Genomic DNA, 43,346 nt, shown 5'->3' on the forward strand with positions numbered 1-43,346 from the left:
TCGGCGCTGGCCTGAACGGTCTCCTCATCGGCGTGGCCGGCCTCAACTTCTTCGTCGTGACCCTCGGCAGCATGACCCTCCTCTACGGGGTCGTCGACGTGGTGACGAACGGTGCCAGCCAGACCATCAGCTCCTCGGTCCTGGCCCACCTGGGCAACGGCACCGTCCTCGGCGTCCCGGCCCCGGTCGTCGTCCTCGTCGTCGTCATCGTCCTCGGTGGCCTCGTCCTGCGCTGGACGCCCTACGGTCGTGCGGTCTACGCCACCGGTGGCAACCGGGAGGCGGCACGCCTCGCCGGCATCCGGGTCCCCCTGGTCGTCATGAGCGTCTACGGCATTGCCGGTCTGTGCGCCGCCCTGGCCGGGGTGGTCGAGGCCGGGCGGCTGGCGTCCGCCACCCCGACCGCCGGGTCCTCCATCGCCCTCATCAGCGGCGCCGCGGTCCTCCTCGGGGGCACCAGCCTCTTCGGCGGTGTCGGTGGCTTGACCGGCACCGTGGTCGGCGTCTTGGTCATCGCCGTCCTGGGCAACGCCGTCAACCTGCTCGGCGTCTCCAACTTCTGGCAGGACGTCGTCACCGGGGCGGTCCTCCTCGGCGCCATCCTCCTCGACCGCCTGCAGAAACGTGGCCAACCTTCCGGCCACTGAGCACGCCGGGCGACCCGAGCGCCGGGTGCGCGAGGCCCTCGCCGACGCCTTCGTGGCCGAGGGGCTCACCACCGTCTTCGGCCTCATGGGCGACGGCACCAAGCGCTGGATGCTCGACATGGCCGCTCGGGGGGCTCGCGTGGTCCAGGTCCGCCACGAAGGGGCCGGCTGCGCCATGGCGGACGGAGCTGCCCGGGCCACCGGCCAGCCGGTGCTCTGCGCCGTCACCTACGGCCCGGGGGTCAGTCAGCTCAGCACCGCGCTCCTCGTGGCCGCCAAGCACCGCACGCCCCTCGTGGTCTTCGCAGCGGACGTCCCGACCCACCAGCGAGACCGCAAGGGCCAGCTCGACGTCTCGACCCGGCAGCTGCTCGAGGCAGCCCAGACCGAGGTCCACGAAGTCCTTCCCGGCCAGGACCCCATGGGCCTCGTCCGACGGGCCGTCGGCCGGGCCCGTTGCCACGGCCGCCCGGTGGCCGTCCTCGCCGGCCCCGAGGTCCAAGAGCTCCCCGCTCCCCCGCCCACCGGACTCCGCCGGCCCCCACTCGACCCGCCGGTCGCCCTCCCCCACCCCGAAGTCGTCGCCCAGGCCGCGCAGCGCCTGACGTCCGCTTCCCGACCCGTCCTTCTGGCCGGGGCCGGCGCCGCCCGGGCCGGCGCTGGCCACGCCCTCGTGGCCCTGGCCGACCGCCTCGGCGCCCGCCTGGCCACGAGCTTCGGCGCCAAGGGCCTCTTCGACCCCCATCCGGCCAACCTCGGGCTGGCCGGCGGCTTCGCCCTGCCAGCGACCAAGGAGGCTCTCGCCCGCGCCGATCTGCTCCTCGCGGTCGGGGCCAGCCTGAACTTCCACACCACCGACCAAGGCCAGGCCTTCCCTCGCGCCCGGGTCCTCCTGGTCGATCAGCGCCCCGACGCCGCCCTGGAGGCCACCGTCCCCCTCGACGCCTTCCTCCTCGGGGACGCCCGGCTCGTCACCGAGCAGCTCCTCGCGGCGCTCCCGGATCGTCCCTCGCCCGCTGGCCCCTGGCAGAGCGGCGTCCCGGTGGTCGACGCCTCGGGCGACCTCCGCCGGGAAGCGCTCCGCCGATCTCCCCAGGCCCTCGAGCCGCACCGCTTGGACCCCCGGGTCCTCATGCTGGCCCTCGACGAAGTCCTGCCCGAGGACGCCCTCGTCGTCGTCGGCGGCGGCCACCACATGGGGTTCGCTGCCCAATACCTCACGAACCGCAGCGGGCGCCGGCAGTTCCTCATGGCCTTCGACTTCATGACCACCGGTCAGGCCGTCCCCACGGCCATCGGCGTCGCCCTCGCTCGCCCCGAGCGGCCGGTGGTGGCCATCGAGGGCGACGCCAGCTTCCTCATGCACGTCCAGGAGCTCGAGACCGCGGCCCGGATCGGGGCCCGCCTCCTCGTGGTGGTCATCGACGACCAAGCCCTCGGCGCCGAGGTGCACGCCCTCGAGGCCGAGGGCCTCGACCCGACCCTCGCGCTCGTCCCCACGCCCGACCTGGCCCGCCTGGCCGAGGCCCTCGGCGGCCGGGGCCGGCGCATCGACGACCTGACCCAGGTCGCCAGCCTCCCCGGCTGGTTCGACCCGACCCACAGCCCCCCCGTGCCCCACGTCGTCGACTGCCTGGTCTCCCGCCGGGTGGTCGGACCGGGCTGATCCCGAGAAAGGAGCGCTCGACCGTGAGCATCGCCGTCGTCCGCATCGGTTCGTCCCACATCGGGGACCTCGCCGGCACCCCCCTCGACGGGGACGCCCTCGTCCTCGAGGACGAGCGCATCGCCTGGGTCGGGACCAGCGAGGAGGTCCGGCCCGCCGACCACCGTCTCGTCGTCGACGCCGCCGGGGCCGGGGTCGTCCCGGGCTTCATCGATTCCCACGTCCACGTGACCTTCGGCGACTACACCCCCCGCCAGCAGACCGTCGGCTTCCTCGAGAGCTACCTCCACGGCGGCATGACCCGGGCCATCTCGGCCAGCGAGGTCCACGTCCCGGGCCGTCCCACCGACCCCGCCGGGGTCAAGGCCCTCGCGGTGGCGGCCGAGCGCTGCTTCCGCTCCTACCGGCCCGGGGGGGTCACCGTCCATGCCGGTTCGGTCATCTTGGAGCCAGGCCTTACCGAGGCCGACTTCGTCGAGCTCCGCCAGGCCGGCGTCTGGCTCGCCAAGGCTGGTTTCGGCGCCTTCCCCGACCCCATGGGCTACGTCCCCGTCGTCCAGGCGGCCCGCCGGGCAGGCCTGGTCGTCATGTGCCACACCGGTGGCGGGTCCATCCCGGGCAGCCAGCGGGCCATCGGCGCGGAGGCCCTCTTGGCGATGCAACCGAACATCGCCGGTCACGTCAACGGCGGGCCCACGGCCATGAGCGACGAGGACAACCAGCGGGTGGTCCTCGAAGGAGGCGACATGGCCCTCCAGCTCGTCCAAGCCGGCAACCTCCGCTCGGCCATCGACATCGCCCGCCTGGCCCTCGAGCACCACCAGGAGCACCGTCTGCTGCTCGCCAGCGACACCCCCACCGGCACCGGCATGATCCCCCTGGCGCTCCTCCGGACCATGGCCGAACTGGTCTCCCTCGGGCCCCTCAGCCCCGAGCTGGCCCTCGCCGCGGTGACCGGCTCCGTGGCCCGGGTCTACGACCTGCCCGCCGGCCGCCTGGCGCTCGGGGCTCCCGCCGACCTGCTGGTCCTCGACGCGCCGGTCGGGTCCGTGGCGAAGGACTGGAAGGGTGCCCTCCGACTCGGGGACCTCCCGGCGGTCGCCGTGGCCCTGACCGCCGGGGAGCTCCGGTTCACCCGGAGCCGCAACACGCCCCCGCCCAGCCGGCCGGTCACGGTCGTCCACCCGGCCTGACCCCCTCGGGCTGGCCCTCTCGGACAGGGCCTCGCCCGACCGGGTCAGGACAGGCTCGAGGCGGTGGGGATCTGGGGCAGGGGCAGGACGGTGGTCTGCCAGCGCGCGGCCCCGCTCGTCAGGCCCCCGTCCCCGCTGCTCGGCACCGTGGCGAGCGCCGGGTGCTTCCCCGAGCTGCCCGCCACCACCACCTCGCTCCCTCCTGCCGACCAGCCCACGCCGTCGGCCACCAGGCCGAACCCGTCCCCCTGCACCGGGGCCACCAGCTGCCACCCGGCCCCCGAGCCGGCCCGAGCGAGCACCTCGTCGGGGCCCGGCCCCGGGAAGCGGTCGGGGTCCCGGCCGGCCAGGAGCACTTCGACGCCCTGGGGTCCCGCACCACCGCCCAACAAGGTCAACCCGCCGGTGATGGTCGCCGGCTGGCCCAGCAGGTCGAGGGACCCCGCCGCCCCGAGCCCTGCGAGGCCGGCCTCCAGTACCCCGCCGGGCACCGCCGTGCTCTGCCACCCGACCGTGGCGGCCGCCGGGCTCCCGGCCACGTCGCTCGCCAGCGGCAGGACGGTCGTCGCCCCGCCGCTCGCTCCCGGCACCACCACGCTCCAGTGGCTCACCTGGCCGCTGCCCGAGACCGCCACCAGGAGGCCCCGAGGCCCGTCGCACCGGCTCCCCACCAGCACCGAGCCCGAGGGCCCCGGGCCCAGGCCCTCCAGGGTGCAGCGGCTGGCGTCCGTACCGAGCAGCTGGCTGGCCGCGGCGACCGTGGCCCAGCTGGCTCCGCCGTTCCTCGTCGTGAGCAGTTCGCGCTGGCGGCCCAGGCCCCCCAGGACGACCGCCTGGTCGGTGCTCTCCGCCAGCACCCCCTGGGGTGCGGGGGCCAGGGGCACCGACAACGCCGTCTCCGACCAGTGCCGGCCCCCGTCCGTGGTGACCGCCACGGCGCCGTCCAGCTGGTAGCGGTAGCTGCCGATCGCCACCCAAGCGGTTTGGCCACCTGGCAGGCCGCTCACCGCAACCCCGCCCCGCACCACGATGCCCGGCGGGGTCACCTGCGCCACGCTGCCCCCGGCCAACCGTTCGACCAGCCAGTCCGGCCGGGCGTTCCCGCCGGGCCCCGAGGAGACGCTGGCTGGGTCGGGCACCACCAACCAGGTGACGCCGCCGCCCGGTCCGCTCACCGCGTCCACCTCGCCCGTGCCCTCCAGCCGCGGCGCGTTCGGGGGTGCCGCGGCCCGCAGGGTCTTCTTCGAGGGGCTGCTGGCGCAGCTCGCCAGGAGCAGACCGAGGACCACCGTGAGGATCAGCAGGCCCCGCTGGCGCCTGCGACCCGCTCGCCCGACCTCAGGCATGGGGCAGGAGGCTCGCGGCCTCGTCGGCGAACATCTCGGCGTACCCCACCTCGATCCGGGGTCCCGGCACCCCCGTGGCCTCGGTCACCGCCTGCTCCCGTCCCCCCGGTCCGATCACGTAGACCAGCAGGCTGTGGGCCACCATGCCCACCTGGGCCACCTGGGTCACCGCCCCGAACTTCGCCCATACCGCTTCCAGGGTCGCCGGCGAGCCGGTCAGGAACTGCCAGTTCGGCACGCCGGTCAGGCCGTGCTCGGCGTCGAAGGCCCGGATGCTCCCCAGGCTCGTGAAGTCCGGGTTGGCGTCGATCGCCACGAACGCCACCTGGCGCTCGTGGGACCGCAGGAGGTGCGCCACCTCCGCCAGTTCCTCCGCCACCACCGGGCAGGTGGCGTAGCAGACCGGGTCCAGGAACGAGAGGAACACCACCTTGCCCCGGAAGCTCGCCGGCGTCACCATCTGGCCGTCCTGGTTCTCCAGCCGAAACCGCGGGACCGGCGGGTGCCCGGGGATGGTCGCCAGCCCGCCGCTCGCCACGTCGGCGAGGGTCACCCCGGCCGGTTCCCGCACCGCCCGGGGCAGGCTGGTCAGGACCGGCGGCAGGCACCACAGCGCCGATCCCCACAGCGCCAAGGCCAGCCAGACCCGCAGCGGGTGCCGCTGCCACCACGAGCCCGTGGCCGCGCCCGGCTCGGGGGGCTCGCCCCGGGGCCCCGGACCGCTCCCCCTGCCCCCCGAGGCACCCATGACCGGCCGGTGCGGGCCCATCCCCTCGGCACCGGCCATGGCCAGGGCGCCGCCGAGCACCGGGCTCGGCGCGCCCATCGACAGGACCGGGGCGCTCCGTCGCCCGAGGAGCCGGTGCACCGCCGGCCTGGCCTGCCGGACCCGGGCCGTCGCCGGCAGGGTGCTGCCCAGCCCCCCCATCCAGGCGGCTGCCAGCAGCAGGCCCACGGGCAGGGCGATGTTCGGGTCGGTGCCCGTCCCCCCCAGCACCCCGAAGTCCATGCCCAGCCACCAGGCCGCCGCCAGGTAGAGCGCGGCCAGGCCCACTGCTCCCCGGGGGGCCCGCCGAATGAGCAGCCAGACCCCGGCCACCGCCGGCACGGCGGTCCACAGGGCGTTCACCACCACCGGGTCCGATCGGGCCAGGTCGGCCATCGCCGTGATCGGCGCCGCCAGCACGCTCGGCTGGGGGTTCTGGGCTGCGGCCTGGAAGACCCGGGCCAGCGCCTGGCCGTGCCAGAACCCTTCGGCGGGCAACCCCTGGAGCAGCGCCGCCAGCAGGAGCAGCCCCCCGACCGCCCAGAGGAGGACCCGGGCGGCCCGCTGGTCGTCCCAGCGGCTCGCCGGCACCCAGAGCAGCAGGAGGGCCACGCCGACGTAGACCAGGACCGCTCCTGGGGTGCCCGAGAGGAAGGTCCCGCCCTTGCCGAAGAGATCCCCGGCCCCTTCCCCGAGCAGCCAGACGACCGTGCCCCACACCACTGACGCCGCCAGCGAGCACCGTCCGAGCAGGCGGTCCCCCCCGACGAGGATCCCCCAGCCGATGGCCACTTGGAGGAACACCGTCAGGGCGTCGGTGGTGACCGTGTGGAGGCTCCAGAGGTTCACCGCCACCCGCCCCAGCTCGCCGATCACCCGGGGCTGGCCCGTCATGGCCGGCTCGAGCACCATGGCCACGAACTGCCTCGGCATCGCCGGCTGGGCCTGCAGCAGCCCGTCCAGCAGCCACAGCGCCCCGAACCCCGCCTGGAGCAGCGTCCGGCTGGGGGGACCGGCCTCGAACCACGCCCACCAGCGCCGCCGCGAGCCGCCCTGCCCGGTGACCCCGCCCGCCGGTGCGCCTGAGGCCCCATCCGGGGCATCGCCCGCACCGGCCTGACGCCGGACCAGCCAACGGGCGACCCAGACCACGGCCAGCGCCGCCAGCAAGGCGACCTCCCCGACCTGGGTCAGGCGAGCGTCGAGATACTGGGCGGGCAAGTTGGCGGCCTGCCCCATGCCTCCCACGCGCTGCACCTCCTTGGGGCCCCAGGGTGCCGCCGAAGCCTGGGGGATCGGGTCTCCTCGCGCGCACTCTAGCGAGGCGTCGCTCGGGCCGACAAGGCGCCCAGCGGGGCCCGCTAGCTGGCGGGCCCAGGGCTCAGCTGCGCTGGAGCCCGAGGCCGAGGTGCAGCGCCAGGCCCAGGCCGCCGAGGGCCACGGCCAGGTCCCCTCTGGCGGTCCCCCGCACCGAAGGACCCCCGGCGGGCACCGGGGACGGCGTCGTCCCGACCACCCCGAAGACCGTCCCGGTGCTGGCGCCCTCCGCGGTCAGCGCCGACAGCGAGGGGCTCGATCCCGGCCCGAGGCGAACCGAGAGGCAGCCCTGGCCCGGCAAACCGGCCGGGGGCCGCACCCCGATGGCCGCGCCGCTGACCACCTCCCAGGCACCTCGGCCCCCCGCCGCTGCGGGGTCCCACCAGCGCAGCCCGCTCGGCCGGCCCGGGCCGCAGGCCACCAGGTCGACCGCCGACGCCTGGCTGCCCGACGCCAGGGCCACCGAGAAGAACTGACCGGTCGAGGGGAAGTCGGTGGGCCCCACGGGGTCCCGATCCGGGGCGAAGTCGGCCAGGGTCAGGGCGCCGGTCCCCTCGAGGGTCGCCGCCACCCCGCGTCGCAGGCCCTCGGCGACCACCTGCCCCTGGCCCCTCTCGGCGACCGTCGTCAGGTCAGCCGAGCGCACCGACCCGACCGGCGGCGCCGGCGGCACCGTCCCGGCGGGCAGGGGGGTCAGGGCGTTCCCGGTCCCCACCGCCCCGCAGCCGTTCACCGGGGGCAAGCCGGCCAGCCATCCCTCGATGGTCGGGAACGCGGCCAGTTCGAAGGGGACCGCCGCCTCGGTGTGGTCCAGGCCCCGCTCCTCCAGGAAGGTCACCGGCAGGCCGGCGGCGCAGTCGCGGTGGGCCAGGGCCTCGACGTCTGCGGCCACCATCACCCCGTCGCCGGTCCCGTCGCTGTTGCCGTTGGCGAGCAGGATCGGCAACCGGGGTGTCCCGTCGGTCCCCATGATCAGCTCGTTCACGATGCTGGCGAAGACCGGCACCTGGAGGAAGTCCTGGTACTGCGGCTTGAGCAGGGACTGGATGGTCAGACCCGGGTAGTTGCCGACGAAGCTGTTGATGCAGCCGTCTTGCACCTGAGCGATCACCTTGGCCCCATAGCTCGAGAGATACGGGGCGAGGGGCACGCCGAAGGCCCGGGCCACTCCGACGAGGATGGCCGGGATGACCCCCGACCAGTCCGGGCTCCCGTTGATGTAGGCCAGGTTGTGGGCGTAGTCCACCGGCACCCCGCCCATGGCCGCCCCCACCAGGTCCAGCCCCGGGGCGTAGGCAGGGGCGAGCTCGGCCGCCCAGTCGGTGGCGATCGAGCCGCCCGAGTAGCCCACCATGGCCACCGGCGTGGTCCGCTCGGGGACCCCCAGGGCGGCCTCGGCCGCCCGGATGCCGTCGAGGGTCTGGTACCCCGACTGCTGGCCCGCACCCCAGGCCAGGTCCTCCCCCTCGTAGTCCGAGACGACCAGCGTGTCCCCGGCCAGCAGGTAGGGGGTCATGAGATCCTCCTCCTCCTGGGCGTCCCCGTACCCCGGGTTGCCGCCCCGCAGGGTGTAGGAGGGATCGCACTCGGCCCCCAGGGCGTCGTAGAACATCTGCCACGAGACGATCCGCACCGGGGCGAGCCGGGCCAGGGGATCCTGGAGGACGGTGGTCACGGTGACCGCCGGGGCCCCCAGCTCGGTCGTCGTCCGGTAGAGCAGCTGCGTGGCCCGGACTTCCAGGGAGGAGGAGCCCAGCCACGGGACGTCGACCGTTCGTTGCCGCAGCACGGTCCCCGGGGGGATCAAGGCGAGGGTGTGGGCCGGGACCGGGGACCGGTAGAACGCGCTCGCCGTCGGCAGGGTCGGCTGCTCGCTGGTCGCGCCCGCCGGCACGGCGACCCCAGCCCAGGCGAGCCCCGCAAGGACCACGCCGACCACCACCCGCCGAACCTCTCCCCGTCGCATCGCGCCCCCTTCCCGCAGCTCCCAGGTGGGGAACCGAGCACGCCGCCAGACCTTGCGGTTGGTCGGCCGGCGACCCTGCGGCTCGGCGCTGGGCCAGGGGTGCGGCCCCTCAGCTGGCCTGCTCAGCGAGGACCGAGCCGCAGGAGCGGCACCGCCGAGCTGCCAGAGGCAGGTCACTGGCCAGGCACTCGGGGCAGGTCTTCGTGGGGCCGGGCTCCCCGAACACGTCCTGGCCACGGCGCTTCATGAGCCGCCGGTATGGCACGACGATGGCCGCGTAGACGACCAGCATGAAGATCACGAAGTAGATGACCGACCCGACGAAGGACCCGAGGAGGATCCGCTGGCCGCCCACCGTGAAACCGAGGCCGGCGGTTGCACCGTGCCCACCCTCGGCGGTGGTCACCAGGCTCGACTGGGTCAGGAACCGCTTGAACCCCCGCACCGTCGCGACCTCCTCGGATCTCGGGCCTCGGTCCGCCGTGGCCGGTCAGCATAGGGCGCTCGACTCCCCGCCCCCGGGCCCGACCCGGCCGGTCCCAGCAGGTCCTTCACCCAGCCAACCGCTGTCCTTCTCCATGGTCGCCACCCACTAGGATCGCAGCGGTCGCACCGAGCGGCCTTGCTGATCCCCGATGACCACTTCCCTGTCGACAGGTCGGCGACAGGCCGACGCCGTGCGGGCCTGGCGGGCCATCCGCCGGTTGGCTCACGACCCCGACACCTTGGCGGAGCTGCGCCGGCGGGGCGAGGCGAAAGGCGTGACCCCCAGCGTGGCGAAGGCCCTCATCCACCTGGCCGGGGAACCGCCCGAGGCCATGCGGAGCCTGGCCGAGGCGCTGCGCTGCGACAGCTCCTACGTGACCGCCGTCGTCGACCACCTCGAGCAGCAGGGCCTTGCCGAGCGGCGCCCCCACCCGACGGACCGCCGGGTCAAGGTGGTGGTCCTCACCGAGGCCGGCCGGCGCAAGGCCGCCGAGATCACCGCCATCGTCGACCAGCCCCCACCGGCGTTCGGTCAGCTCAGCGCCGAGGAGCTCCACCAGCTCGTCGGCCTGCTCGAGAAGCTCCTGGGCGACCCGATCGGCGAACCCTGAGCCCCTCTGCCACCATGGCCCGATGAGCGTCGTCCGGATCAACGCCATCACCGTGCCCGAGGGAGCCGACGAGGAGCTGGCCCGCCGCTTCGCAGCCCGGGCCGGCGCCGTCGACCAGGCCGCAGGCTTCGAGGGCTTCGAGCTGCTCCGGCCCACCGACGGTCGGCGCACCTGGCTCGTCGTGACCCGCTGGCGTGACGCCGCCAGCTTCGAGGCCTGGGTGGCCTCCCCCGCCTTCGCCCACGGCCACCGGGGGCCCGAGCAGGACCGTCCCTCGGGCGGCGACCACCACCCGCCCGTCGCCACGGCCAGCGAGCTGTGGTCCTTCGACGTGGCCCTCGCCGCCAAGCCGACCCTCAGGGACCAGCCAGGTTGACCCGCCCCACCTCCTCGACCCGTCCGCCGACGGCCACCACCGGGCCGCGCCGCTCCAGCTCCAGCCGGCCACCCCGGGCCGAGAGCTGCCGGGCCGAGAGGCGCCCACGGCGGAGGCGCTCCCCCCAGAGCTCGGCCAGCAGAGCGTGGGTCGAGCCGGTCACCGGGTCCTCGGGCACCCCCACGGCCGGGGCGAAGTAGCGGCTCACGAAGTCCACGCCCTCACCGTCCCCCGGAGCGGTCACGACGAGGCCCCGCCAGGGTCGGCTGGCCAGGTCCTCCAGGTCGGGGTGGACGGCCCGGACCGCCTCGGCCCGGGCCAGCACGGCCACGGCGTCGAAGCGTCCCTCCCCGAACCAGGTGAGCTCGGGCAGGACCAGGCCCTCGGGCACCGGCCGGGCCACCGGCGGGTCGGCCGGCAGCTCCGCCTCGACCAGGCCCGTGGGGATCAGCCGGCAGGCCAGGGGGCCACTGGCGGTCTCGAAGGTCACCGTCTCCCGCCCCACCACCCAGGCGGCTGCCAGGGTGGCGTGCCCGCAGAGCGCCACCTCGGTCCGGGGCGTGAACCAGCGCAGCCCGGCCCGTCCCGGCTCCGGCCCGGGCACGACGAACGCCGTCTCGGAGAGGCCGAGCCGAGCGGCCACCTCCTGCATCCAGGCTTCGGCCGGCCAGCGCGCCAGCAGCACGACCCCGGCCGGGTTGCCGGTGCCCGGGCCCTCGGTGAACGCCTCGAGGAGGTGAGCCACGCTCACCCGTCCAGGCTGCCACGGGTCGGCGCCCCCCGGCGCCGAAGCGCCTCGAGGCCGACCCGGGCCAGCGCCCCGACGACACAGACCCAGGCGGCCCCGAGGGCCACCCCGACGGCGAAGCGCCCCGCCGCCAGATGGCCAGCCAGCAGGGGCACCAGGACCAGCGCAGCCGGTGGGGGGTGCCGCAGGCCCCGTCCCCAGAGCACCGCCACCACCAGGGCCTCCAGGGCCACCAGGGGGACCACGACCGCCCAGTCGTGCCCGAGCTCGCCGACGACCAGGGCGCCGAGGCCAGCCGCGGCGACCAGGCTCGCCCAGCGGACCGCCAGCATCGTGCCTCGTCTCTGCCAGCTCGACCCGACCCACCCGGTCCCCGCGCCGGCCACCAGCTCCAGCAGCGAGACGAACAGCGGGGGGGCCACCAGCCCGGCCGGGGCTCCACGCGCCACCCCGGCGATCACGATCAGCGCCCCGGCCACCACAGCGACCAGGCCGCTCGCCAGGAGGGAGAAGCCTCGGCGGGGCGGCCCCCCCGTCCTCGATGGTGCCGCTGGCGGGCCCAGGCGTCCGCGACCGACGACGAGGCCGGTCGCCAGCAGGCCGCAGATCACGGCCACGCTGGCCGCGTAGGCGAAGGCCGTGACGTGGAAGACCGAGGGGATCAGGCCTGCCGAGAGGGCCGGGGCCAGGCGGCTCCCAGCCAGTCGCAGCAGGGCCAGCACCCCGACGAGCCCCACCAGCTCGGCCTGCCACGGGGCGAGGCCGCTGCGGGCCAGGCCCACCCCGCCGAGGGCGGCCACGGGCACCACGGTGGCCAGCCGACCCGGCGACGCCGCCCAGTCGGCCTGTCCCAGCACCACGATGCCGCTCGCCAGGGCGGCGCCCTCGGGGAACAGGACGGCCGGCACGGCCTGGGCTACGAGCAGCATGCCCAGGGCGACGAGCACCGGGACCACCAGCCGCCACGCGCTCGCCCGAGTGCCCTCCTCATCCACGGCCTCACCATGCCAGAGAACCCCAGCGCCCCGACAGCGACGAGACCTCAGCCCGAGGCCACGTAGCGCTCCACCGGGGAGAGCTGGACCACCGGGTTCGTCGTGCCCGGCACATCCAGGAAGGGCTCCAGGTTGAAGAGGATCTGGTTCTGCAGCGCGCCGGTCGAGCCGACCACCACTTGGCCGCTCAGGCTCAGCTCGTTCGAGAAGCTGGCCTCGTTCGGCGTGTAGAGCAGGGTCTGGAGCGGGTTGCTGGTCGTCCCGAAGGTGGTCTGGTTCGAGAACGCCAGTTGGCCGCCGCACCCGCTCGAGCAGCTCGGCACGATGAGCTCCAGGCGCTCGGGGTTCGAGGTGAGGGACTCGAAGGTCGTCTGGTTCGAGAAGTCGAAGCCGGCCGGGTCCACGATGGCGAAGGGCGCGCCGATCTGCATGGTGACCTGGCCGTAGAGGTCCAGGGGGCAGGTGGTGTAGAGGACCTCCGGGGCGGTCAGCTGGTCGGCGGCGAAGAAGTCGGTGTAGACGCCCGAGGTGTTGCTCGGGGCCCCCCCGCCGCTCGGCAGCCCGTAGTAGCTGCCGCAGTTGCTCGTGTCGGTGTAGGTCACCACCTGGTAGCCGGCGGCCTGCCAGGCAGCGGGGTCCCAGGTCACCTGCGGGAACGGTGGTGGCGAGGGGAAGGCCACGACCGCGTCCTGCTCGAGGGTGCCGGCCACGTTCGTGGTGATCGGCTGTCCGTCGGTGGTGCTCGCCGTTCCTTTCACCACTGCCCCGCCGCGGAACTGCGGCTCGGGCGAACCGGGGTTGGAGAACGTCAAGTCACCGACCACGCTCGCCAAGCCGTCTAGGACCGGCGAGGAGGTGCTCACGCTCACGTTCCCGTTGGCCGTCAAGGTCCCCTGGATGGTGCAGGCGTTCGTCATGGCCACCGTCCCGTTCGCCACCAGGTTGCCCTCGAGGTCCGTGGCGTTGTCGCACTGCACCGGGCCGTTCACGAAGACCGTGCCGAAGGTCGACTGGGTCGTGAACTGGTTGTCGAAGGTGGTCCCGGCGTTCACGTAGACGCCGTAGCCGCCGGCGAAGCTCTCCTGCACCTGGTCCAGGCTGAAGATGGTCTCGGTGGCCCCGAGCTGCCCGGTCGCCCCGCCACCCTGCCCGCTGGCGCTGAAGGCCACCGCCCCGATCGGCTGGTTGGGCGCCTCGCCGTTGCTGCAGGCCAGCGGGCCCGAGGGCGTGGTCCCCTGGAGCTGCTGGTAGTAAGTGATCGCCACCTCGTAGGCCTCCGGGAGGGAGCCGCCGGGCGCCGACCCCGCCACCGCGCAGGGCAGCTCGGGGTTCCCGGCCGCGATGGCCGCCTGGACGGTCTGCTCCGCCTGGGCCAGGCCCGAGGCGGCCGCCTCGGCCGCAGCCACCTGGGCCAGATGGGCGCTCACCGTGCTGGCCGTGCCCATCACCACCGTCATCGTCCCGGTGCTCACCACGAGCACCACGGCGGCCACCGAGATGGCCAGCACGAGAGCCACGCCCTCCTCCCCGCCCCGCCCGCGGCCTCGACGCCACCACGAACCCACCCGACGCCACCAGCCGGTCACGGCGCGGGCCCCTGCTCGCAGGCGCTGGCCGGGAAGCCGGCTTGCGCCATGTCCATGCTGAACAGCGTGGTCGCCAGGGTCACCGTGCCCGCTGTGTCGCTCCCCAGGCCGCTCAGGGTGAGGTGGACCTGCACGCCGGCCTGGGGCGTGCTCACCAAGCTGAAGGGCAGCGCCGGTGGGGGCCAGGGGGTGCTGGCCACCGTCTCGAAGGCCACCGTGCCACCCTGACCGGGGGACCAGCTGCGGGTCACCAGCGCGCCGCCGGTGCCGACCGGCTCCACCGCCCACTGGTCGCAGACTGCGGTGCCCGTGCCGCCGCCCGCCGGGTCGTACTGGGAGAGCACCAGCACGGCGTCCCCCGGGCCGACGCCGCCGGCACCGCTGGTCCCGAGTCCCTGGCCCGCCCAGAACGGCTGGCCGCTCGCTGGATCGGGGGCGTAGAGCACGACCGCCGACCCGATCTCGTTCCCCAGGGCCACGAGCACCGAGCCGAACGCCGCCGTGGCCTGGTTCTCGGATCGGGTCACCGCTGCCTGGCTGCCCGTGGCCCCGAGCAGGGGCAGCACGAGACCAAGTGCCAGGACCGTCAGTGCCAGCGCCATGAGGAGCTCGACCAGGGTGGTCCCCTCCTCCCCGGCCCGGCTCATCCCGCCCCCTCGCCAACCACCAGCGGCGCCCCGCCCTCGGGGCTCGGCCGCTCGTCCCGGGTCAGGCGCACGGTGTTCGTCGTCCCGCCCGGTCCCGACCAGGTCACCGTCCCCGTGGCCAGCACCGTGCCGTTCGGCGCCGAGCTGGTCTGGACCGTGACCACGTAGGTCGTGCCGAGGGCCTGGACGCTGGCCGACGAGGACCCGCTGGCCAGGACCGTCGAGAGGATCTCCGTGGCCTCGAGGCGCTGGGCCGAGGCCGCCGTGGCCTGGCCCGTGACGAGGGCGACCCCTGCACCGAGCGCACTGGCCCCGGCGATGACCGCCATGGCCAGCACCACCTCCAGCAGCCCGAAGCCCTCCTCCCCGGCGTGGCTGGACGCCGGGGCGCGCCGGAACGACACCAGGGGGAGGTACCAGCGAGCGCCGTCCGCCCACGCGCGACCCGCCAGCCCCCCACGAGGGCCGAGGCGCGTCACGCCCTCGGTATCGACCCCCGACCCGTGACCCTGAGCAGCGGGCGGCAATCCTGGGGGCCTCGTGGGCAACGTTGGGCGCTCCTGGGGCCGGGACCCCCGACGCCGAGCGGCCCCTCAGCGCAGCCGACGGGCCTCTGCCAGCAGCTCGTCCCGGAACGCCGGGTCGGCGACCCGGGCTAGCGCCTCGGCCCGCTCCCGAACTGTCAGGCCCCGCACCTCGGCGGCTCCGTGCTCGGTGACCACTACGTCCAGGTGGTGCCGGGGGGTCGAGACGACCGCCCCCTCGGGCAGCCGGGCCACGATCCGGGACCGGACCTCCCCCTCGACCGTCACCGTCGAGGGGAGACACACGATCGCCCGCCCGTCGGCTCGCAACGCCGGACCAGCCACGAAGTCCTCGTGGCCCCCGACCCCCGAAATCTGGCGCCCCGGCAGGTGGTCGGCCACCACCTGTCCGTAGAGGTCGACCATGAGGGCCCCGTTCAACGACACCATGGCCCGGTTCCGCCCGATCGGGTCCGGGTCGTTCACGGCCTCCACCGGCACGAAGGCGACGTCCTCGTTCCCGTCCAGCCAGGACAGCAACGAGGCGCTGCCCAGCGCGAAGGTGGTCACCGACACCCCGTCGAAGACCCCTTTCCGCCGGTTGCTCACCTTCCCGGCCTCGTGCAGCCGCCGCAGCCCGTCGGTGAACATCTCGCTGTGCACCCCGTAGTCGCCCCCCGGGCCCTCCGCCAGGGCTGCGGCCACCACGCTCGGCACCCCGCCGATCCCGGTCTGCAGGGTGGCGCCGTCGGGCACGAAGCGCTGCACCACCTCGGCGATGGCCCGGTCCGTGGCCGTCGGCTCGGCCTCGGGCAGCGCGAAGGGTTCCTCGTCCACCTCCACCACCACGTCCGCCAGCGCCAGGGGGAGGAGGTTCGTGTCGGGGCCCCCGGCATCAGCCGGCACCGGCCAGCCCGCCGGCCAGCGCCCCCCGGCCTGCCGGAGGCCGGCGGTGCGGGGGAGGCGAGGGTTCAGCTCCACGACGAGCAGACGATCCGGGTCCCGGCCGGCTGCCGCCAGCTCTGCCGCCGTCGCCCCGACGTGCAGCGAGAGGTTCACCTGGTCGTCCCCGTCCGGAGCGCCCTGCACCACCATGACCCTCGGCCGGAACCGGGCCAGGATCGGCCCGAAGTCCCGGAAGCCCCCCGGGACGTGGTCGACCCGCCGCCCTTCGGCGACCAGCAAGCGCTCCACCGGGCCGTAGAAGCCGCTCCGGTAGGACACCCCGGGGTGGCGGAGGACCTCGAAGAGGTCCAGCAGCAACGCCCCGCCCAGCACCAGGTCCGCCCAGTCCGTCCGCTCGCCCAGGGCCCTCAAGAACCCGTGGGGGATCCCTGGTCCGAGCCCGAAGCCCACGCTGTCCCGAGGCCGCAGCAACCCGACCGCGTCCTCCAGGCTCATCCGTGCCGGTGTCATGCCCTCATCGTCCACAGCCAGCGTCCACAGCGCCAATCTGGCCCAGCGCGAGGACCGAGAACAGGGACCTTCGGCCCTTCTCGCCCGCGCCCTCGCGGACCACCATGGTGAGGGAGTGGCCCGGGCGGTCAGCCCGACGGGCCGAGGAGGAAGGAGGTCGCATGGCTGCCACCCTGCAGTACCCCGCAGCACCCCCTCTCGGGACGAGGCACGCTCCCCCGGCCCTCGTCACCTTGGCCAGCGTCGACGAGGCCGACGAACCGGTCCTCCCGGTCCTCGTCGCTCACGCCGGGGCGCCAAGTGGGGCCGGCCGAGCCCTCTGGTCGCTGATCCGCCGGGACGGCTTCGAGGGCGCGGTCTCGACCCTCCAATGGGGCCGGGTCTGGTTCCAGCTCGACCCGGCCCTGGCCGAGGAGCCCACGTCTTCGACCTCGGGCGCGGTGTTCGGTGCCGGGAGCCCCGTGCCCCACCCCGGGTACGGCTGGCGGGAGGCACGCCGACCCGGCGAGGTCCTCCGGGCCCTGGAGCAGGCCGAGGAAGCCGAGGGGGTGTGGTGGTACGTGCTCGAGCGCCACGGCATGGCCGTCGAGCGGCGCCTCGGGGGTCAGCGCCGGCTGGTGGGGTTCGTGCCCTTCGAGGGTGACGCCCCGGACTGGGACGTCCTGGACCTCGGCGGCCAGTTGGCCGGGCCCCACCCGGAGGTCGCCCGGTGATCGCCGCCCTCGTGGACCTCAATCCCCCGGGCAGCTACCTCCACTGGGGGTTCATCCTCATCTCCCTGGCCAACTTCTTGGTCATCGTGGCCATGGTGATCCTCTTCGCCCTGGCCATCAGCCTGCCGTTCCTCCGCCACCACCGTCGCAAGGCCGCAGCGGTCGCCCCCGCGCCGTCGCCTGCCGGGGCCGGCCCCGGTGCGACCCACGAGCCCCGCCCGCCCGCGCCCGAGGAGCCGGTCGACCCGACGCTCTGGACCAGTCGCCTGCGACGGCTCTGGTTGCACTTCCTTCCCCCCAGCAAGCTCCTGCCCGACAGCCAGCCGGCCTACGTCGCGAGCTGGATCTACGTCTTCGGGGTGCTCACCCTGGCCGGCTTCCTCGTGGCCTGCGCCTCGGGCCTGGTCCTCGCCCTCGAAGGCCCCATCTGGTGGCACACGAGTTCGGTCGGCCACTTCGTGAACTCGCTCCACCTCTGGAGCGTGGAGTGCTTCATGGGCTTCATGGCCATCCACCTCTGGGGCAAGTTCTGGATGGCCGCCTGGCGGGGCCGCCGAGCCCTCACCTGGATGACCGGGGTGGTCGCCTTCTTGGTCTCGGTCTTCGAGGCCTTCACCGGCTACCTCTCCCAGACGAACTTCGACTCCCAGTGGATCGCCTTCGAGGCGAAGGACGCCATGAACGCCGCCGGGATCGGGGCTTTCTTCAACACCATGAACTTCGGCCAGGCTCTCATGCTCCACATCGTCTTCGTGCCGCTCGTGCTCGTCGCCATCATCGCCTTGCACATCCTCATGGTCCGGCTCCGGGGCGTCGTGCCGCCCATCGACGCCAAGCCCGAGCACCTCGACCCGGCGCTCGCGCCAACCGAGCCTGTCCTGACCGAGCCCGTCGCCGTCCCGACCGAGGAGGCCCTTCGATGAGTACCTGGAGCGAACGGCGTGCTGCCCGGCGCAGCCGGGACCACTTGGAGGCCCGGCCCTGGCGGGGCCCGGTCCGCCGCTACGACATCTTGAAGGAGGCCACCATCGCCCTCGTCGTCGTGGCGCTGCTCGTGGTCCTCCTCGCCGTCCTCTTCTCGTCACCCGACGTCCCCCCGGTCACCCTCCAGGCCTGGGCCTCTGCCCAGCCCAAGGGGTTCACCGAGATCGCCCTGAGCGAACTCGAGGGCACGAGCGACTCGGCCACCTACGGCCCGCCCTACAACCACGGCAACGCTGAGGTCCAAGACCTCTGGGGGATCTCCGTCCAGCGGGCCTTCGGCGTGACCGACCCAATCGACCCGGCAAAGGACTTCGTGCTCGACCCGCTCGGCACCGTCGCCGGCCAGCCGGCGCTCACTGCTGCCCTCCACACCTACGAGGCCGCACCGAAGGCCCAGGAGATGGCGTGGCTCCAGGCCTATGGCCGGGTGCTGCCCCGGGCCAGCCTCGTTGGCGGCCAGCTCGTGGTGCCGAAGGCCGACGACGGCCCGGTCCCCGAGCTGCTCAGCCAGTTCCTCGCCATGGCCCGCTCCGGAGCCCTCGACGCCGCCCTCGTCGAGCACGCGCCCTTCTACACCACGAACTACACGAACGCCATCCTTTTCATCGGCGACTCCTGGAAGGCGCAGCACGGGGCCAGCTACTGGGGAAAGATCGTCGAGGCCCAGCACATGTCGGGCTCCCAGTGGGGGGTCATGAACGAGACCGGCTCCTGGCCCGGGCAGCCCTGGCTCTGGCTCTACACCATGTGGTACCAGGTCGGGCCCATGGCCACCTCGTCGAACGCCGACATCGAGGTGGTCGCCATCATGACCGTCTGCTCCCTGGCCCTGCTGCTCGTGCCCTTCATCCCCGGGATCCGGGACATCCCCCGCTGGCTGCCCCTCCACCGGGTCATCTGGCGGGACTACTACCGACGCGGGGGCAACCCGGATCCGGGCAGCTCCGCCACCTCCACCCCTGTCGCCCAGGCCACCAGCCCGGTTGGCCGACCGACGGTGCCGGATGCAGCGAGCGGAGCCGAGCCGTGAGCGATCCCCGGACGCCCTTCAGTCCCCGCGGCCAGGAGATCCTCGAGGAGGTCCGGCGCTTCGCCCAGGCCCACCTCGAACCGACCGAGGATCGCTACGAGCGGGAGCTCCTCGAGGTCGGGCCGACCGGGACCCCGCCGGTCCTCGACGAGCTCCGTGCCCTGGCCCTCGACCGGGGGCTCTGGAACCTCTTCCTCCCCCAGCTCGATCCCGAGGCCCCCGGCACGCCCCTCTCCACCCTGGACTACGCCCCGGTCTCCGAGATCCTCGGCCGCTACCCCCACGGACCCGAGGCGTTGAACTGCAACGCGCCCGACACCGGGAACATGGAGATCCTCGCGGCCTTCGGCTCGCCCACGGTGAAGGAGCGCTACCTCGCCCCCCTGCTCGCCGGGGAGATCCGCAGCGCCTTCTCCATGACCGAACCCGACGTCGCCTCCTCGGATCCCACCGGCCTGACCCTCACCATCCGCCGGGAGGGCGACGAGCTGGTCCTGAACGGCCGCAAGTGGTTCTCGACCGGCGCCTTGTTGGACCGCTGCGCCGTGCTGGTCGTCATGGGGCTCAGCGACCCCGACGCGCCGCCTCATCGGCGGCACAGCATGGTGGTGGTCCCGAAGGACGCCCCCGGGGTGTCCTTCGGGGCCGAGCCCCGGATCTTCGGCTACCACGACCGGGGCGGCCACCCCGAGATCCTCTACCGGGACGTCCGGGTGCCCATGGACCACCTCCTCGGCGGTCTCGGTGACGGGTTCGCCATCGCCCAGGCCCGGCTTGGTCCCGGGCGGGTCCACCACTGCATGCGGACCCTCGGCGCGGCCGAGCGGGCCCTCGACCTCATGGTGACCAGGTCCCTCGAACGACGGCCCTTTGGCGCCAGCCTCGCTCAGCGCGGCCAGATCCAGGAGTGGATCGCGGAGTCCCGCATCGAGATCGACATGGCCCGCCAGTACGTCCTGGCCGTCGCCGACCAGATCGACCGCCTGGGCGCCAAGGCCGCGGCCACCGGGATCGCCGGCATCAAGGTCGTCGTCCCCCGCATCGCCCTCCGGGTCGTCGACCGCGCCATCCAGGTCCACGGTGCGGCCGGGGTCACCCAGTTCACCCCCCTGGCCCGGCTCTACGCCCACCTCCGCACCCTGCGGATCGCCGACGGGCCCGACGAGGTCCACCTCATGACCGTGGCCCGTCGGGAGATCCGCCGGCACCACCCGGGGTTCCGCCTCGGCGTGCCCCAAGTGCCCGACCACGCCCCCTGAGCAGCCGGCCTGGGTCCTCAGGGGCCCGGGGTCCTCGTCGACGCCTGGTGAGCAGAGCGGAGGGCCTTCGGGCAGCGAAGCTGCCAACCGAGGTCGCAGCGGGGGCAGGCCCACGGCGCCGAGGGGCCCGGTCGCCACCGGGGCTGCCCGCAGCGGTCGCAGACCATCAGCAGCAGGCTGCACTCCCAGCCGGCCGCTGGGCCCCGGCGCCCAGGGGCGGTCGGGCACCCCCGGCCATGGCAGACCACCGAACGCGGATCGAGGGCCACGGCGTCCGCCGGACAGATCCGGCTGCACCAGCCGCAGTCGTTGCAGCGATCCTCGTCGACGAGGAACGCCGGTCGGAGGCTCAAGGGATCTTGCGGCCCAACGAGCGCGCCGGTCGGGCACCCCGCCTCGCACACCCCACACCCCCAGCAGCGCTCCGGGTCGACCTGCAGGCTCATCGCGACCCCCTCCGTCTCGACGCGCTCCGGCGCCCACCGTCATCGTGTTCTCTCTTACATCACCTATAGCATACTACTTGACATTCGGCGTCTGAATAAGGAACATGGGATCAGGGGTCCGGGGGGACCCACGGACACGGGAAGGGGGACCCATGACGACGACCACTCGCCCGACGCCAGCCGCCGATCAGGGCTACCTCGATCGCCTGCGCCAGGGGAAGCTCGACCTGCGCTGGCTCCGGGAGACCCGCAGCGAGTGGGGGGTGCGCGCCCGTCCCAGCAAGGTGGGCCTGACCCTCATGGACATCGCCATCGGCAGCTACGGCGAGGTCCCCGACCGTCCCCCCCGGCGCACCATGGCTCCCCGGGGTTCGGACGTCGACCCCGAGGTCCCCGACCTCGGGTACACGATCAACGAGAAAGCCGAGGTCTGGTCCGACAACGTCCTGGAGCTCTACGAGGAGGCAGTGGCCCGCCAGTGGAGCGCCACCCGGGACATCCCTTGGCGGGACCTCCCCGAGCTCGACCCCGACCTCGAGCACGCCGTCTGCCAGTTGGCCACCGTGCTGAGCGAGGTCGAGATGGTGGCCTCGGACTTCCCGGCCAAGTGGCTCTGGCGGATCAACCACGACTTCGTCGAAGCGAAGATGTTCCTCTGCACCCAGATCATGGACGAGGCCAGGCACACCGAGGTGTTCCGCAAACGGGCCCTGGCCAACGGCGGTGGCCTGGGCAAGGCCAGTGCCGTCACCGAACGCTTCTTGCAGCTCGTCCTCGACGCCCAGAGCTACGACGAGGGATCGGCGCTCATGCACCTGCTCGGCGAGGGCATCGTGCTGTCGTTGTTCCGAGCCGGGGAGCTCGTGGCCCCCTCGGCAGTGGAGAAGCGGATCTTCCGGCTCTGCATGCAGGACGAGGCCCGGCACGTCGCCTACGGCACCATGCACCTGCGCTACCGGCTCGAACGGGACCCATCGCTGGCCGAGGACTTCCACGCCTACCTCGACCGGGGCGAGGACATCATCGCCGCCCTCTTCAGCACCCCCGAGGTGGTCGAACCCACGGCCGTCCTGGCTGCCGGCGGGGTCGCCGCCGCCAGCGAGCTCGGGCTGGCCGCGGCGAACGTCGTGCGGACCCAGGTCGTCGAGGAGTACCTGGCCCGCTGCGCCCGGGCCGGTCTCGACCGCCGGTCCCGCCTGCGGCTCCCGAGCGCCCTCCTGGAGGGCACCAGCGCTGCGGTCCCCATGGACGGCCAGTCGACGGGGCAGGCCTGAGATGCCGTTCCCACCGCCCGGTTTCTTCGAAGCCATGGCCGAGGCGGTCGAAACGGAACCCGACCGCTTCCGTCATCTGGGCATCGCCTCCTTGCGCCTCTGCGTCCTCGTCGAGCACCCCTCAGGGCCCCCCACCGCCTACGGGCTGGTCCTCGACGGCGACGACGTCCTCCCGCTGGGCCAGGTGGAGCCCTCGGCCTTCGAACCCGAGGTGACGGTCCGCGGCCCCGAGGAGGTCTGGGCGGCCATGGCCGCGGACGCTGCCGCCCACGGGGCCGCCTCGGGCAGCCAGACCCTGAACGCCTTGACCCTCGCGGGCTTCCCCTTGGCGGTGGAGGCCGACGACCCCCTCGGTCGGGACAAGTTCTTCCGCTACGCCCAGACCCTCCAGGAGCTCTTCGATGCGGCCGCCACCCGCGCTGCCGGCGCCCAGAACCTCGGTCGCCCCTCGGTCGCCTGAGGGGTCGTCGGGACCCCGGGGACTACGCCTGCGGCTCCTCCGACCCGCCGACCAGCCGGCGCTCGTCGCCCTGCGCCGAGCCCTCGACGCCTCAGCCCGTCATCGCTGCTGGGGCAGCCGGCCCGTCGACGAGCTCCCCGTCCCGGAGCTTCCCACCCGACGGACGCCGGCCGGGCCCCTCCACCTCGGTGCCTTCGACCCCGCCGGCCACCTCGTGGGCCACGCCGCGCTCCAGCACCCTCCCCTCGGCACGCCCCACGGGGACCCCCGGACCGGACCCCCGGGCAGCCAGGTCCCCGAGGTCGCCCTCGTGGTGCACCCGGAGTGGCGTTCCTCCGGCGTGGGCAAGGCCCTCTGGCGGCAGCTCCGCCGCCTCGCCGCGCCCCGCTGGCCGACCGTGGCCGCCCTCGTCGAGGCCGACAACCGTCCCGCCCTCGCCCTGCTGCGCCAGGCCCACCTCGCCGTGGTGGACCACGGCGACCCCGGGACCTTCGATCTCCTCGTCGCCACCGGCCCGACGCCGCCCCCGTGGCCGGCCGACGCGCCCCACCCGCGGGTCCTCATCGAGGGGGGCACCTGGGCCGGCTGCCCAGAAGGCTGGGCCTTCGCCGGCCGCCCGGGCACGGTGCTCCGCTGCCCCGGCCCGCCCCCCGGCCAAACCTGCCCGGCCCTCCTCGACCATCCCTGTCCCCTCGTGGACGGCGCGGATGTGCTCGTGCTGAGCAGCACCCTCGGCCCGAGTGCCCGGCTCCTCGCTGCCGCCCACCGCAGGATCCAGGCCAGCCTGCCGCTCCTCTCGACCAGCCCGGTCCCCGGCGCTCCTCACCCCCGCTGACCAGCAGCCGGGGACCGCCGCCGGGGTGCCCCGGCCCCCCGCGTCCCTCTCCGCGCTCTCGACCGGCTCCGGCCGTCGACCTCGGGGTGCTCCACGGCCTGGGCCAAACGCCGCAGGAACGTCCGGAGCACCACGTGGGCCAGCCGTTCCGCCATCGTCGGGGGCACCTCGGCGCCCAGGGCCAGCCGCAGGCGGCCCTCCGCCCGGAGCTCGGCCCGGTCGGGGTCGAGGGGCCGCACGACCAGCCCCAGCTCGCCCCGAGCCACCGGCACCGCCTTGCTCTCCGCCTCGAAGGACAGTTCCAGCTGGGCCGCGACCGGCCCGAGCGCCCCGTCGACCCCCCGGTCGGCACCGGCGGGTGCCCCAGGGCCCTGGGGACCGCAGCTCGCGGCCACGGTCGCCGGCCACCAGCGGGGCCCTGCACCGCCGAGCTCCGCTCGGAGGGTCTCGGCCTCCGCCAGCGCCGCCCCCAGCGCCGCCCCGACCACGGCGTCGTCCACCAGCCGGCCGGCCAAGACCGGCGCGCCGAGCTCGATCTGGACGAAGTCCGCCACTGCCAGGCTCGGCCCCCCCTGGCGGTGGGAGTCCGCCGGCACCACCGCCCGTCCCTCGGCGATCGCCAAGTCGGAGGCCGCCAGGTCGGCCAAGCTGGTCGTGGCCAGGACCTCCCGCAGCGCCTCGGTGGCCGCCCGCCAGGTCTCGTGCAGCGGGCACACCGCTTCCCAGCGGCACGGGCCGTCCCCAAGAGCGCAGCGCTCGGCTCGCAGCGGCCCCTCCCCGGCCTCCACCACCTCCACCAGCGAGATCTCCTCCGGCGGCCGGGCCAGGCGATAGCCGCCGTCCTTGCCGGCCCGGGAGGTGGCCAACCCGGCCCGCACGAGGTCAGCCAGGATCTGGGAGGCGAAGGTCTGGGGCACCCCCATCTCGGCCACCACTTCCCGGATCTTGCGGGGTCGGCCGCTCGGGTAGGCGCGGGCCAGGGCCAGCGCCGAGCGCACCACGTAGTCGCCCCGCTTCGACAATGTCATGTTCACTACTCAAAGTATACCCACTGACTTGACACCTCCGCCACTCCCCCCTACAGTCAGACACAACGTCATGTGTTTCACTTGACGTAGGAGACTGGATGGGAGGATGGCGATGACCCTGGTAGCCCCGACGGAGGACGAGCGTCCCCCGGCCACCGAGCCGCCGGCCCTCCCGGCGCCCGTGCCGGTGGCGCTGCGCCTGCGACCGCCGGTCCGCCAGCCGGCGGCCGAGCACTTCGCCCCGACCGACCCCTCACCGGGGGCCGACCTGAGCCGCCACCCCAAGGTGGCCCGGGCGCTCCGGAACCGACGGTTCCAGTTCTTCTTGATCCTGCCCAACCAGATCATCTTCTGGGCGGTCATCTTCCTCGGGATCCTCGGGACCCTGGTCCCAGGGCTCAACTTCGCCACCGCCATCACCTGGTACATCTGGTTCTGCCTGGTCTTCGTCCTCATGCTCGTGGTCGGGCGCGGCTGGTGCGCCATGTGCCCCTTCGGGGGGTTCGCCGAATGGCTCCAGCGACGCAGCTTCTGGCGACGGACCCAGCGGGCCCTCGGACTCGGCAAGAAGCTGCCCGAGCCCATCGCCCGCTACGGCCTGCTGCTCTCCATCGGCACGTTCATCGTCCTGACCTGGATCGAGGAGCGCTTCAACATCGCCGGCCCCGGCACCCCGGCCGACACCGGCCTCATGGTCATCGGGATCGTCGCCGGGGCGGTCCTCGTCTTCTCGCTCTTCGAGCGCCGCACCTTCTGCCGCTACATCTGCCCGCTCTCGGCCCTCATCGGCACGGTCGGGGCCATGGGCTCGGTCGCCGGGTTCCGCACCAAGGACCGCCAGACCTGCCTGGCGTGCCCCACCAAGGACTGCATGCGGGGCGGCGAGCAGGGCTACGGCTGCCCCTGGTACACCTGGCCGGGCAGCGCCGACAGCAACCTCACCTGCGGCCTGTGCAGCGAGTGCTACAAGGCCTGCCCCTCGGGCAACGTCGGGCTCTTCGTCCAAAAGCCCCTCACCTCGGTGGTCCAGCCCCGGCGCCGGCGGGCCGACGTGGCCTGGGCGGTCATGGCCCTCTGGGGACTGGTGATCTTCCAGCAGGTCAACGCGACCAACGGCTACGCCGTCGCCGACAGCTGGCTCGCGACTACCTCGGCATCATCGCCGTCGTGGCCCTCGCCACCGCCGGGGTGGCCTGGGTGGCGAGCCGGCTGGCCATGCGACCGCTCGCCGCCCACGCCACGGCGTCGGAGGGATCCCCAATCGCCACCCGCCGGGCCTTCGTCGACCGCCAGAGCCGTTTCCGCTCCTACTTCGTCCCAGTGGCCTACGGGCTCATCCCGGTGGTCGGCGCCGACTACCTGGCGCGCCAGCTCCCGAAGTTCTTCAAGCACGCGCTCCGGATCGTCCCGGCGGTGGGCGCCTGGTTCGGGGTGGGCGGCGGCACCCACTCGAGCCTCTACCACACCCAGATCCTGAGCGATCCCCAGATCGTGGTGGCCCAGGTGGTGGTGATCGCTCTCGGCATGGCGGCATCCCTCTGGGCGACCTGGCGGATCTCCCGCCGTGACGTCGAGCCTCTGGCCAGCCACCCCCTGGCCGCCCGGCTCAGCGCCCTCGGCCTGGTCCTGGCCTGTGGCGCCTCGGCCGGCTTCCTCTACGTGATCATGCACGCCGCTTCCTGAAGGGGGGCTCTCCATGACGACGCTCGCTCCGCACCCGACCCCCGATCCGACGACCGGGTCCGGCCCCCGGGTCACCGTCCTGGCCGACCGCTGCGCGGGCTGCCAGGAGTGCCTGGTGCGCTGCCCCACGGCCGCCTTGGCCCTCGACCCGGAGACCTGGACCGTGGTGGCCGACGAGACCCGCTGCGTGGGCTGCCGGCAGTGCCAGCGGACCTGTCCCTTCTCGGCGATCGTCGTCGAGGGACCCACGCTCGTCGCGCCCCGCATCGACCCCGGCCGGCGCCACCCCGCGCCCCTCGAAGGGGACCGCAGCGAGACCCGTCGGCCCATCGCCACCTGGGCCGAGGCCCTGGCCGAGGCCCAGCGCTGCCTGGACTGCCCCGACCCCACCTGCCTCCTGGGCTGCCCGGCCCACAACGACATCCCGGCCTTCCTCCGGGCGATCCGCGACGGTGACCTCGATCGTGCCCACCAGGTCCTCCGGCAGACCACGGTCCTCCCCGACGTCTGCAGCCGGGTCTGCGACCAGGCCGTCCAGTGCGAGGGGGCCTGCAGCTGGTCCCTGGCCGGGGCGCCCCCGGTGGCCATCGGGGCGCTCGAACGCTTCGTCGCCGACAACGCCCCGGTCCCCCCGGTCCTCCCCCCCGAGCCCGGTGACCCGACGGCGGACGCCGAGGGGCTCGACGTGGCCATCGTCGGCTCCGGCCCGGCGGCCATCGGAGCGGCCGCCGAGCTGGTCGCCGCCGGCGCCCAGGTGACGGTCTTCGAGCGGGACCTCGTCCCCGGCGGGCTCCTGCGCTGGGGCATCCCCGACTTCACCCTGCCCGACACCGTGGCTCGACGCCCCTGGGAGCAGCTGGTGGCTGCTGGGGTGACCCTCCACCTCGGCCAGGCCGTCGAACCCGAGGACCTCGGGGACCTCGCCGAGCGCTTCGACGCGGTGGTCGTCGCCACCGGCGCTCCCGAACCCCTGCGACCCCCCGTCGGCCAGGACCTGGCCGGCGTCCTCGACGCCAGCACCTTCCTCCGGGCCGCCCACGACGCCCTCCACCAGGGCGGGAGCCTGCCGTTCCTGCCCGAGGACCGCGAGCGGCCCGCCGACGCGCCGGCTCGGCCAGCACGAGTCCTGGTCCTCGGCGGCGGCAACACCGCCATGGACGTGGCCCGCAGCGCCGTCCGCCTGGGCGCCACCGCCGTCTGCGTCGACTGGATGGACCGCCGCTTCGCCCCCGTCCGTCCCGACGAGCTGGAGGAGGCCGAGCAGGAGGGCGTGGAGGTCCGCTTCTCGACCACCTTGGAGCGGCTCGAAGGGGAAGGGGGTCGGGTCCGCCGAGCCGTCCTGGCCCCCACCACCCAACGCTCGGCCACCGAGCGGCCCCGGGTCGGCCCCGGTGCCCGGACCGTCGAGGAGGTCGACCTCGTCGTGGCCGCCATGGGCTACCGGGTGCCGGCCGAGGTCGCCGCGGCCGGAGCCGGCCTCCCCCTCCGCAAAGTCGTTCCCGACCTGCCCGACCGTCGCTGGCTGGGCAGCGGCCTGGTCGACGGGGGCACCCCCGCCTGGGCCCGGCACCAGCCGGTCGGCCGCCTGGCCCTCGGACGCGAGTCCCTCCGCCGGGCCGCCGCCCTGCCCCGCCAGCCCCGGGTCTGGTTCGTCGGCGACGCCCTGAGCGGGCCCTCGACGGTGGTCGAGGCCATGACCCAGGGCAAGGTCGCCGCCCAGGCCATCCGGCACCACCGGCCCCGGCGCCCAGACGCCAGCACCACCCCGCCCCGGCACGTCCTCGTGGTCGCCGAGAGCCGGAGCGGTACGACCCGCGCCCTGGCCGAGGACCTGGCGGGCCGCCTGGCGAAGGCCGGCGCCGAGGTCCGGATCCTCGCCTGCGCCGAGGCCGGAGCAGACGCCCTCGCCTGGGCCGACCTCCTGGTGCTCGGCACCTGGGTCGAAGGGGCCCTCGTCGCCGGCGTCGGGCCGGCCCGGCGAACCCGCGCCTGGCTGGCCGCCCTGCCTCCCCTGGCCGGCTTGCCCGTCGCCACCTTCTGCAGCTACGCCTTCGCCCCCCGGGACACCCTGGCCCAGATGCGCCGCGTCCTGCTCAACCGGGGCGGACGGATCCTCGCCGAGGCGGCCTTCCGCCGGGCTGGCCGACCCCACGAGCTCGGGGTCTTCGCCGACCGGATCCTCGCCGCCATCCCCCAAGGGGCCCGGGCGTGACCGCCGCCACCCGCCCGGTTCGCCGCTCGACCCAGGCGGCCGATCCGGTCGGGCGCCGGGTGAACGTCGAACGGGCAGCCGTCATGGTCCTCGGCCATCGGGCCGACCCCGGTGCCCTCGACCGGCTCCTCGAGTGGTGCCGGACGGACACGGTGGCCGCAGCAGCCGGCCTGGTCGACGAGCCGGTCGCCGAGGCCCGTTTTCACCGGGCCCTCCTCGATGCGGCCGGGGACCCAACGCTCCGCCGTCTCGGTGACCGCCTGCTCGGCGTCGACGACCTCGGCGGGTGCGCCACGTTGCGGGCGACGCTGGCGACGCTCGCCGAGCACGAGGCCATCGTGGTCGCGCTCCAGCGAGGAGCGCTCGAGGAAGCGGCCTCCGTGCTCGAGGCCCACCTCTACCGCCGGGCGGTCCTCGCCCTGCTCAGCCGCTCAGGGTCGCCTCGGTGCCCAGCACCAGGGTGCCCGCCGCCATGAACATGCCCCCCACCCCCTGGGCCACGCTCACCTCAACCCCGGGCACCTGGGCGGCGGCCTCGCCCCGCAGCTGCCGCACCGACTCCTGGACCAGGAACATGCCGTACATGCCGGTGTGGGTGTAGGAGAGACCCCCGCCGTTCGTGTTCAGCGGCAGCTCGCCTCCCGGCGAGGTCCGCCCCTCGGCGATGAACGCCCCGGCCTCGCCCCGCCCGACGAAACCCAGGTCCTCCAGGCCGTAGATGGGCAGGTGGGCGAAGGCGTCGTAGATCATGAGGTGGTCCACGTCCTTCGGCCCGATGCCGGCCTGGGCGAAGGCCCGGGCCGAGGAGAGCCGGAAGGCCTTCGAGGTCGTCACGTCCTCCATCATCGAGACCAGCGGCGTCTCGCTCGCCTCGCCGGTCCCGAGCACGTAGACCGGTGGTTTCGGGCCCGGGGCGGCCTTCGCCCGGGCCGCCGAGGTCACCACCAGGGCCCCTCCCCCATCGGTCACCAAGCAGCACTCCAGCAGGTGCATCGGGTACGCCACCATCCGGGAGGCCAGCACGTCCTCCACCGTGATGAGGTCCCGGAACATGGCCCGGGGCACCTGGTGGGCCCAGCGGCGCTGGGCCACCGCAACCGAGGCCAGCTGCTCGTGGGTCAACCCGTAACGCTGCATGTAGCGCAGCACCCCGATGGGGAACAGCGTCGGGGGCCCCACCGGTCCGTAGGGGGCCTCGAACTGCCCCTGCGGCGAGGCCGGGTCGAACACTCGGGGCGGCGCCCCCACTCGGGACCGGCCCGACTCCCCGTGGGTGATGAGCACCACCTCCGCGAGCCCTGCGGCGATGGCCGCCAGGGCGTGGCGGACGTGCACGAGGAACGAGCACCCGCCCACCATCGTCCCGTCGACGTAGGTCGGGGTGATCCCCAGGGCGTGGGCCACCACCACCGGCGAGATGCCCGCCGCGGCCACCCCGTCGATGTCCCCGATGCCCAAGCCCGCGTCCGCCAGGGCCAGGCGCGCCGACTCCACGTGGAGCTCCAGGGCCGAGCGGTCCGGCACCACCCCGATCCGCTCGCTCTCGGCCGCCCCCACGATCGCCACGGCGCCTCGCAGCGAGCGGTCCGTCCCGCCGCTCACGCCCCCGCCCCCGACGCGGCGCCTCCGGCAGCTGGCTGGAACACCGGGACCATCTGGTCTCCCCGGGGCTCGAAGGCCACCTCCAGGGCCATGTCCAGCACGAGCGCCTCGGGGGTCTGCGGCATCCCCACGATGTTCGCCATCAGGCGAGGCCCCTCCTCCAGCTCCACCAGGGCGATGGCGTAGGGCACCTCGTCCTCGAAACCTGGCGCAGCCCGGTGGGAGATCACGTAGCTGTGCAGCCGGCCCCGGCCCGAGGCCACGAACCAGGGCACCTCGGTTGACCCGCAGTGCGGACAGGAGCTCCGAGGATAGAAGAACACCTGTCGGCAGGCGCCACAGCGCTGGAGCCGCAACTCCCCTTGCTTCGTGCCCTCCCAGTAGAACGCCGTCTCCGGCGTCGGCCGGGGCACCGGCTTGCCCGGGCCGCTCGATCGGGGCCCCTCGGTCGCCGTCTGGCTCACCGCGTCCGTCCCCCTCCCCTCGTCCGCTCCTCGGCGCCCCGTCCGGGGACGCCCGGGGCATTCTCCCCGCCCCGCCGGTCGCCGGCAAGGACCCTCCGGTTCGAAGCGCTACCTGAATCCGTCCCCGACCCCTTGACAGGGGACCCCTCTGGGCTCACGCTGTGCACAGGGGCGGGGACGGACCGGGTCGGCCAGGCCGAGGCCGGGCCGGGCCGCCGCCTGAGGGAGGGGGTGGCGATGAGCCAGACGGTGGCAGCGACGGGTCGGCCCCAGCCAGGACTCGCCGGGACCCTGCGGCGGGTGCTCCTCGACCGAGAACTCCCGCACTACCCGAGCACCGGCAAGCGGGTCTGGTACCTGGCGATCGTGGTGGCCGCCACGGTCATCCTCTACTACGAGGCCTACGCGCCCGGCAGCGTCTCGCCCCTGGTGCTGGCCCACTACCACATGACCTTCAGCTTCTACCTCTACTCGACCATCGTCGGCTCGGCCTTCGGCGCCATCTCGGCCCTCATCGCCCACCTCGGGGACCGGATCGGCCGGGCCAACCTGGTGGTGGCCGGCGTCGGCATCGTGGCCTTCATCCAGCTCTTCGCCGTGCCGAACATGCCCAACGAGTGGACCTTCGTCATCGCCCTCATGGCCATCGGCTTCGTGGAGGGCGTGGTCCTCGTCTGCACTCCCGCGCTGGTCCGGGACTTCAGCCCTCAGGCGGGCCGGGCCTCGGCCATGGGCTTTTGGACCATCGGGCCGGTGGCCGGCAGCCTCCTGGTCTCGGTGGTCGCCAACCACACCTTGCCCATCTACCACGACTGGCAGAGCCAGTTCATCATCTCGGGCATCGCCGGCGTGGGCATGTTCCTCGTGGCGCTCCTCTTCCTCCGGGAGCTCTCCCCCGAGATCCGGGACCAGCTCATGGTCTCGGCCAAGGAGCGCACCCTGGTCGAGATCCAGGCCCGCGGCATCGACCCGAAGGAGGCAACGGCCCACCCCTGGCGGCAGATGCTCTCCTGGGACCTCATCGGCTCGTCCTTCGCCATCTCGGTCTTCCTGCTCATCTACTTCGCCGCCGTGGGCTTCTTCACCATCTACTTCACCACCACGTTCCACAACCGCGCCGGCGTCTACCTCTCCACGTCCCAGGCCAACGGCATCAACACCTGGTTCTGGGGCCTCAACTGCATCATGCTCGTGGTGGTCGGCCTGCTCTCGGACCGCCTCCGGGTCCGCAAGCCCTTCATGATCGTGGGGGCCCTCGGGGGCCTCGCCATGACCATCGTCTTCCTCGAGCAGGCCACCAACCCCTACACGAGCTACGACACCTTGGTGGTCATCACCTCGGTGCTCGCCAGCTTCCTCGCCATCGGGTACGTGACCTGGATGGCCAGCTTCACCGAGACGGTCGAGGCCCACAACCCGGCCCTGGTGGCCACCGGGATCGCGGTCTGGGGCTGGGTCCTCCGCGCCGTCGTGGCCATCTCCACGTTGGTCGTCGCCCTCACGGTGACGAGCGTCACCACCATCGTGAACCAGCTGCCCTACGCGAAGGACGTGGCGAAGGTGAAGGCGATCCTGGCCCAGCACGGCGCCCTCGTGGCTTTGGCCCAGAAGCACGCCGCGCTGCTCCGGGCGGCGGCGGCCCATCCCCACAACCTCGCCATCGTCACGAAGGCGGCGGCGGCCGTCGGCGGCCTGAGCAACCTTCTCGCCATCGCCAAGCTCGGACCCCAGCTCAGCTTCTTGAGCACCGTCGGCCCGCACCTCGTGGCCCTCCAGCACGCCCTGGCCGTCTCGCCCTCCCAGTGGCAGCACTGGTACTGGGTCTGCGCCGCAGGCTTCGTGGTCTTCATCCCCTTCGTCTTCCTCATGAAAGGCCGCTGGAGCCCGGCCAAGGCCGCGGCCGACCTCCGCCAGCGCGAAGCCGAGGTGGAGGCCCGCCTGGCCGCCCTCCGGCAGGCCGGGGCCAGCAGCACCGGCGAGCCGGGCGCCCTCGCCCCCCAGCCCAGCTGATCGACCCCCCGGCCCCCCGGGCCGGCCCCGGCGGTACGGTCGGCCCGTGGGTCGAGGGCGATGGCGGGAGGAGCTCCATGCCCTGCTCGCCTTGGACCGGGAGGGCCTGGCGTTCGCCACCGCCGCTCGCTGCACCCTCGGCCTCCTCGTGCCCCTCCTGGCCGGGGTGGCCCTCGGGGCGATCGGCGACGGGGTCAGTGCAGCGGTCGGTGCCCTCGTCGTCGGCTTCGTCTCCTACGAGGGCCGGCACCGGGCCGCCGAGCGGGCCACCCTGCTCGCCGCGCTCGGCGTCACCCTCTCGGTCCTCGTCGGCGCCCTCGTCGGCGGCCACCCAGCCCTCCTCCTCCTGGTGCTGGCCGTCTGGGGCCTCGCCGGCGGGGTGCTCGGCACCCTCGGGCCCGGCCCTTCTATCGCCTCCCTCCAGGCGGTCGTGGCCCTCGTCGTCTTCAGCGCCATCCCCCTCGGCACCAGAGCGGCCTTCGTCCAGGCGGCCTGGGTGCTCGCCGGGTCCGTCCTCCAGGTCGTCCTCCTCCGCCTGCACCGTCCCCGGCACTGGGTCGGGGCCGAACGCCGGGGCCTCGCCGAGGCCTACGAGCGCCTCGCCCGCTGGGCGGCCGAGCCGACCCCTGGCCCTCCCCCGCCGGACCAGCTCGACGTGGCCACCGAGGCCCTCAGGAGCCCCGACCCTCGCCTCCCCCCGTCAGCCGTCGAGGACCTCGCCACCCTGCTCCTCCTCGCCGAACGCCTCCGGGTCGCCCTCGCCGGGACCTCCTGGTCCGCCCGGGCCGAGACGGGACCGATCGGAACGGGACCGGCCGGGACGGGGCGCCTGGTGGTCGCCCGGCGCCTGGTCGGCATCGCCCACCAGCTCACCGGCAGCCCGCCGCCCGACCCCGGGGAGCGGACCGATCCCGCCGATCCGACCGTCGCCGACCTCCTCCGCCAAGCCGACGAGCGCGTCGCCCATCTCCGCCACGAGACCTCGGTCCCAGCCCGCTGGCGCCGCCGACCGGCGGGCCCACGGTGGCGCCCGTCCCTGCGCGGGGCGCTCGGCGCCCTGGCCGACCCGGCCGGGGCCCGCCACGCCGTCCGCCTGGCCGTCGTCCTCGTCGCCGGCTCCCTCCTCGCCCACGGCCTCGGCCTGGCCAACGGCTACTGGGTACCCATGACCGCGGCCGTCGTGGTCCGCGGCGACTTCACCGGCACCCTCCGCCGAGGCCTCGGACGGGCGCTCGGCACCTTGGTCGGCGCCGGCCTGGTGACCTTGGCCACCACCCTCACCCACCCCGGCACCCCCCTCCTCGTGGCCGGCACCGTCCTGGCCGGTCTCGGCACCTACACCCTGTTCCGGGCCAACTACGGCCTCTACAGCGTCTTCCTCACCTCCACCGTCGTCCTCCTCCTCGCCCTCGTCGGGGCGTCCCCCGGGCGGACCGCCGAGGAGCGGGTCCTCGCGACCACCGTCGGGGCGGCCCTCGCCCTCGTCGTCTTCCTCCTCTGGCCGACCTGGCGGGAGGACCTCCTCCCGGGCACGCTGGCGGCAGCGGCCCAGGCCCAGCGGGCATACGCCACCACCCTCCTCGCCCTCGCCGATACCCCCCAGGTCGCAGCCGCTACCCTGGCCCGGCTCGACTCGCTGGGTCGCCGGGCCCGGACGACCCGGGCCCGTCTCCTGGCCCTCACCGGCGCGCTGCCCGCCGCCACGCCCGACTCCCCTTCCCGCTGCCTCGGTGCCATCACCGAGCTGGCCCACACCAGCCTGGCCCTCCACGCCCAGCTCCTCACCCGGGCTCGACTCGGGCCCTCCGACGGCAGCCCGGACCCCGCCGGCCCCCATCTCGCCCGCCTCGACTCCGCCCGCCTCGACCCCGCAGAAGCCACCCGGCGAGCCCTCGCCCGGCTCGACCAGGCCGGTTGCCCCGACCAGCCCACCCTTGTGTGAAATCTCTCTTGCATCTAAGATGTCGACAACGAGGCGGAGCGGACGAGGAGTGAGGAGGCACCGATGACCACCCTGCTGCCTGCCACCGGTCGGGCGAGCGGCCCGGCGAACGCTGGCCCTGCCGAGGCCGGGCCGGCGAGCCTGGACCCGACGGTGCCGGTCGGGCCCCTGGACTTGAGCGCCTTCGGCTTCGAGGGCCGCCTAGCCGACCTGACCGCGAAGGCCCGCTTCTTCGAGTACACGGCGGCTGCCGACCCGATCGGTGCCGGGCTGACCCCGGCCGTGCCGGTGGTGCGGTTCTCGCGCTCGCTCTACTTCGAGGGCCCGACCCGGGTGGTGCCCCTGGACCTGGCCGAGCACCTCGGCACCCCCTGGCCGGCCACGAGCCCCGGCCTGCTGGCGAGCTTCGTGCGGGTCGAGGCCGGCGACGAGCTGGCCCTGCACGCCGAGGCCACCTCCCAGCTGGTCTACGTCCTCGAGGGCCGGGGCCTGGCGGTGACCGGGGGGCGCATGGTGGCCCTGGAGAAAGGGGACTTCCTGACCTTGCCGGCCGGCTGGCAGCTGGTCCACTACGCCGAGGAGCCCACCAGCTTCTACTGGGTCCACGACGCCCCCCTGCTCCGCTACCTGGGCGCCACCCCGACCGTCGCCCGGTTCGAGCCCACCCACTACCGCCGGGCCGAGGCCGTGGCCGCCCTGGCCGCGGCGGCCGCGGACCCGGCGGCCGCCACCCGGAACCGGCTGAGCGTCCTCCTGGCGAACGCCACCATGGAGCAGACCCGGACGATCACCCACGTCCTCTGGGCCATGTTCGGGCTCCTGCCCCCCGGTGCCGTCCAGCCCCCCCACCGGCACCAGTCGGTCGCCCTGGACCTCATCCTCGACTGCCAGCCCGGCTGCGCCACCCTGCTCGGCGACGAGCTCGACGAGCAGGGCCGGATCGTCGACCCGATCCGGGTGGAGTGGGAGCCGGGGTGCGCCTTCGTGACCCCGCCGGGGCGCTGGCACGCCCACGTGAACGAGTCGGGGGCGCCGGCCCACCTCATCCCGGTCCAGGACGCGGGGCTCCAGACCTACCTGCGGAGCCTCGACATCCGCTTCGCCCCGGGGTCGGCGGCCTGAGGTGCCAGCCGACCGGCCGACCACCGGCCGAAGGGTCGAGCACGGCCCAGGCCGCTTCGGGCCGAGCGGGCCCTCGGCCGTCGCCCGCGCCTACGAGCACGCCAAGGCTCGCCTGCTCGACGGCAGCCTGGGACCGGGCGACTGGCTGACCGAGGGCGAGGTGGCCGACGCTCTGGGGATCAGCCGGACCCCGGTCCGGGAGGCCTTCTTGCACCTCCAGGCCGAGGGGCTCCTCACCTTGCACCCCCGTCGGGGCGCCCAGGTGGTGGGCGTGGACCCCTCGACCGCCGCCGAGCTCCTGGAGGTCCGCCACCTGCTCGAGCACCACGCCGCCACCTGCGTCGCCCAGGCCGGGGAGGCCGCCCGGCGGGCGCTGCTGGCGGCCCTCGAGGAGGTCCTGGCCTCCCAGGAGGAGGCCCGCCGCACGGGGGACCGGGGCCGCTTCGTGGCCCTCGACCGGGAGCTGCACCGTCGGGTGGTGGCGGCGTCGGGCAACCGGGTCCTCGAGGGGCTCTACGGCACCCTCCGGGACCGCCAGCAGCGCCTGGTCCTGGACGGCCTGCGGGCCGACCCGTCCCGCGCCGAGCGGATCCTCGAGGAGCACCGGGCCCTCCTCGAGGCCCTCGCCGAGGGGGACCCTGCGGCCTACGACCGGGCCCTCCGACGGCACCTGGCCGGCTCCCTCCGAGCCCTGCGAGGCTCCGCCCTGGACCCGGACCTCGCGGCGTCGGACCGCTAGGCGCCGGGGTAGAACTGGGCCACGTTGCCCACCGAGGGGTAGCGCTTGCCGACCGGGCCCTGGCCGAAGACCCGCAGGAGGTTCCCGGTCATCTTCTGCACCAGCGGGGCCGGGCAGTTGCTCGGCGACGAGCAGGTCTGCAGGGCGTTGATCCAGTTGTTCGTCCCCGACTCGAACACCCCGGCACCGCTCGGCCGCCACGTGTAGTACTCGGTGTCGGCGTCGAGGTGGGCCCCGTCGAACTCGATGACCACGGGTGAGTGGGCCAGGATCTCCACGTCCGGCGGGTTGGGCCGCGACGGCACGTACTGGTCGAAGTCGGTGAAGAGCACCCCGGGGACCGTCGAGCCGTCGTGCAGGCCGGTCCCGGCGAACAGCCAGGAGTTGGCGTCGCTCACCACCAGCGGGAAGGACTGGACGTTGTTGAAGCCCACGTAGGAGTCCCCGACGATCTGGCTGGCCGGGGCGTCCGCCGGGGGCTGGCCCCACCAGTTCTGGGTGACCTCCGCGTCGTCCTTGCCGTAGAGGGGGTCGGCGGTAGGGTCCCGGTAGTTCACCACCTCCATGTCCGGGCCCAGCGGGGAGGCCTGGAGCCGGACCTTGCGGAGGATGGGGCTGGCCCCGAAGAAGATCAGGTTCACCCCCTTCGCCCGGGCGGCCAGGACGGCATTGCGCATCCGCAGGGACCACTCCTCGTCGTGGCCGGGCGAGATGAGCACCGTGTGGTTCGTGAGCAGGTTGCCGTGCTCGGCCAGGGTGATGTCGGTCCAGTACGTCACGTCCAGGCCGTGCTCCTCGGCGTAGTAGATGAGGGGGTACTCGTTGCCGAGGAACGACGCCGCGCCGTTGCCGTAGCTCGTGGCGTAGGGCCGGTCGAAGGACACCACCCGGGAGCGCGTCGGGTAGGGGTAGCCCTGCAGCCCCGGGGGCTGGCCCTCGTAGAGGTCGTAGCCCCCGAACGGGTTGAAGACCTGCCAGGTCAGCACCCCGGCCATGAGCACGTAGGTGGCGTGGCTCGAGGGGTCCCAGACGGTGAGGGGCACGTAGCTCTGCTGCCCGCCGCTGCCCACCAGCTTCAGCAGGTACTGCCCCTGGACGAAGGCCTTCGTCACCGTGAAGGTGAGCGAGGGGCTCCAGTCGCACTGGACCATGTAGATCCCCGGAGTGACCGGGCAGCTCGGCTGGACCGTGCCGGGCAGCTCCTTGGACTGCCAGACCAGCCGCCCTCCCTTGCCCTGGTAGTAGCCCATGCGGAAGGCCTCCACCTTGAACTCGGGGGCCACCGTGGACACGTAGAGGGTCACCTTCTGGCCGAGGCGGGCCTGGACCCGGCTGGCGTAGCCCATGATGGCGTCGGGCTGCTGGGGGGTGGTGATCCGCCAGGCGGTCGTCCCGGGCAGCTTGTTCTGCTCGATGACCCAGCGGGCCTCCACCCCGTCGGGGCCGAGGAAGATGGCCGGCAGGTGGCTGGCGGCAGTCCCGGCCCGGAGCCGGCGGGCGACCGGCTTGGCCCGACCCGAGGAGGGCAGCAGCACGACCACCAGGACCACCGCCAGGGCCACCACGACCGTGGCCGCACTACCCACCAGCCAGCGGCGGCGACGGTACGGGGAGGCGGCGCTGTGTCGTCCTCTGCGCCTCACCGGCGCCCCACGGTAGCGGCCGGGCCCGGGCGGGGGGCAGCCGGGGGTGCTCAGTGGTCCAGGCCCAGCACGAAGCTCGGAGTCGGGCCGCTGCCCGGCCGGGCGTGCTGGGGCTCGAGGGGCCGGATGGCGGTGCCGAGGGCCAGGAACTCCGTGGCGTGCTCGCCCCACACGTGGCTCGAGACAGCGAGCCGGACCCCCACGATGCCCTTGGCCCCCGCCGCGGTGGCCTCGGCCTGCATCCGGGCCAGGGCCAACTCCCGGGCCTCGTAGATGCCCTGGGTGAACAGCGCCATCTCCTGGTTCTGCCAGGACTGGCGCATCGCGGCCATGGCCGACTGGTGGGCCACGTGGTACACGCAGGTGCCCAGCACGAAGGCGACCGGCAGGCTGCCGGCCGCGAGGAGCCGGTAGAAGTCCTGCACCGAGAGGTCCGAGGTGAAGGGCCGCCCACCGGGGGCCCGGTGGTCCCCGTTCCCCTCCCGGGCCCGGACCGCCGTCCCGGTGGCCACGAACTCCAGCACGTCCTGCCCCCAGGCGTAGGCCTGCAGGTGCAGCTCGACCCCCACGATCCCGTCGGCCCCCAGCTGCTCGGCCTCGGCCAGCATCCGGCTCATGGCCAGCTCCCGGGCGCTGTACATGGCCTGGGTCAGGACCGTCAGCTCCTGGTTCTGGCCCCAGCGGGCCAGCTGCAGGCCGATGTGGTAGATCGACGAGCCCACCACGAAGCCCAGCGGTTCGAACCCGGCCTCCCCGAGCAGCAGGTACTCGGCGACCGAGAGGTCCGAGGTGAACACGCCTTCCGGGGCTGCGCCGGCCGTGGCGCCCAGCCGGCCGGCCGCCGCCTCGGGCTCCGGGCCGAGGCCCCCACCCGACGGGGGCGCCGGGGGCGGCGGCGCCGAGGCTGCCCCGCCCTGGTCCTCGGGCCCCGAACCCTTCCTCCCGAAGGCTGCCACTGCCGCTCCTCCCCGCCGGGCCCCCTGCGGACCAGGGAGCGTTCCCGGAGCGTAGCCCGGCACCCGTCCCCGGGCCCGAGCCCGCCGCTGTCCTCAGCGGTCGGCCGAGGGGGGTGCGAGGTCCGGCAGCGGCCCCGCGGCGCGCGCCCGGTACCGCTCGAGGGACCGGCGGACCGCGGCCTTTGCGTCCTGGCCCACCACCCGGCCCCACCAGCCGCCGTAGAGCCGGTCGAAGTCGAGGGCCAGCACCCGCTGCTCCACCGTCTCGACCACCGCCGGGGGGAGGGGGATGAGGTTCGGGTAGCTCCACATGACGCTCAGCCAGCCCTGGTCGGGCACGACCTGCAGGGTGTCCCCGACCAGGAGCGCGCCCCGGCCCCCGGCCCCCTCGGCCCAGCGCAGGACCGCCGAGCCGGGGAAGTGCCCGCCGACCTGCACCAGCTCCAGGCCAGGGGCGAGCACCACGCGGTCCCGCCAGGTCCGCAGCGCGGCGGAGCGCCGGGGGAACCAGGCCCGGTCGGCCTCGGGCACGTAAACGGGGGTCCCGCCGAAGCGCTCGCTCCAGGAGACCGCCGCCCCGAAGAAGTGCGGATGGGAGAAGCAGATCGCCGCGATGCCCCCGAGCTCGGCCACCGCGTCGGCGCCGGCCTCGTCGACGAGGGCCACGCAGTCGAAGAGGACGTTGCCGGCCTCGTGGCGCACCAGGAGGCCCCGCTGGCCGATGCCAAAGGCCGGCTCGATGCCCACCCCGACCAGCCCCGGCTCCTCCTCCCGGACGACCTGGCGGTGCCCCGCCGCCCGCAGCTCGCTGCGCGTCGTCCAGCGCTGGCCCCCAGCCGGCACCCACTGGCGCTCGTCCTCGCAGATGGCGCAGCGGGCCGGTGGCGTGGCCCCCGGCTCGTGCTCGACCCCGCAGGTGGCGCAGATCCAGGGCTCCACGGAGCCCCGAGCCTACCGGCACCCCCCGGCGACGGTCCCCGCGGGTGTCGTCGGCCGGAGCCGGATCGGCGGCCCTCGGGTGGTTGGCTCCCCGGCTGCGCCGCCTGGCAGGGTTGGCGTCCATCACCGCCGACCCCCCTGGACCGCTGCCGCTGCCCGCTCCCCGCGCCGCCCGGCTCGCCGACCGGCTCGAGGAGCATCTCCTCGCGCTGTTCCTGGTGGTCGGTGGCCTCGGCGTGGCGATGCCGGGCCTCGGTCGGGCCCTGGACCGGGGCGGGGCCGTGGACCCCACCTTGGCCGTCCTGGTGCTCGCCGCGGGGACCGCCGTCGTCCCGCCCAGCCGGCTCGCCGACTTCCCGTGGCGTCGGGCCCTGGTCGGTCTCGTCGGGTCGAGCGTCCTGCTGCCCCTGCTGGCCGACGGCCTGGCCCACCTGGCCAGCGGGCCGAGCAGCGAGGGGCTCCTCGCCCTGGGCGTGGCCTCGAGCGAGGTCGCCTCCATCGGCCTGGTGGGCCTGGCCGGCGGGGACGGGGCCCTGGCCGCCGTCCTCGTCGCCGGCTCGACCGCCGTGACGGTCGCGCTGGCCAGCCCGGTCCTCGGCTGGCTGAGCGGCGGCCGCCACGTCGAGCCCGGCGGCCTCCTCGTCACCCTGCTCCTCGTCGTGGCCCTGCCCTTCGCCGCGGGGATCGTCCTGCGCCGCGCCAGCCGGGCCGCTCCGGCCACGACCGAGGGCGTCCGGCTCCTCGGCCTCCTGGCCCTGCTCCTGCTGCTCCTCGAGGTGGCCAGCCAGGTGCGACTCGGCCTGGCCGCTCTCCGCGGGATCGCTTTGCTGCTGGCCTTCCTGGCCGGGTCCTTGCTCCTCGCCTGGCTCCTGGCCCGGGGCTGCCCCGGGGACCAGGGCCTCGGCCTGCTCCTCCCCCTGACCATGCGGGACTTCGCGGTGGCCGCCGGGATCGCCACGGCGGCTTTTGGCCCCCGGGCCAGCGGGCTCCTCGGTGCCTACGGCCTCCTGGCCCTGCTCCTCGGAGGCCTCCTCGCCCGAGGGGCCGGGCGTCGGCTGCTCAGCGGGCCGGCTCGGCCACCGGCGAGTGGCGGTCCAAGAACGCCAGGATCGCGGCGGTGAACGCGGGGTCGAGGACCGCCCCGAGGTGGTCCCCCTGGACCACGGCGAGCTCAGCGCCCGGCACCGCCCGGGCGAGGACCGCCGGGTCCCCGACCAGCTCGTCCCGGTCCCCGGCCAGGACCAGCACCGGGCAGCGGATCGCCCCGAGGTCCACGGGGGGCGGCGGCGCGGCCCGCTGGATGGCCGCGAGGGCGTGGCGGTCCGCGCCGGTGCGCTCGGCGAAGGCCCGGAACCCCCGAGCCACCGGGTCGGCCACCGTCGCCGGGTCCTCGGCCTCGAGCGCGTCCGCAATGGCCGTGAACCACGTGCCCGACGCGCCGTCCTGGTCGGCCCCGGCCCGGTCCAGGAGCCGCCGGGACACCCCGCCGAGCACCGCGCAGCGAACCCTCGGCTCCCGAGCCGCCAACAGCGCCGCCACCCGACCGCCCATCGAGTAGCCCACCACGTCCACCGCCTCGAGTCCCAGGTGGTCGAGGAGCTCCCGGCAGTCCTCGACCATGGCCGGGCCGCCGTAGGCCGCGGGGTCGTGGGGCTTGCCCGAGCGCCCATGTCCCCGGGCGTCGAGCGCCACCACCCGCCGGCCCCGCTCGGCCAGGGCGGCGACGATCCCGGGCTGCTCCCAGTTGATCCGGGCGTCCGCGGCGAAGCCGTGGTGCAGGAGCACCGTGGGCCCCTCCCCCACCAGGTCGAAGACCAGCTCCACCCCGTCCCGCGTCACCAGCCGCTCGGTCCGCTTCCCCGGCATCTCCCCCACGGTTCCTCCCCTCCTCGCCTCAGGAAGCGCAGGCGCAGCCCGGCCCGCACCCCCCAGCCGGGGGCCCGGCCGTTTCCGCCCGCGCCCGCAGGTCGGCGAAGAGCGACAGCACCCGGCTGGTCTCCTCATGACCCTGCGGGCAGGGGGCCGACGCCTCGGCCTCCGCCATCGGCCGGCGCAGCTCGAAGCGCTCCCCGCAGACCCGGCAGCGGTACTCGTAGCGCGGCACCTCACCCCTCCTCGAGCTCGCAACGACCGGTTCCCCGCTGGCCAGCCCAGCCTACCGACCCTGATGCTGCGGCTCCCGGCGAGCCCGGCTCGACGGTGCCCCCGGCGAGGTGGTCGGGGCCGGGCCGCTCACCCGTCCAGGGCCAGTGCGAGGTCGAGCTCGTCCCGCACCGGCACACCCCGGTCCCCGACCAGGGGAATGCTCGGCTTGACCCGGCGGGCCGCCGCGACCGCCCCGGGGCGCAGGGCCACGAGCGCCCGCCCGGTCCCGCGGCCCGGCGGGTCGGCGTCGACCGAGACCACCTCGGCCTCGTGGCCCCGGCGCTCGTAGGTGAGGGCCCCGACGACCGTGCCGTCGGCCTCGGCCACCAGTCCGGGCAGGTCCCGGAGGTCGAACCGTCGGCCGTGCACCACCATGATCGAGCCGCCCCAGCGCTCCTCGATCCACGCCCGTGCCGGGTCGTCCCGCTCGAGCACCCGGATCCGCACCGGTCCTCCCTCCACTCGATCGATGCCCGAGCTTCCTCGGGCGGCGATGCAGGATACGGGAAGGCACCAGGATCGCACGGCGACGCGACGGGTTGCGCCGAACCGACCCGGGGCCCTGCCGGTGCCGGCGTCTCTTCATGGTCGTGCGGTCCTCCTTCCCCACATGATGGGGCTCGGACTCGCACAACAGGTGGCTCAGCCCACGGGGACCCGGTCACCATCACCCGGAGGGTCACACTCCGATCCCGACCCCATCGTGAAGTGGCGCCATCGCGGCCGCCCGAGGGGATCGCCGCTACCGGGGAACCACCGTCACCGGGCAGCGGAGTCCAGGAGCTTTCGAAAGCCGGAGGTCAGCGGTGAGGAGCGCGCAGCCGAGTGCCTCGGCCAGAGCAACGTAGGACGCGTCGTAGGGCGAGAGATTCTCCCGGAGCTCCCAGATGCGCTCCAGCAGTGGGAACACGGGATGGCGGGCCATGCCGAGCCGACGCCACCGGTCGAGCGCGGACCAGGCCAGGTCAGGCTCGACCCGCGCAGCGGCGACTCCGCGTCGGAGAGCACTGGCGACCTCAGCGTCGATCAGGTGAGGGACGTGGACCTGGTCCTCAGCCAATGCCCGCCGAGCCGGCCCGGCGTTGAGCAGCGCGGAAAGAGCAGCCGACGCGTCGAGGACGATCACCTCTCGGCGCGCCCCGCCTCGACGTCAGCGACGAGGTCGGCCGGATCGACGTCCAGGTCGGGCAGCTCAGCGAGGAGCGCCTCGTTGTCGACACGGCGTGAGAGTTCCTCGAGCTCCCGCACCACGAACGCCGAGACCGACATGCGCTTTCGGGCAGCCAGCCGCTCGAGGCGCTCGACCACGTCATCGGGCACGTTCCGCAGGTAGATCGTCCGCATGTCGCACAATGCTAGCATCCTTGTCGCTCATTGATTGCGATCTCTCACCTGGAGTCGCGCCGACAGTTGCTCGGTACCCGAGCCCCACCAGCTGAGCGGACTCCCACCCGAGGCTCGGGCCCGAGGCGTACGAGTCCCCTCATGTGGTGGGGTTTGGGATAGCCCGGGGGTCCACCATTTGGGGGGCCATCGGGGTGATCCTCGGTGTGTTCCTGACCGAACGCAC

General features: G+C 74.2%; 44 protein-coding genes (1 of these 44 cut by a window edge). 21 read left to right on the forward strand and 23 right to left on the reverse strand.

Going from position 1 to position 43,346, the window contains the following annotated elements; translation table 11 throughout:
• The 3 genes in view from Acit_RS06120 to Acit_RS06130 are tightly spaced (at most 23 nt apart) and all read left to right on the forward strand, a layout consistent with a single transcriptional unit that may run on beyond the window.
• A protein-coding gene (locus tag Acit_RS06120) for an ABC transporter permease (RefSeq protein ID WP_248106956.1) crosses the window boundary here: on the forward strand, positions 1-647 show its 3' portion. Its footprint begins 397 nt before the window's first position; only the last 647 of its 1,044 coding nucleotides appear in the window; its start codon lies off the left edge, out of view; it ends in the stop codon at positions 645-647.
• Positions 625-2,313 (forward strand): thiamine pyrophosphate-binding protein, encoded by a 1,689-nt coding sequence (locus tag Acit_RS13575; RefSeq protein ID WP_248106958.1) that lies wholly within the window; start codon positions 625-627, stop codon positions 2,311-2,313. Before Acit_RS06120 ends, Acit_RS13575 begins: the two co-directional genes overlap by 23 nt.
• A 23-nt stretch (positions 2,314-2,336) precedes the next feature.
• Complete coding sequence (locus Acit_RS06130; RefSeq protein ID WP_248106960.1) at positions 2,337-3,506, forward strand: amidohydrolase family protein; 1,170 nt, start codon at positions 2,337-2,339, stop codon at positions 3,504-3,506.
• A 44-nt stretch (positions 3,507-3,550) separates the two neighbouring features.
• Here the strand turns inward: Acit_RS06130 and Acit_RS06135 are convergent, their stop codons facing one another.
• From Acit_RS06135 to Acit_RS06150, 4 genes are all read right to left on the reverse strand, one after another.
• The gene (locus Acit_RS06135) at positions 3,551-4,852 is read right to left on the reverse strand and encodes a beta propeller repeat protein (RefSeq protein WP_248106962.1); all 1,302 of its coding nucleotides are present in this window, start codon (positions 4,850-4,852) and stop codon (positions 3,551-3,553) included.
• Positions 4,845-6,857: an SCO family protein gene (locus tag Acit_RS06140; protein WP_248107030.1), complete on the reverse strand. Its 2,013-nt coding sequence runs from the start codon at positions 6,855-6,857 to the stop codon at positions 4,845-4,847. The genes Acit_RS06135 and Acit_RS06140 overlap by 8 nt, the downstream gene beginning before the upstream one ends.
• A gap of 142 nt (positions 6,858-6,999) precedes the next feature.
• Positions 7,000-8,877 carry a lipase family protein gene (locus tag Acit_RS06145; protein WP_248106964.1) on the reverse strand — a complete coding sequence of 626 codons (1,878 nt, stop codon included), beginning with the start codon at positions 8,875-8,877 and terminating at the stop codon, positions 7,000-7,002.
• A gap of 133 nt (positions 8,878-9,010) precedes the next feature.
• Positions 9,011-9,346, reverse strand: a complete 336-nt coding sequence (locus Acit_RS06150; RefSeq protein WP_248106966.1) for a zinc ribbon domain-containing protein — start codon at positions 9,344-9,346, stop codon at positions 9,011-9,013.
• 190 nt (positions 9,347-9,536) lie between these two features.
• Here Acit_RS06150 and Acit_RS06155 point away from each other — a divergent pair, with 190 nt between their 5' ends.
• Together Acit_RS06155 and Acit_RS06160 are read left to right on the forward strand one after the other, a co-directional pair.
• Positions 9,537-9,998 (forward strand): MarR family winged helix-turn-helix transcriptional regulator, encoded by a 462-nt coding sequence (locus tag Acit_RS06155; protein ID WP_248106968.1) that lies wholly within the window; start codon positions 9,537-9,539, stop codon positions 9,996-9,998.
• Positions 9,999-10,020: 22 nt separating this feature from the next.
• Positions 10,021-10,374: an antibiotic biosynthesis monooxygenase family protein gene (locus Acit_RS06160; RefSeq protein WP_248106970.1), complete on the forward strand. Its 354-nt coding sequence runs from the start codon at positions 10,021-10,023 to the stop codon at positions 10,372-10,374.
• On the opposite strand, the gene Acit_RS06165 is transcribed toward Acit_RS06160, so the two are convergent.
• The 6 genes from Acit_RS06165 to Acit_RS12965 all read right to left on the reverse strand — a co-directional run bounded on the left by Acit_RS06165 (position 10,355) and on the right by Acit_RS12965 (position 16,290).
• Positions 10,355-11,125, reverse strand: a complete 771-nt coding sequence (locus tag Acit_RS06165) for a PhzF family protein (RefSeq protein WP_248106973.1) — start codon at positions 11,123-11,125, stop codon at positions 10,355-10,357. The two genes, Acit_RS06160 and Acit_RS06165, sit on opposite strands and share 20 nt — an antisense overlap.
• On the reverse strand, positions 11,122-12,117 hold the full coding sequence (locus Acit_RS06170; protein WP_248106974.1) for a hypothetical protein: 996 nt from the start codon (positions 12,115-12,117) through the stop codon (positions 11,122-11,124). The genes Acit_RS06165 and Acit_RS06170 overlap by 4 nt, the downstream gene beginning before the upstream one ends.
• A 47-nt stretch (positions 12,118-12,164) precedes the next feature.
• Positions 12,165-13,634, reverse strand: a complete 1,470-nt coding sequence (locus Acit_RS06175; RefSeq protein ID WP_248106976.1) for a hypothetical protein — start codon at positions 13,632-13,634, stop codon at positions 12,165-12,167.
• Positions 13,635-13,699: 65 nt separating this feature from the next.
• Positions 13,700-14,350 (reverse strand): hypothetical protein, encoded by a 651-nt coding sequence (locus tag Acit_RS06180; protein WP_248106978.1) that lies wholly within the window; start codon positions 14,348-14,350, stop codon positions 13,700-13,702.
• On the reverse strand, positions 14,347-14,754 hold the full coding sequence (locus Acit_RS06185; protein WP_248106980.1) for a type IV pilus modification PilV family protein: 408 nt from the start codon (positions 14,752-14,754) through the stop codon (positions 14,347-14,349). Before Acit_RS06185 ends, Acit_RS06180 begins: the two co-directional genes overlap by 4 nt.
• 189 nt (positions 14,755-14,943) lie before the next feature.
• Positions 14,944-16,290 carry an acetyl-CoA hydrolase/transferase family protein gene (locus Acit_RS12965; protein WP_282436411.1) on the reverse strand — a complete coding sequence of 449 codons (1,347 nt, stop codon included), beginning with the start codon at positions 16,288-16,290 and terminating at the stop codon, positions 14,944-14,946.
• Between the two features lie 161 nt (positions 16,291-16,451).
• Between Acit_RS12965 and Acit_RS06195 the strand changes: the two genes are divergently transcribed.
• From Acit_RS06195 to Acit_RS13585, 4 genes are read left to right on the forward strand one after another with little or no spacing between them, the layout of a single operon-like run.
• Positions 16,452-17,003 (forward strand): hypothetical protein, encoded by a 552-nt coding sequence (locus Acit_RS06195; RefSeq protein WP_248106982.1) that lies wholly within the window; start codon positions 16,452-16,454, stop codon positions 17,001-17,003.
• The gene (locus Acit_RS13580) at positions 17,000-17,926 is read left to right on the forward strand and encodes a cytochrome b N-terminal domain-containing protein (RefSeq protein ID WP_312709932.1); all 927 of its coding nucleotides are present in this window, start codon (positions 17,000-17,002) and stop codon (positions 17,924-17,926) included. Before Acit_RS06195 ends, Acit_RS13580 begins: the two co-directional genes overlap by 4 nt.
• The gene (locus Acit_RS06205; RefSeq protein ID WP_248106984.1) at positions 17,923-19,017 is read left to right on the forward strand and encodes a hypothetical protein; all 1,095 of its coding nucleotides are present in this window, start codon (positions 17,923-17,925) and stop codon (positions 19,015-19,017) included. The genes Acit_RS13580 and Acit_RS06205 overlap by 4 nt, the downstream gene beginning before the upstream one ends.
• On the forward strand, positions 19,014-20,276 hold the full coding sequence (locus Acit_RS13585) for an acyl-CoA dehydrogenase family protein (protein WP_248106986.1): 1,263 nt from the start codon (positions 19,014-19,016) through the stop codon (positions 20,274-20,276). The genes Acit_RS06205 and Acit_RS13585 overlap by 4 nt, the downstream gene beginning before the upstream one ends.
• Positions 20,277-20,293: 17 nt before the next feature.
• On the opposite strand, the gene Acit_RS13890 is transcribed toward Acit_RS13585, so the two are convergent.
• Positions 20,294-20,722, reverse strand: a complete 429-nt coding sequence (locus Acit_RS13890) for an ATP-binding protein (protein WP_376746016.1) — start codon at positions 20,720-20,722, stop codon at positions 20,294-20,296.
• A 152-nt stretch (positions 20,723-20,874) separates the two neighbouring features.
• On the opposite strand from Acit_RS13890, the gene Acit_RS06215 reads away from it, so the two are divergent.
• Both Acit_RS06215 and Acit_RS06220 read left to right on the forward strand, forming a co-directional pair.
• Positions 20,875-21,996: a ferritin family protein gene (locus Acit_RS06215; protein WP_248106988.1), complete on the forward strand. Its 1,122-nt coding sequence runs from the start codon at positions 20,875-20,877 to the stop codon at positions 21,994-21,996.
• A gap of 1 nt (position 21,997) precedes the next feature.
• A complete protein-coding gene (locus tag Acit_RS06220; RefSeq protein ID WP_248106990.1) occupies positions 21,998-22,456 on the forward strand; it encodes a hypothetical protein in 459 nt (152 codons plus the stop codon).
• Positions 22,457-22,547: 91 nt separating this feature from the next.
• Here the strand turns inward: Acit_RS06220 and Acit_RS13895 are convergent, their stop codons facing one another.
• Positions 22,548-22,775 carry a hypothetical protein gene (locus Acit_RS13895; protein ID WP_376746018.1) on the reverse strand — a complete coding sequence of 76 codons (228 nt, stop codon included), beginning with the start codon at positions 22,773-22,775 and terminating at the stop codon, positions 22,548-22,550.
• Here Acit_RS13895 and Acit_RS06225 point away from each other — a divergent pair.
• On the forward strand, positions 22,671-23,291 hold the full coding sequence (locus Acit_RS06225; protein WP_376746017.1) for a GNAT family N-acetyltransferase: 621 nt from the start codon (positions 22,671-22,673) through the stop codon (positions 23,289-23,291). The two genes, Acit_RS13895 and Acit_RS06225, sit on opposite strands and share 105 nt — an antisense overlap.
• On the opposite strand, the gene Acit_RS06230 is transcribed toward Acit_RS06225, so the two are convergent.
• Positions 23,279-24,319 (reverse strand): RrF2 family transcriptional regulator, encoded by a 1,041-nt coding sequence (locus Acit_RS06230; RefSeq protein WP_248107036.1) that lies wholly within the window; start codon positions 24,317-24,319, stop codon positions 23,279-23,281. The genes Acit_RS06225 and Acit_RS06230 overlap by 13 nt on opposite strands.
• Before the next feature lie 106 nt (positions 24,320-24,425).
• On the opposite strand from Acit_RS06230, the gene Acit_RS06235 reads away from it, so the two are divergent.
• The 4 genes from Acit_RS06235 to Acit_RS06250 are packed head-to-tail and all read left to right on the forward strand — an operon-like array spanning position 24,426 to position 28,690.
• Positions 24,426-25,796 carry a 4Fe-4S binding protein gene (locus Acit_RS06235; protein ID WP_248106994.1) on the forward strand — a complete coding sequence of 457 codons (1,371 nt, stop codon included), beginning with the start codon at positions 24,426-24,428 and terminating at the stop codon, positions 25,794-25,796.
• Positions 25,733-26,002: a hypothetical protein gene (locus tag Acit_RS06240; RefSeq protein ID WP_248106996.1), complete on the forward strand. Its 270-nt coding sequence runs from the start codon at positions 25,733-25,735 to the stop codon at positions 26,000-26,002. The genes Acit_RS06235 and Acit_RS06240 overlap by 64 nt, the downstream gene beginning before the upstream one ends.
• 13 nt (positions 26,003-26,015) lie before the next feature.
• Positions 26,016-28,214: an FAD-dependent oxidoreductase gene (locus Acit_RS06245; protein WP_248106998.1), complete on the forward strand. Its 2,199-nt coding sequence runs from the start codon at positions 26,016-26,018 to the stop codon at positions 28,212-28,214.
• Positions 28,211-28,690 carry an FCD domain-containing protein gene (locus tag Acit_RS06250; protein ID WP_248106999.1) on the forward strand — a complete coding sequence of 160 codons (480 nt, stop codon included), beginning with the start codon at positions 28,211-28,213 and terminating at the stop codon, positions 28,688-28,690. The genes Acit_RS06245 and Acit_RS06250 overlap by 4 nt, the downstream gene beginning before the upstream one ends.
• On the opposite strand, the gene Acit_RS06255 is transcribed toward Acit_RS06250, so the two are convergent.
• Together Acit_RS06255 and Acit_RS06260 are read right to left on the reverse strand one after the other, a co-directional pair.
• On the reverse strand, positions 28,638-29,816 hold the full coding sequence (locus tag Acit_RS06255) for a thiolase C-terminal domain-containing protein (protein ID WP_248107001.1): 1,179 nt from the start codon (positions 29,814-29,816) through the stop codon (positions 28,638-28,640). The two genes, Acit_RS06250 and Acit_RS06255, sit on opposite strands and share 53 nt — an antisense overlap.
• Complete coding sequence (locus Acit_RS06260; RefSeq protein WP_248107003.1) at positions 29,813-30,280, reverse strand: Zn-ribbon domain-containing OB-fold protein; 468 nt, start codon at positions 30,278-30,280, stop codon at positions 29,813-29,815. The genes Acit_RS06255 and Acit_RS06260 overlap by 4 nt, the downstream gene beginning before the upstream one ends.
• Before the next feature lie 237 nt (positions 30,281-30,517).
• Here Acit_RS06260 and Acit_RS06265 point away from each other — a divergent pair, with 237 nt between their 5' ends.
• From Acit_RS06265 to Acit_RS06280, 4 genes are all read left to right on the forward strand, one after another.
• Positions 30,518-32,290: an MFS transporter gene (locus Acit_RS06265; RefSeq protein ID WP_248107005.1), complete on the forward strand. Its 1,773-nt coding sequence runs from the start codon at positions 30,518-30,520 to the stop codon at positions 32,288-32,290.
• 46 nt (positions 32,291-32,336) lie between these two features.
• A complete protein-coding gene (locus Acit_RS06270; protein ID WP_248107007.1) occupies positions 32,337-34,232 on the forward strand; it encodes an FUSC family protein in 1,896 nt (631 codons plus the stop codon).
• Positions 34,233-34,295: 63 nt separating this feature from the next.
• Complete coding sequence (locus tag Acit_RS06275; protein ID WP_248107009.1) at positions 34,296-35,354, forward strand: cupin domain-containing protein; 1,059 nt, start codon at positions 34,296-34,298, stop codon at positions 35,352-35,354.
• A 1-nt stretch (position 35,355) separates the two neighbouring features.
• A complete protein-coding gene (locus Acit_RS06280; RefSeq protein ID WP_248107011.1) occupies positions 35,356-36,093 on the forward strand; it encodes a GntR family transcriptional regulator in 738 nt (245 codons plus the stop codon).
• On the opposite strand, the gene Acit_RS06285 is transcribed toward Acit_RS06280, so the two are convergent.
• The 3 genes from Acit_RS06285 to Acit_RS06295 form a co-directional block, all read right to left on the reverse strand.
• Positions 36,090-37,736 (reverse strand): N,N-dimethylformamidase beta subunit family domain-containing protein, encoded by a 1,647-nt coding sequence (locus Acit_RS06285; protein ID WP_248107013.1) that lies wholly within the window; start codon positions 37,734-37,736, stop codon positions 36,090-36,092. The genes Acit_RS06280 and Acit_RS06285 overlap by 4 nt on opposite strands.
• Before the next feature lie 50 nt (positions 37,737-37,786).
• Positions 37,787-38,692, reverse strand: coding sequence for a heavy metal-binding domain-containing protein (locus tag Acit_RS06290; protein ID WP_248107015.1), 906 nt, complete (start codon positions 38,690-38,692; stop codon positions 37,787-37,789).
• Positions 38,693-38,785: 93 nt separating this feature from the next.
• Positions 38,786-39,631, reverse strand: a complete 846-nt coding sequence (locus Acit_RS06295) for an MBL fold metallo-hydrolase (RefSeq protein WP_248107017.1) — start codon at positions 39,629-39,631, stop codon at positions 38,786-38,788.
• A 44-nt stretch (positions 39,632-39,675) separates the two neighbouring features.
• Here Acit_RS06295 and Acit_RS06300 point away from each other — a divergent pair, with 44 nt between their 5' ends.
• Positions 39,676-40,752 (forward strand): bile acid:sodium symporter family protein, encoded by a 1,077-nt coding sequence (locus Acit_RS06300; RefSeq protein WP_248107019.1) that lies wholly within the window; start codon positions 39,676-39,678, stop codon positions 40,750-40,752.
• Here the strand turns inward: Acit_RS06300 and Acit_RS06305 are convergent.
• The 5 genes from Acit_RS06305 to Acit_RS06325 all read right to left on the reverse strand — a co-directional run bounded on the left by Acit_RS06305 (position 40,691) and on the right by Acit_RS06325 (position 43,120).
• Entirely contained in the window at positions 40,691-41,497 is an 807-nt protein-coding gene (locus Acit_RS06305) for an alpha/beta fold hydrolase (RefSeq protein ID WP_248107038.1), read from the reverse strand. The two genes, Acit_RS06300 and Acit_RS06305, sit on opposite strands and share 62 nt — an antisense overlap.
• 28 nt (positions 41,498-41,525) lie before the next feature.
• A complete protein-coding gene (locus Acit_RS06310) occupies positions 41,526-41,735 on the reverse strand; it encodes an FmdB family zinc ribbon protein (protein WP_248107021.1) in 210 nt (69 codons plus the stop codon).
• 128 nt (positions 41,736-41,863) lie between these two features.
• The gene (locus Acit_RS06315) at positions 41,864-42,223 is read right to left on the reverse strand and encodes a GNAT family N-acetyltransferase (protein WP_248107023.1); all 360 of its coding nucleotides are present in this window, start codon (positions 42,221-42,223) and stop codon (positions 41,864-41,866) included.
• Between the two features lie 295 nt (positions 42,224-42,518).
• Positions 42,519-42,902: a type II toxin-antitoxin system VapC family toxin gene (locus tag Acit_RS06320; RefSeq protein WP_248107025.1), complete on the reverse strand. Its 384-nt coding sequence runs from the start codon at positions 42,900-42,902 to the stop codon at positions 42,519-42,521.
• On the reverse strand, positions 42,899-43,120 hold the full coding sequence (locus Acit_RS06325) for a hypothetical protein (protein ID WP_248107027.1): 222 nt from the start codon (positions 43,118-43,120) through the stop codon (positions 42,899-42,901). Before Acit_RS06325 ends, Acit_RS06320 begins: the two co-directional genes overlap by 4 nt.
• Between the last annotated feature and the right edge of the window lie 226 nt (positions 43,121-43,346).

The sequence above is a fragment of the Aciditerrimonas ferrireducens genome (assembly GCF_023130475.1).
GTDB lineage: Bacteria > Actinomycetota > Acidimicrobiia > Acidimicrobiales > UBA8190 > Aciditerrimonas > Aciditerrimonas ferrireducens.

What these genes read in the sequence shown, in the direction of transcription:
- Acit_RS06135 (WP_248106962.1), bottom strand. Translation starts at nt 4,852, where the DNA reads ATGCCTGAGGTCGGGCGAGCGGGTCGCAGGCGCCAGCGGGGCCTGCTG.
- Acit_RS06140 (WP_248107030.1), bottom strand. Translation starts at nt 6,857, where the DNA reads ATGGGGCAGGCCGCCAACTTGCCCGCCCAGTATCTCGACGCTCGCCTG.
- Acit_RS06155 (WP_248106968.1), top strand. Translation starts at nt 9,537, where the DNA reads ATGACCACTTCCCTGTCGACAGGTCGGCGACAGGCCGACGCCGTGCGG.
- Acit_RS06160 (WP_248106970.1), top strand. Translation starts at nt 10,021, where the DNA reads ATGAGCGTCGTCCGGATCAACGCCATCACCGTGCCCGAGGGAGCCGAC.
- Acit_RS06180 (WP_248106978.1), bottom strand. Translation starts at nt 14,350, where the DNA reads ATGAGCCGGGCCGGGGAGGAGGGGACCACCCTGGTCGAGCTCCTCATG.
- Acit_RS12965 (WP_282436411.1), bottom strand. Translation starts at nt 16,290, where the DNA reads ATGACACCGGCACGGATGAGCCTGGAGGACGCGGTCGGGTTGCTGCGG.
- Acit_RS06195 (WP_248106982.1), top strand. Translation starts at nt 16,452, where the DNA reads ATGGCTGCCACCCTGCAGTACCCCGCAGCACCCCCTCTCGGGACGAGG.
- Acit_RS06205 (WP_248106984.1), top strand. Translation starts at nt 17,923, where the DNA reads ATGAGTACCTGGAGCGAACGGCGTGCTGCCCGGCGCAGCCGGGACCAC.
- Acit_RS13890 (WP_376746016.1), bottom strand. Translation starts at nt 20,722, where the DNA reads ATGAGCCTGCAGGTCGACCCGGAGCGCTGCTGGGGGTGTGGGGTGTGC.
- Acit_RS06215 (WP_248106988.1), top strand. Translation starts at nt 20,875, where the DNA reads ATGACGACGACCACTCGCCCGACGCCAGCCGCCGATCAGGGCTACCTC.
- Acit_RS06220 (WP_248106990.1), top strand. Translation starts at nt 21,998, where the DNA reads ATGCCGTTCCCACCGCCCGGTTTCTTCGAAGCCATGGCCGAGGCGGTC.
- Acit_RS06230 (WP_248107036.1), bottom strand. Translation starts at nt 24,319, where the DNA reads ATGACATTGTCGAAGCGGGGCGACTACGTGGTGCGCTCGGCGCTGGCC.
- Acit_RS06235 (WP_248106994.1), top strand. Translation starts at nt 24,426, where the DNA reads ATGGCGATGACCCTGGTAGCCCCGACGGAGGACGAGCGTCCCCCGGCC.
- Acit_RS06245 (WP_248106998.1), top strand. Translation starts at nt 26,016, where the DNA reads ATGACGACGCTCGCTCCGCACCCGACCCCCGATCCGACGACCGGGTCC.
- Acit_RS06265 (WP_248107005.1), top strand. Translation starts at nt 30,518, where the DNA reads ATGAGCCAGACGGTGGCAGCGACGGGTCGGCCCCAGCCAGGACTCGCC.
- Acit_RS06275 (WP_248107009.1), top strand. Translation starts at nt 34,296, where the DNA reads ATGACCACCCTGCTGCCTGCCACCGGTCGGGCGAGCGGCCCGGCGAAC.
- Acit_RS06305 (WP_248107038.1), bottom strand. Translation starts at nt 41,497, where the DNA reads ATGCCGGGGAAGCGGACCGAGCGGCTGGTGACGCGGGACGGGGTGGAG.
- Acit_RS06325 (WP_248107027.1), bottom strand. Translation starts at nt 43,120, where the DNA reads ATGCGGACGATCTACCTGCGGAACGTGCCCGATGACGTGGTCGAGCGC.